The following is a 57,671-nucleotide window of genomic DNA, read 5'->3' as shown; positions in this document are numbered from 1 at the left end:
ATGACCGACCTGCGGACGTTGAAGGGCTGGGACATCCGGCCCGACCACGCCAAGATCGTGCTGTACTTCTTTGAAGTCGGGCTTCTGTTCGCCTGCATCATGATCGCGCAGTTCGTCCGGCACTCCAAGCTCGGGCGTATCCTGGTCGCGATGCGCGAGAAGGAGGATCGGGTCCGCTTCTCCGGCTACAGCGTCGCGAATTTCAAGATCTTCGCCTTCTGTATTGCCGCCGTGTTCGCCGCGATCGGGGGCGCCATGTTCGCGCTCAATGTCGGCTTCATGTCGCCGTCCTTCGTCGGCATCGTGCCGTCGATCGAAATGGTGATCTACACGGCGGTCGGCGGCCGGCTTTCGATCCTCGGCGCGGTCTACGGCACGCTGCTGGTCAACTTCGCCAAGACCAGCCTGTCGGAAACCTTCCCCGAATTGTGGCTGTTTGGCCTCGGCGGATTGTTCATCGCCGTGGTGCTGGCCTTCCCGAACGGTCTCGCCGGGATCTGGGGCGACTACGTGCAGCCGCGCATCGATCGCCTGATCTCGTCGCGCAAACCGAAACCTGACGGCTGGACCGACAGCTCGGTCGCCGACGGCGCCCCGGCGGAGTGAGGAGGTCATCATGCTCGTAGGTCACCACGATGCCGATGCCACGCTGGCAGTGAGGAGATAGATCATGCTCGTCGGTCATCAGCCCAAGGAATTCCTGCTCGCCGTCGAAGCACTGACCGTGTCGTTCGACGGGTTCAAGGCGGTCAACGATCTCTCGTTCTACGTCGACGAGAACGAGATCCGTGTCATCATCGGTCCCAACGGCGCCGGCAAGACCACCGTGCTCGACCTGATCTGCGGCAAGACCAAAGCAACGTCGGGTTCGATCCAGTTCCGTGGCAAGGAGCTGACGCGGATGAAGGAAAACGAGATCGTCAAGACGGGCGTCGGCCGCAAATTCCAGAACCCGTCGATCTACGACGATCTCACGGTGTTCGAGAATCTGGAGATCTCCTATCCGCGCGGCCGCTCGGTGTTCGGCGCGCTGACCTTCACCCGCGACGCCGCCGTGCGCGACCGGGTGCACGAAGTCGCCGAAATGATCTTCCTGAAGGATCGGCTCAACGTGAACGCCGATCTGCTCAGCCACGGCCAGAAGCAGTGGCTCGAAATCGGCATGCTGCTGATCCAGGATCCGGATCTGCTGATGCTCGACGAGCCCGTCGCGGGCATGAGCGTGTCCGAACGCGCCAAGACCGCCGAGCTGCTCAACCGCATCATCAAGAACCGCTCGGTGCTGGTGATCGAGCACGACATGAAGTTCGTCGAGGACATCGCGCACAAGGTCACCGTGCTTCACCAGGGGCAAATCCTCTCCGAGGGCACCATGGAGAAGGTGAAGAACGACCCCAAGGTCGTCGAAGTCTATCTGGGCCATTAAAGGAGACGCGACGATGCTGGCTATTTCCGATCTTCACGTCGCCTACGGCCAGAGCGAGGTGCTGCACGGGCTCAACGTCAAGGTCGCCGCGAACGAGATCGTTGCGATCATGGGCCGCAACGGCATGGGCAAGACCACGCTGATGAAATCGCTGATGGGCATTCTCCCCGCCAAAAGCGGCTCGGTGACCATGGACGGTGCCGAGCTCGGCGGTCTGCCGAGCTACGAGCGCGTCGCAAAGGGCCTCGCCTATGTGCCGCAGGGCCGCATGATCTTCTCGACCATGACGGTGAAGGAGAACATCGAGACCGGCCTCGTCGTCTCCGGCGGGACCGAAGTGCCGGCCGACATCTACGAATTGTTTCCGGTGCTGCTGGAAATGAAGGGCCGCCGCGGCGGCAATCTCTCCGGCGGACAGCAGCAACAGCTCGCCATCGCCCGCGCGCTCGCGACCAAGCCGAAGGTGTTGCTGCTGGACGAACCGACCGAAGGCATCCAGCCGTCGATCATCAAGGACATGGCGCGCACCTTGAAGCGCATCCGCGACGAAAAGGGGCTCTCGATCGTGGTGTCGGAGCAGGTCCTGAGCTTCGCGCTCGATATCGCCGACCGCGTGCTGGTGATCGAGAACGGCGAGATCGTGCGCGACGATCCGCGCGACGCCGTCGATGCCGCGCAGGTCTCGAAATATCTGTCTGTCTAACCAACCGTGTAGAAAGGGGAGCATCTCGATGCCAGAGACACTGATCAAGGTCGATCTCACCAAATCGGCTTACGATAATGACATGGTGCACAACCGCTGGCACCCCGACATCCCGATCGTGGCCTGGGTCAATCCCGGCGACGATTTCATTATCGAGACCTATGACTGGACCGGCGGCTTCATCAAGAACAACGATTCCGCCGACGACGTGCGCGACATCGATCTTTCGATCGTGCATTTCCTCTCCGGCCCGATCGGCGTCAAGGGCGCCGAGCCCGGTGATCTCCTCGTCGTCGACCTGCTCGACGTCGGCCCGATGAAGGAGAGCCTTTGGGGCTTCAACGGCTTCTTCTCCAAGCAGAACGGCGGCGGCTTCCTGACCGACCATTTCCCGCTGGCGCAGAAGTCGATCTGGGACATCAAGGGTCTCTACACCTCGTCGCGTCACGTGCCCGGCGTCAACTTCGCAGGCCTGATCCATCCCGGCCTGATCGGCTGTCTGCCTGATCCGAAGATGCTGGAGACCTGGAACAAGCGTGAGGCCGAGCTGATCTCGACCAACCCCACCCGCGTGCCCGGCCTCGCCAACCCGCCGTTCGCGGCGACCGCCCATGGCGGCCGCGCCAAGGGCGATGTGAAAGCCAAGATCGGTGCGGAAGGTGCGCGCACCGTGCCGCCGCGCGAGCACGGCGGCAATTGCGACATCAAGGATCTCTCCCGCGGCTCGAAGATCTACTTCCCGGTCTACGTGCCGGGCGCCGGTCTCTCGATGGGTGACCTGCATTTCAGCCAGGGCGACGGCGAGATCACCTTCTGCGGTGCCATCGAAATGGCCGGCTGGTTGCATCTGAAGGTCGAGGTGATCAAGGACGGCATGGCGAAGTACGGCATCAAGAACCCGATCTTCAAGCCGTCGCCGATCACGCCGAACTACAAGGACTATCTCATCTTCGAGGGCATCTCGGTCGACGAGGCCGGCAAGCAGCACTATCTCGACGTCCACATCGCCTATCGCCAGGCCTGCCTCAACGCGATCGAGTATCTGAAGAAGTTCGGCTACTCCGGCGCCCAGGCTTATTCGATCCTCGGCACCGCGCCGTGCCAGGGCCACATCTCCGGCGTGGTCGACGTTCCCAATGCCTGCGCCACGCTGTGGCTGCCGACCGAGATCTTCGACTTCGACGTGATGCCGTCGGCGGCAGGACCCATCAAGCACATCACGGGCGATATCCAGATGCCGATCTCGCCGGACAAATAGTCTCCCTGCGCGACGGGATGCGGGACGGCGCGTATCTGCCGCCCCGCATCCGCCGCGGGAATTCTCTCACAGGCAACAGCGTAGGGATGATGCGATGCCGGTCTATGAATATCTCTGTGACGACTGCGGTCCGTTCAAGGATTTGCGCCCGATGGCGGAATGCGACGATCCGCAAAACTGCCCACACTGCGAGACGATGGCGCCCCGCGTCATTCTGACCGCACCGAATTTCTTCTGCATGCCGGCGGACAAGCGCAAGGCGCACGCCGTCAACGAGCGCAGCTCGCACGCGCCGCAGACGCTCGCCCAATACAAGGCCTCGCACGGCCCGGGTTGCGGCTGCTGCTCCACGGGCAAGACCGTGAAGGACAAGAGCTCGACCGACAAGAAAAAGCCCGCGCGGCTGATGACCAAGACCAGGAGCGGCGCCAAGGGCTTTCCGACCGCGCGCCCCTGGATGATCAGCCACTAACTCGGTCGCTCGATCGACGGCAACCTCAAACGAATAAAAGACAGGAGCGCTCAAAATGCTTCACGGTGACATTTCCAGCAGCAACGACACCGTCGGTGTTGCAGTGGTGAACTACAAGATGCCCCGCCTGCACACCAAGGCCGAGGTGCTCGACAACGCCCGCAAGATCGCCGACATGCTGGTGGGCATGAAGGCGGGCCTACCCGGCATGGATCTCGTGATCTTCCCGGAATACTCGACCCAGGGCATCATGTACGACTCCAAGGAGATGTACGAGACGGCCTCGGCGGTGCCAGGTGAAGAGACCGCGATCTTCGCGGAGGCCTGCCGCAAGGCCAAGGTCTGGGGCGTGTTCTCGCTGACCGGCGAACGCCACGAGGAGCATCCGCACAAGGCGCCCTACAACACCCTGATCCTGATGAACGACAAGGGTGAGATCGTCCAGAAGTACCGCAAGATCATGCCATGGGTGCCGATCGAGGGCTGGTATCCCGGCAATTGCACCTATGTCTCCGACGGCCCGAAAGGGATGAAGGTCAGCCTGATCATCTGCGACGACGGCAACTTTCCGGAGATCTGGCGCGACTGTGCCATGAAGGGCGCCGAATTGATCGTGCGCTGCCAAGGCTACATGTATCCGGCCAAGGAGCAACAGGTCATGATCTCCAAGGCGATGGCGTGGGCCAACAACGTCTATGTCGCCGTCGCCAACGCCGCCGGCTTCGACGGCGTCTATTCCTACTTCGGTCACTCCGCGATCATCGGCTTCGACGGCCGGACGCTCGGCGAGTGCGGCGAGGAGGACTACGGCATCCAATATGCCCAGCTGTCGAAACATCTGATCCGCGATGCGCGCCGCAACGGCCAGTCGCAGAACCATCTCTACAAGCTGGTCCACCGCGGCTACACCGGCATGATCAATTCCGGCGAAAGCCCGCGCGGCGTCGCGGCCTGCCCCTATGATTTCTACAAGAACTGGATCGCCGACCCGGAAGGGACGCGGGACATGGTCGAGGCGATGACCCGTTCGACGCCGGGGACGGAGGAATGTCCGATCGACGGCATCCCGAATGGGTCGGCGGCGAGCAATTACTGAGCTATTGCGGACGGCGCGCTTGCCATTCATGCGAATGCGCCGGGGAAGGGGCACGGGGCGCGGCCCTGGATGATCAGCCAAGATGTGAACAGCTGTACATGGAACGGACATTCTGACGCATGGGCGCATGCGCGGGGTAGGAATTGAGCCCGGCAAAACCGTGGCTCGGTTGCAACATGAGTTGTTGAATCTGCCCAAGTTGCGGTCCCGTTGGCTGATTCTCGAGGAACCGTAGTTCTACCGGCCAGCCTCATGGCCTAAGTTCCTCGCGGCGCCGCTGGGGAGCGCCGCGGGTGAGGGGAAGAGCGTGGGGGCTTGGTTGCCATCGAGCGGGCGGGGTTGCTCGCGTCGTGCCACCGCTGTTCGCGCGGCATTCTGGATCGGCCTCGCCTTGAGCGCGGCGGCGGCGGCGAGCCCCGCAGCAGCGCAGCAAATCTTCAACGGGTCGCAGACCACGCCGAACGGCGCCGTCAACGGCGGAGGCGGCGTCTGGGACGCCACCACCACGAATTGGACGGACGTCTTCGGTTCGACCAGCACTGCTTACGATCCCTCGTCAGTCGGCACGGTGTTCGGCTACTCGGGAGTCTCGACGCCGGCAAGCGGTGGCACGGTGACGGTTACGCCAGGCGGCGTGCAGCTCACCAGCCTCGTGGGCTTCGACCTCACCGGCGACGGTTCTGTCTACACCATTCAGGGCGGCGATCTCAGGCTAGCCTCCGGGGGGACGACGTTCTTCACCAACGATGTCACCGGCACGACAGACCCATCGGCCGTCATCGCCTCGCGCATCACCGGCAGTGGTGGCATCTCCGTGCAGGGACCCGGCATCCTGGCGCTGCTGGGCGCCAACACCTATACCGGCGACACTTTCATCTGTTCGTGCGCAGCGCTGCAGCTCGGTGACGCCACCCACACCGCGAGCATCATTGGCGCCGTTAACAACGAGGGCCTCTTCAATATCGTCAATGCCGATACATCGGGAATTACATCGCTCCTGAACGCTATCTCCGGCACGACGATGTTCCTCAACGCGACCTCCGCCAGCTCTATGGTGATCACCAATAACGGCCAGCTGTACTTCGGTGATCCGCTCGGGGGCGGCACCGACACCGCCACGGCCGGCCGGGCGACCATCATCAATGACGGCGGCTTGACCGGCTTCTTTGGCCGGACCAATGCGGGCACGGCCAACATCACCAACCAGAATGGCGGCGGCACCGCATTCCTCGATCAATCCTCGGCGGGCTCCGCGACCATCGTGAACAAGGATTTCAGCGGGACCGTGTTTGGTACGCTGTCCGGGTCCGATACTGCGACCGCCGGCAATGCAACCATTATCAACGAGGCCGATGGCCTGACCAATTTCGGTGCGTTCACGACGGCCGGCAACGCCACGATCATCACCAAGGACGGTGGCAAGACCGAGTTCTTCGATAATTCCACCGGCGGCAATGCGCGCTTCATCACCACCGGCACAGGCGTCGTCGATTTCGGGATCAGCCTCGGCCCGAACGGCGACGGCCGCATCACGGCCGGTTCGATCGAAGGCAATGGCACCTACTATATCGGTGGCGGCAACACGCTCGTCGTCGGCAGCAATAACCGCTCCGCGCTGGTTGATGGCGTCATCGGCGACTACGATCCCTGCGGGTGTGGTTTCATCGGCTCCGGCTCGCTGGAAAAGGTCGGCAGCGGAACGCTGATCCTCTCCGGCACAAACACTTACACCGGTACGACGACGGTGAATGGCGGCATCCTGCGGGTTGATGGCGACATCTCGCAATCGAGCCTGACCACCGTGAATGCCGGCGGTGCGTTGTTCGGCGCCGGGATTGTCGGCAACACCGTTATCGCCACCGGTGGCATCTATGCGCCCGGCGACGGCGGCCCGGGCTCAAGCATGCAGGTCCAGGGCGATCTCACCTTGCAGCCCGGCTCGGTCTATGTTGTGCAGGCCGGTAGTGGATTCAGCACGAGCCATGCGCTCGTCAGCGGCAACGTCACGCTGGACGGGACCGTGGGTGTCGCGCTGTATCCCGGCAGCAAGATAATGCAACACTACTCGATCATGCAGTTTTTCGGCAGCGCCACCGGTAATTTCGCCGACGTTGCCGCGCCGGGTGGCCTAGTCGGCACGACGACGGTCGGGTCAAACGAAGTGTTCCTCGATTTCACGCTGAACTATGGCGCGAAATACGCGCTCAACATCAACCAGCAGAACGTCGCCACGACGCTTCAGAATTTCTTCAACACCAATGGCTTCCTTCAAGCCGAATTCGCGGGCCTCGGCCCCAACGGCCTGACCCAGGCCTCCGGCGAACCGGCAACGGGGTCGCAACAGACGACCTTCAATGCGATGAACCTGTTCCTCGGCCTCTTGACCGATGTGTTCGGCTCGGGACGCAGCGGCACATCAGGTGCGACGCCCTATGCCGACGAGCCGAGCGCGAATGCCTATGCCGCGACCGGCAAGGGCGGGCGTGACAAGAACGCGCGCGACGCCTTCGCCTCGATCTACCGCAAGGCACCGGCCGCAACCTTCGAGCAGCGCTGGGATGTGTGGGCGGCCGGCTATGGTGGCTCGCAGACCACCGACGGCAATGTCGCGCTCGGTTCGAACAACACCACCAGCAGTATCTATGGTACTGCCGTCGGCCTCGACTATCGCTTCTCGCCGTCGACGATCGCCGGCTTTGCGCTTGCCGGCGGTGGAACCGGCTTCAACGTCAACGGGCTCGGCTGGGGCCGCTCCGACCTGTTCCAGGCCGGCGCCTTCGTTCGTCACACGGCAGGACCTGCCTATATCACGGCGGCACTGGCCTATGGCTGGCAGGACGTCACGACCAACCGCATCGTCACGGCCGCCGGCGTCGATCAGCTGCGGGCGCAGTTCAACGCAAATGCGCTCTCGGGCCGTGTCGAGGGCGGTTACCGCTACGCTACGCAGTGGATCGGCCTCACGCCCTATGCTGCGGCCCAGGCCACCCTGTTCAGCCTGCCGAACTATTCGGAGTTCGCGGTGGTCGGCAACAGCACCTTCGCGCTCAACTATGCCGCCAAGGACGTGACCAGCACCCGCACCGAGCTCGGCCTGCGCGCCGACAAATCATTCGCCGCGGCCGGTGGCCTGATGACCCTGCGCGGCCGCGTCGCCTGGGCGCATGATTACAATCCGGACCGCACCGTCGGCGCGGTGTTCCAGACCCTGCCGGGATCGGCCTTCGTCGTGAACGGTGCGGCGCAGGCGCGCGATTCCGCGCTGACCACGGCGGCGGTGCAGATGAACTGGATGAACGGCTGGTCTGCGTCGGCGACCTTCGAGGGCGAGTTCTCGAACGTCACCCGCTCCTACGCCGGCAAGGGCGTCGTGCGCTACGCGTGGTAGAGCGTTGCCACCCTCCCCTGGAGGGGGAGGATAAGAAGGCGTCACTGCTTCTTCTGCGGAGGCTTGCGCGGCGGGCGCGGGGCGGCGGCAGGCGTGGGCGTGCCAGCCATCTTGTTGGCGGCGTCGCTGACGTCGAGCAGCGAGCGGCGGATGTCCTCGACGTAAGCAGCCGACTTCTTCTTCATGGCGTCGGCGAGCTCGTGCAGTCCCCTGATCTTCTCGAACAGCTCGTCCGCCTTGCCGTCGGCGAAGCCGGGGACCACGCCTTCGATCTTGGTGACCGCCTTGTCGAAGCCCGCGAAGGCGCTGTCGACCTTGGCCATGACCGAGTCGATTTCGCCGCCCTTGCTTCTGAGATCGGCGGTGTAGTTCTCGAACGTGCGCAGGCCGTCCTTGATCGCAGGGGCATTGCTGACGATCGTGCGATCGACGCTGTGCAGGGTGTCGACGATGGATTCGGCGTCGCTGAGATCGGCGATCAGCATGGGGACGCCGTCCGTATCCAGCGGCACCGGCGGCGCGGAGGGCGCGCCGCCGATCAACGAAATCGCGGCGACGCCGGTGAGACCCTGGAACTCGATGCCCGCAACCGTGTCCTTGCGAATCGGCGCGGTGTTGTCGAGCATCACCAGCGCCACGATCTTGCGCGGATTATCCAGCTTGATCGACAGGATCTGGCCCGCGGGAACACCGTCGAAATTGACCGGCCCGCCGCGGCGCAGGCCGCTGGCGGAGCCGCCCTCGAACACCACGCGCAACTGGCTCCGGCTCTGGGCGGTGCGCCATTTCTGCACGCCGAGCACGCCGCCGAACGCCACGGCGATGACCGCCAGCGTCGCCGTTCCGATTACGAGGTTGCTCGCGCGTGCCATGCAGGGCGATTTTACGGCCAAAGCGGGATGGTTGGAAGGACGATGCTGCGGCCGCAATACTAGAGCGGGCGGGTTAACGACTTGTCCGCCGTAGCTCGAAGAGCGAAGGCGGAAGCGTAACCCGCCAATCCGCCTTACGCGACATCAATGCCCGGCCGCGCGTTTTGCAGCAGCATTATTCAATACGATCAGCGCGTCGACGGCGACGCCCGTTTTGGTGTTGATCAGGAACGGGTTGACGTCGATCGAGGCGATCCGGTCGCCGGCATCTGCGATCAAATTGGACAGGCCGACCAGCGCTTTCACCGCGGAGGCTTCGTGCAGGGCCGGCTTGCCGCGATAGCCGCGCATCTTGATACCGGCCTTGGTGCGGCCGATCAGGAGCCGGGCCTCGGCCTCGTCCAGCGGTGCGCCGGCGAGCGCGACGTCCTTCATCAGCTCGATGTCGATGCCGCCGGTGCCGAACAGCACGACCGGCCCCATCTCGGCATCGAGCGAGGCGCCGACCACGAGCTCGAGATCGGCCTTGACCTGCTGCGCGATCAGGATGCCGTCGAGCTTCGGCTTGCCCTTCAGCTTCGCCACCCGCGCGGTGATGTCGGCGAATGCCTTCTTCACCTCGGCGGCGCTGTTAAGATTCAGTACCACGCCGCCGATGTCGGATTTGTGCAGGATCTCGGCGCTGACGACTTTTGCCACGACCGGGAAACCGATCTGCTTCGCGATCTTCGCGGCGTCCGCCGCCGTCTGCGCAATCGCTTCCTTCGAGACTGGAATGCCATAGGCCTTCAGCAGCTTCTTCGAGGCGACCTCGTCGAGCGCGGCACCGCTCGCCGATTTCAGCGCCTTCTCCAGCACGGCGCGGGCGGCAGGCTTCGAGCTCGAGACGATGTCGGGCACTTCCTTGCGCAGCCTCGCATAGGCGAGCAGCGACTTGATCGCGGTCACCGCACGGTCCATGCCCTGCATGACCGCGAGATGCGGCAGCGATTTGCGCAAGCCCTTGGTGAACTCGGTGAAGCCGATCGACATCGCGCTGATGTAGATCACCGGCTTGCCGGCCCGGCTCGCCATCCCATCGACGATGCGCAGATTGCGCTCGCGCAGCTCGTGCGGCGCCTTGGGCAGTTCGGCATCGATGATGACGATGTCGATATCGGGGTCGTCGATCATCAGCTCGATCGACTTCATGTAGACGGAGGGATCGACCACCGCGGCAAAGCCGGCATCGAGCGGATTGCCCACGATCGAGCCCGGCCCGAGCATCTTCGCCAGTTCGGAGCCGATGTGCGGGCTCAGCGGCGCAAAGTTCAGGCCTTCGGCATAGAAGGCGTCAAGCAGCATGCCACGCTTGCCGCCTGATAGCGTGACCGCGGCGAGCCGGTCGCCCTTGGGCACGGCCGAGTGAACGAAGCATTCGGTGGTCTCGATCAGCTCGTCGAGCCCGCCGACCCGGATCACGCCTTCACGGGTCGCGATGGCGTCGAAGGTTTCGATTGAGCCCGCGAGCGCACCGGTATGCGCCATCGCCGCGGCGCGGCCGCCCTCGGACGAACCGAGCTTGAGTGCGATGACCGGCTTGCTTGCCGCGCGCGCGGCCTTGCAGGCGTCGCGAAACGCCTTGGTGTTGCGCACGCCTTCGAGATAGACCACGATCACCTTGATGCTCGGATCCTCGGCGAAATAGCGCATCAGGTCCGGCGTCTCGAGCCCGGCCTCGTTGCCGGTCGTCACCATGTAACCGACCCCGACGCCGCGATCCTCCAGCGCCTGCCGGATCGCCATCACGATGGCGCCGGATTGCCCGGCGATCGCCACCGCACCCTGTTCCATGGTGACGACACGGTCGTCGATATTGGTGAAGAGCTTTTCGCCCGCGCTCAGATTGCCGAGGCAGTTCGGGCCGGTGACGGCGAGCCCCGTTTCGCGTATCGCGGCTTGCAATTCGGCAGCGAGCTTCTGGCTCTCCTCATCCTGCAACTCGCTGAAGCCCGAGGTGACGATGGTGGCCGAGCGCGCGCCGCCGGCGGCGGCGTCGCGGATCACCTGCACGGCAAAGCGCGCGGGCACCAGCACCAGCACGTGATCGGGCTTTTCCGGGAGGCTCGCGAAATCCTTGTAGCAGGGCACGCCCCAGACGGTGTCGCGCTTGGCGTTGACCGGATAGAGCCCGCCCTCGTAGCCGTACTTGACGAGGTTGTTCCAGATGCGCTCGGCATAATTGCCGGGCTTGTCGGTCGCGCCCACCAGCACAATGTTGTGCGGGTGCAGCATGGCGTGGATGCCCTTGACGATGTCGCTGGCATCGGGCGCTGGAGACCATGGACGCGGAGAAACGGACGCAGCAGGTACCTTGGCTTCCATGGCGCTTCCTCACCTCTTGTTCTTGTTGCAGCGCGCTGTCTTGCGCCGGCGTCTGGCGGGATTGATCGTGATGGCTCCATGCCGCGTGGCGGAATGGCGGGTGCTTCGCGACAAGGCTAGCATCACCAGACTTTTGGCGAAAGTGCGAACGATCGGACGACGTGCCACGACTGCGTGACGCGCATTCTTTCAAATGGTGATCACGCCTCTGCTATCGTTCAGTAACGCAGCAGGCGCAGCTTGTAGGCGTAGTGATAGGCCAACTGCTTCGCGAGATAGGAAGCGATGGCGCGCCGGATCTGCATCTGCGTCGGATCGAAGCCGAGAACGCGGCGCCGCAGGATGCCCATCTCCCTGACGCCGAGCGCGTAGGTTGAAGCCGTCTTCTGTGCATCGTGGATGCGGAAGCAGGCGAGAAATCGCGGCAGGCGCACGAACTTGAATTCCGCGGCTTGCGCCCGCAGGATAAAATCCCAGTCCATCGCGTAGTGAAAGCTCTCGTCGATGGGCCCGATCATGTCCCACACGCGCTTGCGCCAGAACATCGTCTCCTGCGGGATGTAGTCGGCATATTGCAAAGCCTTGCCGTCATGGGGCGGCAGCACGGCGCGTCCGACCTCGAGCCCCTCGCGGTCGACGAAGATGCGATGGCCGTAGACGACGTCGACATCGGGATGCGACATGAAGTAGTTGGCGACATAGGCGAGCGCTCCGGGCAGCAGCATGTCATCGCTGTTGAGATAGGCCATGATCTCGCAATCGGCACCGGCGAAGCCGAGATTGATGGCGTTCGACTGCCCCTTGTCCGGCTCGCTCGTCCAGCTGATGCCTTCGCCTCCGCTCTTCAGGAGATCGATCGTGCCGTCGATCGAGGCGCCGTCCTGCACGTGATAAGTGAGCTTCGGATAGTTCTGACTGACGATGCTCTCGATCGTGGCGCCGAGATATTGCGCCTGATTGTAGCTCGGTGTGACCATCGTGATCCGCGGCGCATTCGCCGGGATCGCGGGCGCAGGCGGGAAGGCAGTCAGGTTGAGCAGGCGCGGCGGATATTGCTCGAAGGTCCACATCGGCGGGCGTCGCCAGAGGCTCCGCAGCGAGGACCGTCTCTGTCCGGCAGCAATGAGGTCCTGATTCCGTTCAAGGAGCGCGACACGATTTTCGAGTTGCTCCAGCCGCTGTTCGAGGCGCTGCCTGAACTCGTCGTCCATTACAGGTTGTCCTGAAAATTACAGCGCCAAAAGATCAATCGGCTGTTCTTACAGGTCTATGGGAGACGACGCCAGTTCAGCGGCCCGATCAAGCGCGGTTCCCCGGCTGTTCGGCGCGGTCTCTATCGATCCCGGATGGCCGATTGCGAACCGCTATTCACCTGTTTCGATCAAGGTGGCATGCAGGACGTAGCGCTCGGGCCCGGGCGTGACGGCGTCGAAGGGCCAGCAGGTCGTGAGCACCAGTTGGACATCTTGCGCCGCGGGATCGATGCCGGAATCATCGAAGCGAACCACAGCGGAGGAATCCGCCCGATAGCGAAAGTGCTTTCCGTCACGGCGTGTGACATCGATTACGTCACCAATGGCGACATTCCGCAGGAAGCGGAAATGTGTATCGCGGTGCGCAGCATATACGGCAATGCCGCGCTCGCCGGCATCAGCCGTTTGGTGGATATGGCCGGGTCCGAACGCGAGGGCCTGGCCGCTGGCGCCTTCGAGCACGATCGCGCTGGCCCCGATCCGCTTCACCTCGATCCGCGCGACCGGCCAGGTGTCGGCCCATGACCACGGCTTGACCGGCTCGCCGGTCGCAACGCTCCTGTCGAACGCGCGCTCCAGCAGCACCTGCGCGAGCCGTGCCTTGGCATGGATGTAGGCGCCGTCACCGAACAGGATGAGGCCGACAAGTGCAAGAGCGAGAGGAGAGATCAGGCGGAGCATTGTTTCCACACGCGTCATTGCGAGCGCAGCCAAGCAATCCAGAATCCTTCCGCGGAGGCAGCCTGGATTGCTTCGCTGCGCTCGCAATGACGGCAAGAAGAAAAAGGCGCGCGCGGCCGTTGGTATGGGACGGGCAGCCGCGCGCGCTAACAGAGGAGTTCGGGGGGCTCCTCTCTCAAACGACGTCAGTGAGCAAGGGCTGACGCCGGTTGAACACGTACAGAATCAGTGCGAGCACGATCAGGATGAAACCTGCGATCATCTTGAGCTCGGCCGAGGTTGCGGTCTTCGGTAGGCGGATCGTATCGGGCGCGGCGGGCGTCGGCCGCCTCGTCGCCGGCTGGTTGCGCGCATCCGCATGGCGTTCGCGCAACTGTGTGGGCGTCAGGTGCGGTCGCTCGCCAAAAACCTTCTCGAAATCCCAACCGGCCGGCAGGTTGAGCGGTAGCTCGCTGAGCTTGAGCGGCGCGCCCTCGGGGCGGCTCGGCGTCTTGTCGACCGCGACGAGGCTGGTGAGCCGCGTGACGATCTGATGGTCGAGCGCCAGCGCGAGGATCGCCTTGTCGGAGTCTTCGGGCGTCATCTCGCGCATGGTACGCGCCACCTCGGCATCGCCGATCTTGCGCTTGGCCCAGAGTTTTGACAGGCCCTTGCCTTCGGCGGCGTTTTGCAGCGGCAGCGTCACCGACCACGGGCGGTCGCCGACACGTCCCTTGATCTCGAGCGAGCCGGCGAGCTTGTCGAGCTTTGCCGCCAGCACCAGCGGTTCGTCGCGATAGACGTCGGGAATGATCGCAGGCGTCACGTCTGCCTTGGCATCGGAGAACTTTACGCTGAGCCCGGTCACCGCGGGGTTCTCCAGCTTGGCGAACAGGCCGCGCATGCGCTCCTCGACCTGCTCGACGGAGCCGATATGGGTGAAGGCCCCACGGCCGAGCTCGGCGGCGCGCGTCATCAGATAGGTGTTGGGCGCGGATCCGATGCCGACCATGAACACGCGCGAGCGGCCCCGCATCGCAGTGATCGTTTCGAACAAGTGCTGTTCGTTGCCGATCGCGCCGTCGGTCAGGAACACCACCTGGCGGACCATGCTGGTGTCGCCAGCCTTGTCGGTCAGCGCGGCGCGCATCGCCGGCACCATCTCGGTGCCGCCGCGGGCCTGTAATCCATTCACGAAACCGAGTGCTTCGCCGAGATGCGCGGGGTCGGCCGGCACGGAGGTCGAGAACAGCACGTCCATGGTGTCGTCGAAACGGATCACATTGAAACGGTCATTCGGCTGGAGGCGGCCGAGGGCATAGAGTAGGCTCGCCTTGGCCTGAACGATCGACGTACCGCCCATCGAGCCCGAATTGTCGATCACGAACACGACCTCGCGCGGCAGCGGCTTTTGCGTCGTCTGCTCGGCACTGGGCGGGGTGACGAAGGCGAGCAAATAGTCGGCATCGCCGACACGCTCGCGGAACAGGCCAACCGATGGTGCCTTCTCCGCGGCCGGCTTCCAGGTCAGCTCGAAATCGCGGTCGGCGGCCACGGCGCCGTCAGCGAGCGTGACGATTCGCGTCGCATTGTCCGGGCTCTCGACCTTGACGTTATGGTGGTGACTCCTGACCTCGCCGAGCGCGAAGCCTGCCTTCAGGCGCACCGTGATGCTGGTCGGATTGACCGGCGCGTTTCTGGCGGGATCCAGCACCGGCGGCGAGATACGGTCGCGGTCCGGCACCGGCTCCGAATTGGTCGCGCCCCAGCCCGAGCCGTCCGTGCGGAAGTCGACGCTCTGCACGATCGGCGCCGGATTGTAGCGCGGCCCGACCACCAGCGGCAGCCGCAGCGAATATTCATTGCCGGATTGATGCACCGGCTCCTGATATTCGATCTGCACCAGCACGGTTTCGCCGGGACCGATATTGGCGACCGAATTGGTGAAGATGTTCGGCCGCTCCTGCTCGGTGAGCGCGGCCTTCTGGCCGGCACGGCGCGCCTGCTCGTAGATCACCCGTGCCTGCTGCCGCTCCTTGATGTCGCCGATGATGACGCGGTCACCGACCACCATCTTCAGCGTGTCGACGGCGCCGCCGGTGGGAAGCGGATAAACGTAGGTCGCCTCGACCCAGTCCTTGGTCGGATTGCGGAAGGCCTGGGTGACGCGGGCGCGCAGTGTCGGGCCTGATACCGTGATGTCGACGTCGATGCCGAGGCGGATCGCCTCCGTGTAGGCACCGTCCTCCTTCAGGAGAAGGGTGCCGGATTTGGCATCGCCGGGCTGGAGCAGGCTGGCCTGCTCCGTCGTCGCCGACCATCCGGGCTCAAGACTCACGAGCAGGGCCACGAAGGCGACCAGCATCACCGCGATGCCCTGCACCAGAAGAAACAATCCGAGCTTGATCAGCCGCCCCAGCATGGGGTGCTCGTCGCTGTCGGCTGTGTCGTAGCTATCCATTTCGCCTGCTCCCGAAGGGTGTTCGCTGGCTCCGAGCATCCGTCGGGAGCGCCTGAATGCGCGAGCAGAATGATCGGCAATGTTCCGCCGCGGCCGGCCCGGGCAGGCCAAGGCCGGGATGGCCATGTACGGTTTTGTGCTGGTTTGTCCGCCCTGCTAGACTGGCGTCCGTGGAGCAGGGCTGACGATGCAGATGCAGGATAAAGTCACCGACGGACAGCTTTCGGACGAGCAGAGCCGCGAGATCGCGGAGACCATTCGCGAGGAGCTCGCCAGGCGCCGGATTTCCCGGCAGGCGTTGGCCGAGCAGGCCAAGCTCAGCCTGTCGACGCTGGAGAAGGCGCTCGGTGGCCGGCGGCCGTTCACGCTGGCAACGACCGTGCGGCTGGAGCAGGCGCTGGGCGTCTCCTTGCGTAAAAGCACCGCCGTGGTGACGCCTCCGGCCGCAAACGATGTCGCGCCCGACAGCCTCGGCTCCTATGCGCATCGCGCGGTGACCTGGCTCGAGGACGTCTACATCACGCTGCGGCCGTCCTTCGGCGACAAGGATGCGATCTTCGCCTATCGCACCGAGATCGTCTGGGAGCCGAAGGTGTCTTCGCTGGTGTTCCGCGAGGGCGAGCGGACCGATGCCGCCTATGAGCATACCGGCGAAGTTGCGGTGCCGCATCAGTCCGGCTTCATCTATCTCGTCATCATCAAGCACGGCCAGCATCGCGTGATCACGGTGTCGCGGCCGACGGTTGCCGGCGAGATGTACGGCATCATCTCGACGCTCCGCGCCGGACCCGGCTCGCAACTGACGCCGATCGCAGCGCCGATCGCCTATGTGCCGCTCCGCAACGTTGCGAAGCCGTCCCTGGGACGGGTCGGCCCCGACGATGCCAACCATGCATTGTATGGAAAGCATCTGCGCCGCACGGTGGAGGAATCGTTCGCGTTGTTTCTGTCGGTATAGTCCGCGAGAAAGAGTCCGGAATGGCGTCGCGTGCGTCTATAAGGGAATATGCAGGACGTGCCCGCACCATACGGCGGTGAATCTCCGCTGTTCTCCATCATCATCCCGCTGGAACATCACCGCGGGCAGTGGGAGCTGTCCTGGCTCGGCTGGACGTCGCAGACCGCCGACAAATCGCTTTACGAAATCATCCTGGTGGTGCCGCCTGATTTCGAGGCACTCAACGAGCTGAAGGCGCTGGCCGGCGGCAAAGCGCGCCTCGAATTCACCAATTCGGACCATGACATCGGGCTCTGCGCCTTCGGCGCCACCAAGGCCCGCGGCAAATATCTGTTCTTCACGGAGTCGCATTGCCGGCCCGAGCCTGACGTGATGGAGGCCTGCATCCGCGCGATCGACGCGCGTCCCGACTGGGCGGGGTTCTCCTGTCAGTCGGTGCCGATCTGCCATAACCGGCTGTCCGTGGCGGAGGCCGCCATGTACCAGGCCGACATCGAGTTCGGCATGAAACAGCATCCCTGGCGCAAGGTGCTGGACCAGTGCTTCGTGACGCGGCGCGACGTCTATCGGGAATGCGGCGGCCTGCGCGAGGAATTCGGCCATTTCGCCGAATGGGTGCTCGCCGCCGCGTATCACGCGAGGGGCCATACGATCGGCTATCTCGAGGAGGCGCGCTTCCATCACTACTATATCGGCGAAATCGGCGAGCTGAAGACATTCACGCTCGATTTCGTGCGGGGCGAGATCCGCTATCTCAGCGAAGCGCACAACGATCCCGGCAGCGAGCTGCTCGAAACTCCGGTCGAGTGGAGCAGCCGCGGCGATTTCAACGTCGCGCTGGCGCGTAGCGCCCTTGCTGCACGGATGCGCGCCGGCGGCGTAACCGGCGAAGGCCTGCAGGCGATCGGGCGTTGGGGCGCGATCGCACTGGCCGGCGACCGCCTTGCGCTTGGTCTTGCACGTTTGTCGGCAGGCTATGCGCGTTGCAGTCTGACCCTGCTCACCATGGGCGGCTCTCGCGGCAGCATCGCGCGCTGGCTGAAGCGCTATATCGCCGCGCTGATCCACTATCAGCGCCTCCATTGTATCCGTGGCATTCGGGGGAGCCTTGGCGGAGCTGCGCAGAGTCCCGGCGATCAGATGGTCGCACAGGCCGGCTTCCATGCCTGGGAGGTCTGGCAGGGCCGCAGCTTCCGCTGGAGCGAGCCGGAAGCCGCCTTGCGGATCGAGGCGCCGCCTGGACGCACCATCATTCGCATCGCGTCGCCGGAAATTCGCGAGCCGCTGGATCGGATCGGCGTGCAGTTCTATCTCGACGGCGTGCGCGTTGCGGATACCGCGACCGCGATCGACGCGGGTGCCTTCGTTCTTCAGCTCGATCTGCCGCCATCGGGCGGGGCGATCCTGGCATGGGCCTGTCCGCGTTTTGCGGCCATCGATGACCCGCGCCGGCTCGGCCTGCCGGTCGCGGGGATCGACGTCAGTGCAGGCGAAGACGTCAGCTGCACGTCTCCGCCCGTTGCTGCGATGCGTGGCTAGCCGCCCGTTTCGGCGCTGATGATGTCGCCGAACAGCTCCCACTGGCCCTTCTTGAACCGCCACATCTTGAGCTGCTCGATTGGCGCGAAGTCGGTAGATGAGGTGTTGATCTTGATCCCCGGGATCAGCGTGTCGGGGACGAAGTCCTTCAGGCTGGCGGCCTGCTTCATCACGTTCTCACGGGTCAGATTGTCGCCCGACTGCTTCAGCACCTGCACCATCGTCTGGGCTGCGGCATAGGCGTACACCAGATTGGCGTCCGAGATGTTCGCACCGGGCATGTACTTGTCGATGAAGGTCATGAATTTCTTCATGCCCTCGTCGTCCTTCCACTGCGGATCCGACGCATCCTTCAGATAGCCGGCCGACAGCACGCCTTCGGATGCCTCGAGGCCGGCCGGCTTCATCACCGCGCCGATGGAGACCGAGACGTCGGTCATCAGGTGCATCGGCTTCCACTCGAGCTCCGCGATCTTCTTGATGGCCTGGGCCGCGAATTTCGGGGTCGCGATGTTCACGAAGACATCGGCACCGGTGCCCTTGAGCTTGACGATGTGGGCGTCGATCGACGGCTCCGAGGTCTCGTAGCTCTCCTCGGCCACGATCAGCTTCGATGCCTTGTCTCCGAACACGTCCTTGATGCCGGCGAGGTAGTCTTTGCCGAAATCGTCGTTGGCATAGAAGATCGCGACCTTCGCGTCCGGCCTCTCCTTCAGAATGTATTTTGCGAAGATCTGTGCCTCGACCCGGTAGCTGGGCTGGAAGCCCATGGTCCAGGGAAAGTTCTTCGGGTCGTTCCACTTGCTGGCGCCGGTGGCGAGGAAGAGCTGCGGCACCTTCTTGGAATTGTGATACTTCTGCACGGCGGTCTGGGTCGGCGTGCCCAGCGCGTTGAAGACCAGGAAGACCTCGTCGCTCTCGATCAGCTTGCGGATCTGCTCCACGGTCTTCGGCGGCGAGTAGCCGTCATCATAGGAAATCCAGTTGATCTTGCGGCCGTTGATGCCGCCCTGGTCGTTGATCATCTTGAAATAGGCTTCCTCGGTCTTGCCGATGATGCCGTAGGCGGACGCGGGACCGGAATAGGCCTCGACATTGCCGATCCTGATCTCGGTGTCGGTGACGCCGGTGTCGTACGCCTTCTGCGCATACGCGGACGGGGTCGCAAGCAGCGTCAACGCCGTTGCCGCGGCAAGCAGGGAGAGTTTCTTGTTCATGAAAATTCCTTGGGGTTTTCTTTGCGGTTTCTTCTGGGTTGGAGCAGGCACGTCAGAAACGAAGAAGCGCCCGCAAGGGGCGCTTTGATCAGGCGTTGGCGACTTTCTTGTCGACTTCGGACGCCACCGAGAATTCTTTCCGCAACGTCGGCTTGTGGATCTTGCCGGTGGCGTTGCGCGGCAGCGCATCGACGAAGCGCACCTGTCGTGGGCATTTGAAGCGCGCGAGATTGGCCGCGCAGTGCGCAAAGACATCCGCCTCGGTCAGCCGCTGACCGGGCTTGGCTGCGACGATGGCGAGCCCTACCTCGCCCCATTGCGGATCGGGAATGCCGATCACGGCGGCTTCCGCGATCGCGGGGAGCTGATGCAAGACGTTCTCGACCTCGGCCGGATAGACGTTCTCGCCGCCCGAGATGTACATGTCCTTCCAGCGGTCGACGATGTAGTAGAAGCCTTCCTCGTCGACGCGCGTCGCATCGCCCGTGTGCAGCCAGCCGTCGGTGAAGGATGTCTTGTTCGCCTCCGGCCTGTTCCAGTAGCCCGGCGTGATGTTCGGGCCCTTGACCCAGAGCTCGCCGAGTTCGCCGACCTCGGCATCGCTGCCGTCGGGTCGCACGATCCGCACCTCGGTGTGCAGCACCGGCTTGCCGGCCGAACCCGCCTTGCGTGCCGCATCCTCGCGATCCAGCACCAGCACGGCCGGCGAGGTCTCGGTCATGCCGTAGCCCTGCTGCAGCGCGACGCCGCGCGCCTCCCACACCTTGAGCAGCGGCACCGGCATCGGCGCGCCGCCGACACCGCAGACGATCAACCGGGTCAGGTCAGTCGTCGCGAAGGCCGGATGCTGTGCCATGAACTGATAGATCGCGGGCACGCCGAAGAACACGTTGATGCCCTGCGCCGGATCGTTGATCAGGCCGAGCGCCGTGCCGGGATCGAAGGCGCGCATGATCATCACGGTGCCGCCGGCATGCAGCACCGGGTTGGTGTAGCAATTGAGCCCGCCGGTGTGGAACAGCGGCAGCACCGTGAGCAGCACCGAGGCCGGACCGATGCAGGCGGGGCCGCCGAGATTGACGCAATTCCAGAACGTCATGCCATGGGTGATGGTCGCACCCTTGGGATGGCCCGTGGTGCCCGACGTGTACATGATGGTCGAGACGTCATCGAGCGTGACCTCCTCGGCGCGGGCAAGCGGCTTGGCGGACGCGATGCCGGTCTCGTAAGCGCCGCCGGGGCCGAGCAGCAGGCTGGTCGCGACGTTGCAGAGCTTTGCGACGGCGAGCGCGGTCTCGGCGAGATCGGTGTCGTGGATCATCACCTTCGGCGCGCAATCGCCGGTGATGAACTGGAGCTCGGGAACGGTGAGGCGGGTGTTCAGCGGCACGAAGACGGCGCCGAGCCGTCCGCAGGCGAACTGCACCTCCAGCGTATCGGTCGTGTTCAGCGCCAGCACCGCGACGCGGTCACCGCGCGAGACCTTGAGAGTGTCACGGAGAAATCCGGCCAGGCGCGAGACGCGGGCATCGAGCTGCGAATAGGTGAAGCGGCGCTCGCTCGCGAGGTCGATGACCGCGACCTTGTCAGGCGTACGGCGGCCGTGATGGACGATCCAGTCGTAATAACGAACGGCCAAAAATCCCTCCCTCGGCGGTCTTGTGCCGCCTGCGTCCCTATTTGCCGGGCACCATGCCCGGCGTGGCCCTGGGGCCAGCCGGAGTTTGTGCGCACGTCTTTTTTTGCCCCGGAGTTGGCCTGCGAGCGGCGAAAATCGTCTTGCGTTGAGTTGCTAGGCGATGGGCTGCCGTGCAGCGGTTCCCCCGGTCAGCCACTCTGCGCAAGTGAGCGGCAAATGTTCCGGCCATGGTGGCCAACACGAATCCGCCAGCAGGGCGAGACGACGATGAAGAGCCCGTTCTATACCACCGAGCATGACGCCTTCCGCGAGGTGATGCGCCGCTTTGTCGAGAAGGAGATCACGCCCTTTGCCCATGAATGGGACGAGGCCGGCGAATTTCCCCGCGTGCTTTATCGCAAGGCGGCCGAGATTGGCCTGTTGGGGCTCGGATTCCCCGAGGAATATGGCGGGATCGCCGCCGACCAGTTCATGAAGATCGTCGCGAGCCAGGAATTGGCGCGCGCCGGGGCCGGCGGGGTCAGCGCCAGCCTGATGAGCCACACCATCGGCTCGCCGCCGATCGCGCGGGCGGCGCGCCCGGAGGTCAAGGCACGCGTGCTGCCGCAGGTGCTGTCGGGTGAGAAGATCTCCGCGTTGGCAATCACCGAGCCGGGCGGCGGCTCTGATGTCGCGAACCTCCGCACCAGGGCGCGGCGCGATGGCGATCACTACGTCGTGACCGGCGAGAAGACCTTCATCACCTCAGGGATGCGCGCCGACTATCTGACCGTTGCGGTGCGTACAGGCGGCGAGGGCGCCGGCGGCGTCAGCCTGCTTCTGATCGAGGGTGACACGCCCGGCCTGTCACGGACGAAACTGAAGAAGATGGGCTGGTGGGCCTCCGACACCGCGACGCTGCATTTCGATGACTGCCGCGTGCCGGCCGAAAACCTGATCGGCGAGGAAGGCCAGGGCTTCAAGATCATCATGCGGAATTTCAACAGCGAGCGCATGGGCATGGCGGCCGGCTGCACCGCCTTCGCGCGGGTCTGCCTCGACGAGGCGATCGCCTATGCCAAGGAGCGCAAGACTTTTGGCAAGCCGCTCGCCCAGCACCAGGTCATCCGTCACAAGATCGTCGACATGGCGCAGAAGGTCGCGGCATCCCAGTCGATGCTCGAAATGCTGGCCTGGCGGCTGGAGCAGGGCGAGAGCCCGGTCGCCGAAATCTGCATGATGAAGAACCAGGCGACGCAGACCATGGCGTTCTGCGCCTCCGAGGCCGTCCAGATCTTTGGCGGCGCCGGCTTCATGCGCGGCATCAAGGCCGAGCGCATCTACCGCGAGGTCAAGGTCAATGCCATCGGCGGCGGCACGGAGGAGATCATGAAGGATCTGGCGTCAAGGCAGATGGGGCTGTGAACGCCCCACCGTCATGCCCGGGCATAGCCGTCCGCAGGACGGCGTCGCTTCCGCTCGCCTATGTCCTGGGCATCCACGTTCTTGCTGCCGGCTGACGAAGACGTGGATGGCCGGGACAAGCCCGGCCATGACGAGCACATTGGAGATACCGAGAGCTGAGCTGACAAAAATGCTATTCACCGCCGACCACGACCACATCCGTCGTTCCCTGCAAAAGTTCATCGCGGGCGAGATCAACCCTCACGTCGATGAGTGGGAGAAGGCCGACATCTTCCCGGCGCATGAGCTGTTCAAGAAGATGGGCAGCCTCGGCTTCCTCGGGCTCAACAAGCCGGTCGAGTTCGGCGGCTCCGGCCTCGACTATTCCTACGCCCTGATGATGGCGGAGGAGCTGGGCGCAATCACCTGCGGCGGCGTGCCGATGGCGATCGGGGTGCAGACCGACATGGCAACGCCGGCGCTGGCGCGGTTCGGCTCGGACGAGGTACGGGGCGAATTCCTCAGCCCCTCGATATCAGGCGATTACGTCGCATGCATCGGCGTCTCCGAGCCCGGCGCCGGCTCGGACGTCGCCTCGATCAAGACCAATGCGCGCTCTGACGGCGACGACTACGTCATCAATGGCGGCAAGATGTGGATCACCAACGGCACCCAGGCCGACTGGATCTGCCTGCTGGCCAACTCCGGCGATGGGCCGGTTCACCGCAACAAGTCGCTGATCTGCGTGCCCATGAAGAGCAAGGGCGTCACGGTGGCGCGAAAGCTCGACAAGATGGGCATGCGCTCGTCAGACACCGCGCAGATCTTCTTCGACAATGTCCGCGTGCCCAAGCGCAACCGCATCGGCGAGGAGGGCAAGGGCTTTACCTACCAGATGATCCAGTTCCAGGAGGAGCGGCTCTGGGGCGCGGCGGCCTGCCTGAAGGCGCATGAATACATCATCAACGAAACCATCGAGTACACCCGCAACCGCAAGGCCTTCGGGAAGTCGATCCTCGACAACCAGGTCGTGCACTTCAAGCTCGCGGAGATGCAGACCGAAGTCGAGTTGTTGCGCGCGCTGATCTATCGCGCCGCCGAGCAACTCGTGGCCGGCGAGGACGTAACCAAGCTTGCGACCATGGCCAAGCTCAAAGCCGGCCGACTCGGCCGCGAGCTCACCGACGCCTGCTTGCAATATTGGGGCGGAATGGGCTTTACCAACGAGACGCCGGTCAGCCGTGCCTATCGCGATAGCCGGTTGACGTCGATCGGCGGCGGTGCCGACGAGGTCATGCTGATGGTCCTGTGCAAGATGATGGGCACGCTGCCCGGCAGTAAAGGGAATGCCTGATGATCACGCTCTATCACTGCGACGCCGCGCGCTCGTTCCGTCCGCTCTGGATGCTGGAGGAGATGGGGCTTCCGTACGAATTGAAGATGCTGCCGTTCCCGCCGCGGGTCTTCGCCAAGGAGTACCTTGCGCTCAATCCGCTCGGCACCATTCCCTTCATGGTCGACGGCGAGACGAAGATGACCGAGTCCTCCGGCATCTGCCATTACCTCGGCATCAAGCACGGACCGACGCCGTTGATGGTCGGACCCGAAGATCCCGCCTATGGCGCGTTCCTGAACTGGATGTATTTCAGCGATGCCACGTTAACCTTCCCGCAGACGCTGGTGCTCCGATACACCCAGCTCGAGCCGGAGGAGCGCCGCAATCCGCAGGTCGCAGGCGACTATGCGAAATGGTTCCTAGGGCGCCTGCGCGCGGTCGAGGCGGCGACGGCCGATGCCGAAACATTGTGCGCAGGCCGCTTCACCGCCGCTGACATTGTCATCGGCTACGCGCTCCGGCTTGCCAACAACGTCGGACTCGCCAAGGATTTCGGGCCAAATGTCGCAGCCTATTGGGCGCGGCTGCAGCAGCGCGACGGATTCAAGCGTGCGGTCGCTGCGGAGCAGAAGGCCGGCGTCGAGCAGAATGTTGCGCCGCGCGTGAGGGCGTAAGCATTCCGTAGGATGGGACTGCGGTCTCATCGCGGTTCCGGGACGACTGATCATCGTCCCGGAATGGTAATCTTTTGCGCGCCATGACAGCGCTATCGCGCCGTGACAGCGCCCAAATTTCCGCTAAGGTGACCTCCGTCCGCAGCGGCCAAAGAGCCGCGCGAGGAGGATCCCAATGGAAGATAACGGTCGCGAATCCGACCATCTGATGCTGATCACGCCGGAGCGGGTATTCTATGCCGGCCTGCTCGGCCGCCCCCGCAAGCGCACCCCCGGCTGCTGCCACGTCTATGTCGCTGTGAAGGGCAGCCTGCATCTGACGATCGACGACGTTCTCGCCACCGGCGAGCTGTTCGTGACCCTGCCGAACCAGCGGCATTCCATCGCCAGCGACTACCGCACTGCAATCAGCGTCACGCTCGAGCCGGAAAGCATGCCGGACGGCGTGATCGAGGCCCTGGCCGCGCGGCTGACCGGACCCGACCGGGCCGTCTATGCCCGCAAGATCCTCGCCGCCTATACGCTGCTGCGCCAGCGCCGCTATGGCGACATCACCACCGCCGAATTCGACGAGATGTGCTTTGGCGAGGCGCTGCCGCGTCGCGTGCTCGATCCGCGCGTGATGCGCGCCGTCGCCCGCATCGGCCGCTTCTCCGGCGAGCCGGTGACGGCGGATACGTGCGCGGCGGAAGCGGGGCTCTCGGCCTCGCGCTTCCTGCATCTGTTCAAGGAGGAGACCGGCATCTCGTTCCGCTCCTTCCGCGCCTGGAAGCGTGCGCGGCATTTGCTGCACTTCGCCAACCAGGACCTCAACCTCGCCCATCTCGCGCAGGACATCGGCTATCCCGACTCGACCCATTTCAGCCATTCGATCCGCCGCTTCTATGGATTGAAACCGCGCGCGATCTTCGTCGGCTCGCGCGACCTTGCGATCTACCGCAGCACCGAGACGGTGAGGCTCGCGGAGGCGAGCTAGCGTCGCTCTCGTAGGGTGGGCAAAGCGAAAGCGTGCCCACCATCTTCGTTCAGCGCCAAGACATGGTGGGCACGGCGCGAGAGCGCCTTTGCCCACCCTACGATAGCCGTGCCTTCCAGCTTCTCCGCGCAAGAAGCCGCATGCCGCTCATCACATGATCGCAAGCGTTGAATTCTCAACGTGCGAGATATTTTTGGCATGAGCGACAAGGCCGTCATCACCTGCGCGCTGAACGGCGTGCTCACCGACCCGAAGCAGCACAACGTGCCGGTTACGCCCGAGCAGATGGCACGCGAAGCCAAGGCTGCGTTCGATGCCGGCGCCAGCATCATGCACATCCATCTGCGCCAGCAGGCGCCGGACAAGGGACATCTGCCGTCCTGGGACGTGAGTGTCAGCAAGGAGATTCAGCAGGCAATCCGCGAGGCCTGCCCCGGCGTCATCATCAATCACACCTCGGGCGTCTCAGGGCCGAACTACAGCGGCGCGCTCGACTGCATCCGCGAGACCAGGCCGGAGATCGCCGCCTGCAACGCCGGCTCGCTGAATTATCTGAAGGTGAAAGCCGACAACACCTGGGCCTGGCCGCCGATGATGTTCGACAACGCGGTCGAGAAGGTGAAGGACTATCTCGACGTCATGAACGCCGTCGGGACGATCCCCGAGTTCGAATGTTTCGACGTCGGCATCGTCCGCTGTGTCGGCATGTACCACCAGGTCGGCATGTACAAAGGCCCGCTCGAATATAATTTCGTGATGGGCGTTGCCTCCGGCATGCCGTCCGATCCCGATCTGCTGCCGATCCTGATCAAGCTGAAGCGGCCCGAGGCGCATTTCCAGGTCACCGCGATCGGCCGCGAAGAGATCTGGCCGCTGCACCAGCGCTGTGCCGAACTCGGCGGCCATCTCCGCACCGGTCTGGAGGACGCCTTCTATCTCGCCGACGGCAAGAAGGTGACGTCGAATGGCCAGTTGATCGAGGCCATCGCCGCCTGCGCCCGCCGTGCGGGCCGCGAGATCGCAAGCCCCGCCGAGGCGCGGAAGATCTTTGGGACGAATAGGTAAGGTATCGCCTCAACCGTCATTGCGAGCGAAGCGAAGCAATCCAGGGTCTTTCCGCGGTGACGGTCTGGATTGCTTCGTCGCTTCGCTCCTCGCAATGACGAGCAGGATAGAGTTATGTCCATTCTCGACAACACCACTTCCCCCGGCAGCACTGCCTATCATGCCAATCGCGACGGCATGCTCGCGCTGATCGACCGCATGCGCGCGCTGGAAGAGCGCACGCGTGCGGCGTCGGCGGCGGCAAAGGATCGCTTCCACAAGCGCGGCCAGCTGCTGCCGCGCGAACGCGTCGCGCTGGTGCTCGATCCCGGCGCGCCCTTCATCGAGCTCTCGACGCTCGCCGGTTACATGTTCGACGTATCAGATGCGAACAAGAGCGTGCCCGGCGGCGGCGTCATCGCCGGCATCGGCTTCGTCTCCGGCGTCCGCTGCATGGTCAGTGCCAATGACGCCGGCATCGATGCGGGCGCGCTCCAGCCCTATGGCCTCGACAAGACGCTGCGGGTGCAGGAGCTCGCGCTGGAGAACAAGCTGCCTTACGTCCAGCTCGTCGAAAGCGCCGGGGCCAATCTGCTGCGCTACCGCGTCGAGGACTTTGTCCGTGGCGGCAACATCTTTCGCAATCTCGCGCGGCTCTCGGCGGCGGGGCTGCCGGTCGTCACCGTCACGCACGGCTCGTCGACCGCGGGCGGCGCCTACCAGACCGGCCTGTCCGATTACATCGTCATGGTCCGTGGCCGCACCCGCGCGTTCCTCGCCGGGCCACCTCTGTTGAAAGCCGCAACCGGCGAGATCGCGACCGAGGAAGAGCTTGGCGGTGCCGAGATGCACACGCAGGTCTCAGGTCTTGGCGATTACCTCGCGGAGGACGACCGCGATGCGCTGCGCATCGCGCGCGAGATCATGGCAGCGCTGGAATGGGAGCGGCCGGGCCGCGCGGCTCCGCAGTTCAAACCGCCGCGCTACGACCAGGACGAGCTGCTCGGCATCATGCCGATGGACCACAAGCGCACCGTCGACATGAAGCAGGTGATCGCGCGCATCGTCGACGATTCCGACTTCACCGAGATGGCGCCCAATTACGGCCCCGCCACCGTCTGCGGTCACGCCCGCATCGAAGGCCAGGCGATCGGCATCATCACCAACAACGGCCCGCTCGATCCCGCCGGCGCCAACAAGGCGACGCATTTCATCCAGGCCTGCTGTCAGACCCGCACGCCGATCCTCTATCTCAACAACACCACCGGCTACATGGTCGGCAAGGCCTATGAAGAAGCCGGCATGATCAAGCACGGCTCCAAGATGATCCAGGCTGTCACGTCGGCGACGGTGCCGCAGATCACCATCTATTGCGGCGCCTCGTTCGGCGCCGGCAATTACGGCATGTGCGGACGCGGCTTCCATCCGCGCTTCTGCTTCTCCTGGCCCAACGCCAAGACCGCCGTGATGGGCGGCGAGCAGGCCGCCGAGACCATGGCGATCGTGACGGAGGCCGCCGCCGCGCGCCGGGGCAAGCCGGTTGAGAAAGAAAAGCTCGACGCGATGAAGGCGCAGATCATCGGTGTGTTCGACGGCCAGATGGACGTGTTCTCGACCAGCGCCCGCGTGCTCGATGACGGCGTGATCGACCCGCGCGACACCCGTGCGGTGCTCTCCGAGGTGCTCGCGATCTGCCGCGAGGGCGACGCGCGCACGCCCCAGCGCATGCAATTCTCGGTGGCCCGCCCATGAGGAACGGATCAGTGCAGCACCGGCCGTTCTTCAGGGTTTTGGTTGCCACTCGCGGCGAGATCGCGCTGCGGGTGATGCGGAGTGCGCGGCAACTCGGCCTCGGCGTCGTTGCGGTCTATTCGGATGCCGATCGCGATGCGCTCCACGTGCGGCAGGCCGACCAGGCCGTGCGCATCGGCGAAGCCCTGCCGGCGCAATCCTATCTCAACATTCCCGCGATCATCGCCGCGGCCAAGGTGAGCGGCGCAGATGCCGTGCATCCCGGCTATGGCTTCCTCGCCGAGAACGAGGACTTTGCACAGGCCTGCAAGGAGGCCGGCCTCGTCTTCATCGGCCCCTCGCCGCTGGCGATCGAGGCGATGGGCAACAAGGCTGGCGCCAAGGAGATCATGAAGAAGGCCGGCGTGCCCTGCGTTCCCGGCTATCAGGGCGCCGACCAAAGCGACGAGGTCATGCTCACGGAAGCCAGGAAGATCGGCTTCCCCGTGATGATCAAGGCGGTTGCGGGCGGCGGCGGCCGCGGCATGCGGCTGGTCACCGATGCCGCATCCTTCCCCGATGCGCTGCGCAGCGCGCGGTCGGAGGCAAACGCCGCGTTCGGCGATCCCACGGTCATCCTCGAGCGAGCGATCCAGAACCCGCGGCACATCGAAATCCAGGTGTTCGGCGATAGCCACGGCAACGCCATCCATCTCGGCGAGCGCGACTGCTCGGTGCAGCGGCGACATCAGAAGCTGATCGAGGAGGCGCCATCGCCGGCGGTCACGCCGGAGCTGCGCGCGAAAATGGGTGAGGTCGCTGTCGCCGCAGTCAAGGCGCTGCGCTATGAGGGCGCCGGCACGCTGGAATTCCTGCTCGACGCCAGCGGCGAATTCTACTTCATGGAGATGAACACGCGCCTCCAGGTCGAGCATCCCGTCACCGAGGCGATCACCGGGCTCGATCTCGTCGAGCTGCAGCTGCGTGTCGCGCGCGGCGAGCCTCTGCCGGTGAAGCAGCAGGACGTCCGATTCTCGGGCCACGCCATCGAGGTGCGGCTGTGCTCGGAAGATGCCGCGCAGGATTTCATGCCGCAGTCCGGCCGCATGGCGCGCTGGCAGGTACCTGACAGCATCCGCGTCGAGCACGCGCTGCGATCGGGTGCGGGGATTCCGCCGTTCTACGATTCCATGATCGCCAAGGTGATCAGCCATGGCGCGACACGGGAGGAGGCGAGGGGGCGGCTGATTGTCGGCCTGGAGCAACTCACTGCGTTTGGCGTGACCACCAATCAGGCGTTCCTGATGTCCTGCCTGCGCCATCCCGGATTTGCCAGAGGCGAGGCGACGACAGCTTTCATCGGTGCACATCGCGACGAACTGTTGGCGCCGTCGGCGAATGCTGCATTCAATACGGCGCTGGCGGGCCTGCTGCTCTATGTCACCAATCCGCGCGCGCCGTCATGGCAAGGTGGCCGGAGCCTGGCGGCAACATTCCCGCTGCCGGCGAAAGTCGAGATCGCCGGCCACACCCACGAGCTCGAAGTCACGCGTGAGCGCGATGGCGGCTACATCGTCGCCGCCGACGGCCGTCAGGACAAGTTCGAGATCGACCAGCTCGATCCCGACGCCATCCGCTTTCGCCACGACGGCGTGATGGACTGCGCAAAATTCCTGCGCGATGGCGACCGGCTCTACCTCCAGCATCGCGGCATCCCGCTTGCGGTCACCGATCTCACCCTCGCCGCGCCGAAGGCGGCCGCAACCAACGGCGGCGATGGCAAAGTCCGCGCCGCCATGAACGGCCGCGTCGTCGCCGTGCTGGTCAAGCCCGGTGACCGCGTCACCGCCGGTCAACCGGTGATGACCCTGGAAGCGATGAAGATGGAGCACGTCCACAAGGCCGGCATCGACGGCGTTATCGCCGCGATCGACGTCGCCGAAGGCGAGCAGGTCACCACGGGTAGGGTCGTGGCGGAGATCGGGGCGGGGTAGCGCTCTCGCCATTATCGCGAGGAACGACTTGTCCGCCCTAGCTCGAAGAGCGAAGGTGGAGGCGACGAAGCAATCCCGTCTCACTACTCGGAGGGGCCCGGATTGCTTGGCTGCGCTCGCAATGACGATGGGGTGAGATGCTCCGTCGAGCCCTGCCGTGGCAGCTCTTCGTTTTCGCGCCGAAATTTGAATGATTTCAATCCGATAGTTACCAGTTCGTGCTCAAGCGCAGTTTTATTGAACAATATTCACTTTCGGCTTGCTAATATTGAACGATGTTCAATTCACGAGGAGGCCTGTATGTTGCGCGCAACTGATCCCGGCCGAAACACAGCTGCCACGCTCCCTTCGCGGTCCAACCGACTGCCGTTCGCCGCACCTCAGATCCGCGAAAAATATTTGATTGGCGCGCTCTTCGTCCTGACGCTGGTGGCGCTCCTCGCGCCGGCGTTGCCCGCCTCCGCCTGGCACATCCCGCATTTCGTCGACACTCGCACCTGGCTGGGCGTGCCCAACGCCGGCGACGTGCTGAGCAATCTTGCCTTCCTGGCGATGGGCGCTTGGGGCTTGCTGCGCCTGCGTGCCCACCCTGATGCGCCCGCGGGTGCAGGTTGCCTCTTCGTGGGTCTGATCCTCACTTGCATAGGATCGTGCATCTATCATCTGGATCCCGACGCGCCGCAGCGGCTGGTGGCCGATCGTCTCGGTATGGCGGTGGCGTTCGCGGGCTTTCTGGGCATCGCGGCCAGCGAGCGCATCAGCGTGCGTGCCGGTCAGGCGGTGGTGGTGCTGGTGACGGTTGCGGGCCTGCTCGCGGCCTGGGTGGCACGCGAGAATCTCACGCCATGGGTGGTCGTGCAGTTCGGCGGCATGGCGTTGGCCGTGGGACTGGCGTTGACACGGCCCCGGCCCGGTGCGCTTGGCGTGTCTCTGGGCGGCGTGATCTTCTTTTACGCGCTGGCCAAGCTTTTCGAGCTGGGTGACGTGACCATATTTGAAGCGACAGGCCACATTGTCTCGGGCCACACGCTCAAGCATCTGGCCGCCGCGCTGGCGGCCTGGCCGGTGATCCGGGCGTTGCGGCCTGTTGCTACTGGCTCCGCCCCGTCCCCTCGTTGAGCAGGCACGCCACCTGATGTCCGCCGCCTGCGTCCACCAGCGCCGGCCGCTCCGTCTTGCACCGCTCGATCGCAAACCGGCAGCGGGTGTGAAATGCGCAGCCGGAGGGCGGATTGACCGGACTCGGCACGTCGCCGTCGACCAGCGGCGCGAGCTTCTTGGCAAACGGGTTCGCAACCGGCACGGAGGCGAGCAGGGCCTGCGTGTAGGGATGGCGCGGATTGCGGAACAGCTCGTCCTTGCCGGCGATCTCGACGATGCGGCCGAGATACATCACGGCGACGCGGTGGCTGATATGGGCGACCACGGCGAGGTCATGCGCGATGAAGAGATAGGAGAAGCCGTGCGCCTTCTGCAGGTCGATCAGGAGATTGATCACCTGCGCCTGGATCGAGACGTCGAGCGCGGAGACCGGCTCGTCGCAGACGATCAGGCGTGGACCCAGCGCAAGCGCCCGTGCGATGCAGATGCGCTGGCGCTGGCCGCCGGAGAATTGATGCGGGAAGTTGCGCATCTGATCGGGCCGCAGGCCCACCTGCTCGAACAGTTTTGCGGTACGCGCTTCCAGCTCCTTGCCGCTTGCGAGCCCATGCACGGTGAGCGGCTCGCCGACGATGTCGCCGGCGGCCATGCGCGGATTGAGCGAAGCGAACGGGTCCTGGAACACGATCTGCATCGAGCGGCGATGCGGCCGCAGCGCGGTCTTGGAGAGACGGGTGATGTCCTCTCCGTCAAGGCGGATCTGACCCGAAGTCGGCTCGACCAGCCGCAGCACGCTGCGCGCCACCGTCGACTTGCCGCAGCCGGATTCACCGACCAGGCCGAGCGTCTCGCCGGTATGAACCGAGAACGAGACGCCGTCGACCGCATGCACGGTGCCGACCTGCCGCCGCAACACGCCGGCGCGCACCGGATAGTGCTTCTTGAGATCGGTGACTTCGAGCAGCGCTTCGGTCATGCCACCTCCGCCACTTCGGCCGCGCGCCAGCACGCCGCGAGATGGCCGCCGCCCCAGTCCTCCAGCGGCGGATATTCGGCCTCGCAACGCTTGATCGCGAGCTTGCAGCGTGGCGCGAAGGCGCAGCCTTTCGGCAACCGCACCAGCGAGGGCACCGTGCCGGGAATTTCGTTCAGCCGCGCCTGCACCGGAACACCTGACGCCGGCACGGCCGGGATCGAGGCCATCAGCCCGCGCGTGTAGGGGTGCTTGGGATCGGCGAACAGCGCTTCCACCGTTGCCTCCTCCACCTTCTTCCCCGCATACATCACGATCACCCGCTGCGCGGTCTGCGCGACGACGCCGAGATCATGCGTGATCAGCACGAGGCCGGTGCCGAGCTCCTTCTGAAGGTCGAGGATCAGCGCCAGGATCTGCGCCTGGATGGTGACGTCGAGCGCGGTGGTCGGCTCGTCCGCGATCAGCAGCGCCGGCCGGCAGGCGAGCGCCATCGCGATCATCGCGCGCTGGCGCATGCCGCCGGAAAGCTGATGCGGATATTCCCGCGCGCGCCGTGCCGGTTCGGGAATGCGGACCAGCCGCAGCATCTCGACCGCGATGTCACGGGCTTCTCTGGCCGGCATCGCCCGGTGCAACCGCACCGCCTCGACGATCTGGTCACCGATCCGCATCACCGGATTGAGCGAGGTCATCGGCTCCTGGAAGATCATGGAGATGCGATTGCCCCTGACAGCACGCATCTCGGATTCATCCAGCGCCAGCAGCTCGGTGCCTTCGAGCGTGACCGACCCGCCGACGATGCGGCCGGGCGGATCGGGCACCAGCCGCATCAGGGACAGCGCGGTGACGCTCTTGCCGCAGCCGGATTCGCCGACGATCGCGAGCGTCTCGCCACGTTTCACGGTGAACGAGACGTCGTCGACGGCTTTGAACAGGCCGGAATTGGTGAAGAACACCGTCTTCAGGTTCTTCACATCGAGCACGAGATCGGATTTGTCTGCCATCAGCCGCGCTGCCGGGGATCGAGGATGTCGCGTAGGGCGTCGCCGAACAGGTTGGCGCCGAACACGGCGAGGCTGATTGCGATGCCGGGGAAGATCACCAGCCACGGCGCGGTGCGGACATATTCGGCGGCGGATTCCGAGAGCATGCGGCCCCAGGACGGATAGGGTTCGGGAATGCCGAGGCCGAGGAAGGACAGCGAGGCTTCGGTCAGGATGGTCGAGCCGAGCTGCGCGGTCGCGAGCACGATCAGCGGCGCCAGCGTGTTCGGCAGCACGTGGCGTAGCGCGATCCGCACCTCGCTCATGCCGATCGACTTGGCGGCTTCGATAAAGGGCAGCTCGCGCAGCGCCAGCGTGTTGGCGCGAATGACGCGCGACACGGTCGGGATCAGCGGAATGGCGATGGCGATGATGACGTTCGGCAGGGACGGACCGAGCGCGGCGGTCATGATCAGCGCCAGGACCAGCAATGGAAGCGCTTGAAGAATGTCGGAGACGCGCTGGAATACGAGGTCGACCCAGCCGGAGAGATAGCCGGAGGTGAGGCCAACGATGACGCCGATCGTACCGCCAAGTGCCGTCGAGCCGATGCCGACCGCGAGCGAGATCCGCGCGCCGTGGATGATGCGGCTGAACACGTCGCGGCCGAAGGAGTCCGTGCCCATCCAGTGCGCCAGGCTCGGGCGCGCCAGCGCACGGGCGGCGTCGATGGTCAGGGGATCGTAGCGCGCGATGAAGTCGGCAAAGATCGCCGTGAGCACGAACAGCGTCATGATGATCAGCCCGGCCGCGCCCAGCACGTGCCGCTGTGCCAAATACAGTACGCGCCGCCAGCCGCCGGTCGCATGCGCGCCGGCCCGCCTCAGTTCGAGATCATAGTCAATCGCGGCCAAGCTGATCTCCTAATCCGTATACCGGATGCGCGGATCGAACACCGCGTAGAGCATGTCGACGATGAAGTTCGCGCTGACCACCACGACCGCAATCAGCATCACGAGGTTCTGCACGATCGGGTAGTCGCGCCAGCGGATCGCTTCGACCAGGAAGCGCGCGACGCCGGGGATGTTGAACACGGTCTCGGTCACGATCAGGCCGCCGATCAGGAACGCGGCCTCGATGCCGATCACGGTGATGACGGGCAGGATCGCGTTCTTCAGCGCATGCTTATAGTTGACGGCGGCGTCGGAGGCGCCCTTGGCGCGCGCGGTGCGGATATAGTCCTGCCGCAGCACCTCCAGCATCGAGGATCGCGTGATGCGCATGGTCAGCGCCGCGCTGCGGAAGCCGACGGCGGCCGCCGGCACGGCGTAGGTCGCGAACGCCTCGAGCCAGGTCTGCGGATTGGGATTGAAGATCGGCATCTGGTTGAACATCGCCACCGAAGCGGTGAGGATCAGCAGGCCGAGCCAGAACGAGGGCAGCGACAAGCCGCTGAGGCTGACGACGCGCAACGCGTAATCGAGCCGTGTCCCCTGCTTCACCGCGCTGATGACGCCGAGCGGAATGCCGATCGACGCCGAGAACAGCAGCGCCAGCCCGGCGAGCCGCGCGGTGATCGGGATCCGCGGCAGGATCTCCTGAAGCGCGGGCTTCTCCGAAACATAGGAGTAGCCGAAATCGCCGCGCAGAAAGCCGCTGATCCAGTGCCAGTACTGCACGACCAGCGGCTGGTCGATGCCGAGCTCCTTCTCCAGATTGGCCTTGTCGGCGGGATCGACGTAGCCCGCCGCGGCAAACAGGATGTCGACGATGTTGCCGGGCACGACGCGCAGCAGGAAGAAGATGACGACCGAGATCCCGAACAGGGTCACGAGCATCAGGAACAGGCGCCGCACCAGATAGGCAAGCATGCATCGCCTCCTGTCGAAATCGTCAGCCGCCTGCGCTACTTGTCCATCCAGACGTCCTCGTAGCGATACCCATTATAGGAGCTGTTCGACATCACCGTTACGCCCTTGACATAGGGCTGCCAGCAGGAGCCGGTGCGCGCGTGGAAGATGATCGGGCGGGCGACGTCCTCCTGCAGCTTCTTGTCGATGTCCCACACCATTTTCTTGCGCTTGTTGACGTCGGTCTCCTGCGACTGCACGTCGAACAGCTTTTCGATCTCCTTGTTGCAGTAATTGGTGTAGTTGCGCTCGGAACCGCAGGAATAGTTCTCGTAGAACGACTGGTCGGGATCGTCCACGGCGTTGCCGGTCAAATTGAGCCCGAGCATGTAGTCCTTGCGTGCGATCTTCGGGAACCAGTTCGCGGTCTCGACCACGTCGAGCTCGCCGTCGATATAGATGCTCTTGAGCTGGTCGATCAGGATCACCGCGGGATCGCGATAGACCGGAATGTTGCGGGTTGAGACCTTGACGGCGAGATGCTTGTCCGGCCCATAGCCGGCCTTCTGCATCAGCTTCCTGGCTTCCTCGCGGTTGGCGTTCACATCGGGGCCATAGCCGGGAATGCTCTCGAGCATCTCCTTCGGCATGCCCCACAGCCCGTTCGGCGGCGGCAGCATGGTGCCGCCGACATCGCCCTGGCCCTCGAACATGATCGAGATGAAGGCCTTGCGGTCGAGCGACAGCGCCATGGCGCGGCGGATATCGATATTGTCGAACGGCGGCGCGGACGAGTTGACGATGATGTTGGTGGCGACATTGTTGGGCTCGACCACGCAGACCGCTTTCGGCGCCTGCGATTTGACGTCCTTCAGCAGCGGAATGCTCACTTCGGTCGGGAACGCCATGTCGAACTTGCCGGCGACGAAGGCGAGGATCGCGGTCGAACGGTTCGGGATGATGGTGAACTCGATGCCGTCGAGATAGGGCCGCCCCTCGCGCCAATAGTCGGGATTGCGGGTCAGCTTGATCGATTCATTGGCCTTGAACTCGACGAATTTGAACGGGCCGGTGCCGATCGGGTGCGTGCGCATGTCGCCGGGCGAGACATGACAGGGATAGACCGGCGTGTAGCCCGAGGCGAGCAGGGCCAGCAGCGACGGCTGCGGCCGCTTCAAGTTGAAGGAAACTTCGAGGTCGCCGTTGGTGGAGACGTCATTGACCTGCTCGTACCAGGTCTTGCGCGGATTCTGCCGGAACTTCTGCTGCGACTTGCCCATCAGCATGTCGAAGGTGCATTTGACGTCCGCGGAGGTGAACGGCTTGCCGTCATGCCATTTCACGCCCGGGCGCAGCTTGAAGGTCAGCGTCTTGTTGTCGTTGACCCAGGCCCAGCTCTCGGCGAGTTCCGGAATGATGTTGTCCATCCTGTTCTGCGCCTCGTCCTGCTTGTAGATGACGAGGTTGTTGAACACAGGCATGAAGGGAACATTGAGCGAATAGGTCGCGCCTTCATGGATCGAGGCATTGCCGGGGCTGTCGCGGTGGTACATCCGCAGGATTCCGCCCTGTTTGGGCCCGCCGGCGAGCGTGGTCGTCGAGGCCGTCAGCACAGATAGCGCCGCCACTGCGGCGAGCGCCCACACGCTCCGCATGCTCATCCTCCCTGGACACTAGTCTTTTGGGCCTTTGCGGCCTGTTTGTCAGACGATAGCGACGCACGTGCAGCGAGGCAACCGGCAAGGCCGCTCGCCGCCTCGACAATTCGGATGACGGAAGGCCGCAGGCGTTCACACTCTCTTCATGTGAGAGTGCAGGTGCGAAGGGATGGTTCCTGTGCAGATGTTGCGGGCAGCTGCCTCAACAAACTCCGCCGTCGTCCCGGACAAGCGAAGCGCAGATCCGGGATCCATAACCACGGGAGTCGTTTGATGAAGACTCGGAGTTACCTGCTCGCGTGACGACTCCCGCCGGTGGTTATGGGTCCCGGGTTCGCGACTTCGTCGCGCCCCGGGACGACAGTGGGGCTCACACGATCCGTGACGTCTTGTTCCCCCAATATCGGTCCCGCAGCAGCCGCTTGTACAGTTTGCCCGTCGGCAGCCGCGGCAGTTCCTTTTCGAAATCGACCGAGCGCGGCACCTTCTGCCGCGACAGCGATTGACCGCAGAAGGCGATCAGTTCTTCGGCGAGCGCCTCGCCCGGCACGATGCCGGGCATCGGCTGTACCACCGCCTTCACCTCTTCGCCGAGATCGGGATTGGGCACGCCGAACACCGCGGCATCGGCGACCTTCGGATGGGTGATGAGCAGGTTCTCGCATTCCTGCGGATAGATGTTCACCCCGCCGGAGATGATCATGAAGGTCGCGCGGTCGGTCAAATAGAGGAAACGATCCTCGTCGACATAGCCGACGTCGCCGACCGTGCTCATGCTGCCGTCGGCCGAGCGCGCCTCCCTGGTCTTCTCGGGGTCGTTGAAATATTCGAACGACGATGCCGTCTTGAACCAGACCTGGCCCGGCGTGCCGGTCGGGCACGCCCTCATGTTCTCGTCGAGGATGTGGAGGTCGCCGAGCAGCACCTTGCCGACGGTGCCGCGGTGGCTAAGCCATTCCTCGCTGTTGCAGGCGGTGAAGCCGAGGCCTTCGGTCGCGCCGTAATATTCGTGGATGATCGGCCCCCACCATTTGATGATGTCGTCCTTGACCAGTGCCGGGCAGGGCGCTGCGGCGTGGATCGCGATCTCCAGCGACGACAGGTCGTAGCGGCCGCGCACCTCCTCCGGCAGCTTCAGCAAGCGCGAGAACATCGTCGGCACCAGCTGGGTGTGGGTGATACCCCATTGCTGGACGAGCTGGAGATAACGTTCGGGATCGAACGTCTCCTTGATGATCACGGTGCCGCCCATGCGGATCGTGAGGTTCACCGCGGCTTGCGGCGCGGAGTGATAGAGCGGGGCAGGCGAGAGATAGACCATGCCCTCGCGGTAGCGCCAAAGCTTTGTCAGGAAATCGAACAGCGGCAGATTGTGCTTCGGCGGTTCCTCCGGCAGCGGGCGCAGGATGCCTTTCGGCCGTCCGGTCGTGCCGGATGAATAGAGCATGGCGGTGCCGAGCCATTCATCGGCGATCGGAGCCTCGGGCAGGTCGGCGGTCACCTCGGCGAGGCCGACGATACGGTCGCTCTCGCCAGGGCCGTCGGCGACGATGCAGAGCTTGATGTCCGGACAGGCCTTGATCGCCTCGCGGGCGATGTCGAGTTTCGCAACGGACGTGATCAGGATTTTCGACTGGCTGTTGACGAGGAGATAGGCGAGCTCGCCCGGCGTCAGGAACGAGTTGATGCAGGTGTAGTACAGCCCGGAGCGCTCGCCCGCGCCGCAGGCTTCGAGGTAGCGCGAATTGTTCTCCATGAAGATCGAATAATGGTCGAGCCGCTTCAAGTCGTGCTTGCGGAACAGATGCGCCAGGCGGTTGCTGCGCGCATCGAGTTCGCGATAGGTGACGGCCTCGCCGGTTGCAGCCATGATGAAGGCGGGCTGGAGCGGGCGTAGACGAGCATGCTGACCTGGATACATCAGTCCTCCGGCTTGAAATTATGCGGCGAGAAGCAGGATTTCGCGAATGTCGGCGGGGCCGCCGATCTTGCGCGGGTTGCGCGGGATCCAGTTGGTGCGCATCGCCTGTTCGGCGATGGCGTCGAAATGCTCAGGCGAGACGCGGACGTCGGCGAGGCTGCGCGGCATGCCGAGCGAGCGGATGAAGGCGTCGAGCACGTCGCCGGCGTTGTGGCCGGGAAAACCCATCGCGGCGGCGACGATCATCTGGCGCTCGGAATTGTCGCGCGCATTCCAGCGCATCACCGCGGGCAGCATGATGCAGGAGGTGTAGCCGTGCGGCACGTCGAAGGCCGCACCCAGGACATAGCCGATGCCGTGGCTCGCGCCCATCGGCACGCCGGCGGCGAGCGCGCCCATCGACAGCCAGGTGCCGATCTGCGCATCCATGCGGGCGTCGAGATCGGCAGGGTCGGCCTTCACCCGCGGCAGCGCGTCGGCGAGCATGGCCAGCCCCTTCACCGACTGCGCGTCGGCATAAGGGTGCGTCTCGCGCGAGCAGATCGCCTCGACGCAATGGTCGACGGCGCGGATGCCGGTGGAGAGAAACAGCCATTCCGGCGTGTGCACGGTGATGGCGGGATCGAGGATGGTCGCACGCGGCACCGTGAGCGGATGCCGCAGCATCTGCTTCACATGCGTGCCACGGTCGGTGACGCCGGCGATCGCGCTGAACTCGCCGCCGGCGATCGTGGTCGGCACGCTGATCTGCCGCACGTTAGGGGCGGTCATCTCGGGCGCGACGCCCTTGTGGACGCGGATGCGCTCGATGCCCTCGACGTCGTCGATGCCGTTGGCAAGGCAGAGCTGCACCGCCTTGGCACCGTCGGTGATCGAGCCGCCGCCCACGGTGACGATCAGGTCGGCGTTCACTGCGCGCGCCGCATTGGTCGCCGCGATCACCGCCTCGCGCGGCGTATGCGCCGGCATGGCGTCGAACAGGCCGGCGCAGCGCGCGCCGAGCGCCTGTTTGATCTTCGCGATTTCGTCGGTCTGACGGTTCAGCGTGCCGGAGACCATCAGGAAGGCGCGGCGCGTCCCCAGCCGATCCATCTGCGCAACGACGGCCTCGGCCGCGGGATGGCCGAACACAACCTCCTCGATCGCGCCGTAAACGACACGTCCCTGGTGCACGCCTGTCCTCCCAGGACAATTCGGCTTTGTTTTTCTGGGAGCAATCTAGCCGAGCGGACGGTGTCCGTCATGTGCGAAGACGCTGGCGACTTTCTTACCCTCCGCCTCCCGGGGAGGGTGGCGAGCGCCGCGTCTTGATTGCTGACCTTCCGCCGACGCGCATCAGCTGCCGCTTGTCATCATCTCTCTCGCTGTCAACCCGTCATCCGGCTAGGGCATCCTCCCAAGCGTTGCGCGCGCTTTCGTCTTGAAGATTTCATCATTGAAACCCATCTTGTGTCGCCCGCGGGTAGGCGAGTACGCTGCTTTTGCTGCGGCAAATGTGCGAGGGACTTGGGATGAGCGGACCGGACCGAAACGAGCATTTTGTCAAAACGCACGATTTCGTCCTACCTCGACTTTGCGCAATTGCCGGGCTCCTCGCCGCGACGTTCGCTCTCACTGGTTGCGGACAACCGGCCTCGCAGGCCGCCGCCCCACCGCCCCCGCCGGTGACCGTTGCCCAGCCAGTCAAGCGCACCGTCACCGATTGGGACGAGTTCACCGGCCGCTTCGAGGCGGTCGAGGAGGTGCAGGTGCGCCCCCGTGTCGGCGGCTTCGTCAACTCCGTCGAGTTCCAGGACGGCGCGATCGTGCATCAGGGCGACCTGCTCTACGTCATCGACCCGCGCCCGTTCGAGGCGGTGGCCGAGCAGGCGGACGGCCAGTTGTCCGACGCGCGTGCCAAGGTGGAGCTTGCCAAGCGCGAGCTCGACCGTGGCCTGAACCTGGTCCAGACCAGCGCGGTCTCCGAGCAGGCCGTCGACCAGCGCCGCCAGGCCCTGCAGGCGGCGCATGCCGCGGAGACGCAGGCCGCAGGCGCGCTGAAGGCCGCCCGGCTCAATATCGAGTTCACCCATGTGACCGCGCCGCTCACCGGCCGCGTCAGTCGCCATCTCGTCAGCCCCGGCAATCTCGTGCAGGGCAGCGATACCGGCACCTCGACGCTGCTCACCTCGATCGTCGCGCTCGATCCGATCTACGTCTATTTCGACATGGATGAAGCTACCTTCATCAAATACAGCAAGCTGTGGTTCGAAGGCCGCCGCCCGAGCTCGCGCGACACCGCGAACCCGGTGCAGGTGACGCTCGCCGGCGAGACCAAGCCGTCGCATGAGGGCACCATCAACTTCCTCGACAACCGCCTCGATGTCTCAACCGGCACGCTGCGCAGCCGGGCCGTGATCAAGAACACCGATCTCTCGATCCTGCCGGGCCAGTTCGGCCGCGTCCGGCTGATCGGCAGCGCGCCCTATGAGGCGCTGCTGATTCCCGACGTCGCGGTCGCGACCGACCAGTCCCGCAAGATCGTGTTCGTCGTGAAGCCGGACGACACCGTCGAGGCCCGCCCGGTGGTGCTCGGTCCGCTCGATGAGGGCCTGCGCGTGATCCGCGAGGGGCTGAAGGCGGAGGACCGCGTCATCGTCAACGGCATCCAGCGCGCTCGCGTCGGCGCCAAGGTCGCTCCGTCTCCCGCGCCAGCGCCGGCCAAGTCCGGTGACAAGTCATGAACCTTGGCCGTCTCTCCATCAACCAGCCCATCCTGGCGATGGTGCTGTCGATCGTGCTGCTGATCGTCGGCGCGCTCGCCTATACGACGCTGCCGGTCTCCGAATATCCGCAAGTTGTGCCGCCGACCGTCGTTGTCACCACGCAATATCCGGGCGCCTCGGCGCAGACCGTGTCCGACACCGTCGCAGCTCCGATCGAGCAGCAGATCAACGGCGTCGAGGACATGCTGTATCTCTACAGCCAGGCGACCTCGAACGGGCAATTGACGATCACCGTCACCTTCAAGCTCGGGACCGACCTCGACAAGGCGCAGGTGCTGGTGCAGAACCGCGTCGCGATCGCACAGCCGCAGCTGCCGGACGAAGTGCAGCGCAACGGCGTCGTCACGCGCAAGAACTCGCCCGACATCCTGATGGTCGTGTTCATGCTGTCGCCGGACGATACGTTCGACCAGCTCTACATCTCCAATTACGCGCTGCTCCAGGTCCGTGACCAGTTGCTGCGGATCGACGGCGTCGGCGATATCCAGATCTTCGGCGCACGCGACTATTCGATGCGGCTCTGGCTCGACCCTGATCGTATCGCCAATCTCGGCCTGACCTCGACCGAGGTGCTGGCGGCGATCCGTGCCCAGAACGTCCAGATCGCGGGCGGCCAGATCGCCGAACCGCCGATCGCCGACCGGGCCTTCCAGCCAAACCTCGTTTTCACCGGGCGCCTGAAGGACCAGAAGCAGTTCGAGGACATCCTGATCAAGGCCGGCTCCGACGGCCGCACGGTGCGGCTGCGCGACGTCGCCCGCATCGAGCTCGGTGCTCTCGCCTACTCCACCAACAGCTTCCTGTTGCGCAAGTCGGCGGTTGCCATGCTGGTGACGCAGCGGCCGGGATCGAACGCGCTTGCGACGGCAAAGAATATCTCCGACACCATGGTGAAGCTCAAGGAGAGCTTTCCGAAAGGCCTCGACTACAATATCGGCTACAATCCGACCGAGTTTATCGCGCAGTCCGTCCACGAGCTGATCAAGACCATCTACGAGGCCATGCTGCTCGTGGTTATCGTGGTGCTGGTGTTCCTGCAAGGCTGGCGGCCCGCGATCATTCCGATCATCGCGATCCCTGTCTCGCTGGTCGGCACCTTCGCGGTGATGGCGGCGCTCGGCTTCTCCATCAACAACCTCACCTTGTTCGGCCTCGTGCTTGCGGTTGGCATCGTGGTCGACGACGCCATCGTGGTGGTGGAGAATGTGGAGCGCCATCTCGAGCACGGCTTAAGTCGGCGCGATGCGGCGCTGAAGACCATGGAGGAGGTCGGCGGCGCGCTGGTCTCGATCGCGCTGGTGCTCTGCGCCGTGTTCGTGCCGACCGCATTCATTGGCGGCATCTCCGGGCAGTTCTTCCAGCAATTCGCCGTCACCATTGCGGTGGCGACCGCGATCTCCTGCTTCTGCTCGCTGACGCTGTCGCCGGCGCTGGCTTCGATGATCCTCACGCCGCACGCAGAGAAGCGACCGCCTGCCGCCTGGAATCTCCTCGCGCGTGGCTGGAATGCGTTCACCGGCGTCTTCAACCGCGTGTTCGACCGGCTCTCGCATGGTTATGCCGGCCTCGCCAATTTCGTGATCCGCCATTCGGTGGTGATGATCCTGATCTATGTCGTGCTGATCGGCAGCGCCGGCTGGCTGATCGCGACCACGCCGCAGGGCTTCATTCCCGCGCAGGATCGCGGCTACGTCATCATCTCCGTGCAATTGCCGGGCGCGGCGTCGCTGGCGCGCACCACCGAAGTCGTGCGCGAGATCGAGCGGATCTCGCTGGACACGCCCGGCATCGTTCGCGTCGCCGCCTTCGCCGGCTTCTCGGGCGCCACCCGCACGCAGGCGGGCAATGCTGCGGCGCTGTTCCCGGTGTTCGACGAGCCCGAGGCGCGGATGAAGAAGGGATTGTCTGCGAACGCCATCACGGTCGAACTGCGCAAGCGCCTGGCCGCAATCCAGGGCGCCTTCATCATCGTGATTCCGCCGCCGGCCGTGCCCGGCATCGGCACCGGCGGCGGCTTCACCATCCGCGTCCAGGACCGCCAGGGCCGAGGACCTGAGCTGCTCGCCGCGGCCACCGACGAGCTTGTCGCCGCGGCGCGCAAATCGCCGTTGCTGCTCGGCCCCACGGTTTTCTCGCCGTTCTCGGCCAACACGCCGCAGCTCTTCGTCGACATCGACCGCACCAAGGCGCAGAAGCTCGGCGTGCCCATCGCCAGCATCAACGACACGATCCAGACCTACTTCGGATCGACCTACGTCAACGACTTCAACCTGTTCGGCCGCACCTATCACGTCACCGCGCAGGCTGACTTCCCGTTCCGAAAAGAGCCCAGCGACCTCTCGCGCCTGCGCACGCGTAACGCCTCCGGCGACATGGTGATGCTGGGCAGCGTGGTCGAGTTCAAGGACGTCTCCGGCCCCGACCGCGTCGCGCGCTACAATCTCTATGCTGCGTCCGAGCTCCAAGGCGAGCCGGCGCCGGGCACCAGCTCGACCACCGCGCTCAACACCATCAAGAAGCTCGCGGACGACATCTTGCCGAGCGGCTTCACCTTCGAATGGACCGATCTCTCCTACCAGCAGGTCACCGGCGGCAATGCGGGCCTGCTCGTGTTCCCGATCTGCGTGCTGTTCGTCTATCTCGTGCTCGCCGCGCAATATGGCAGCTGGACGCTGCCGTTCGCGGTGATCCTGATCGTACCGATGTGCCTGTTGGCCGCCACGATCGGCGTGCGCATCATGGGGCAGGACGTCAACATCCTCACCCAGATCGGATTCGTCGTTCTGGTGGGGTTAGCTGCAAAGAACGCGATCCTGATCGTCGAGTTCGCGCGCGACATCGAGAAAGAAGGCAAGCCGCGGCTGGAGGCGGTGATCGACGCCTGCCGCCTGCGCCTGCGGCCGATCCTGATGACCTCCTTCGCCTTCATCCTCGGCGTGCTGCCGCTGGTGATATCGTCCGGCTCCGGCTCGGAGATGCGGCAGGCGGTCGGCGTTGCCGTGTTCTTCGGCATGATCGGCGTCACCCTGTTCGGCCTGCTGTTCACCCCGATCTTCTATGTGGTGGTGCGGAACCTGGCGGAAGGGCGGAACGAGGGGAAGAAGCCGGAGGTGGTGGCTTCTTAGTTGTTGCGGGTGGCCACTGGCGTATCCACACCCTCGCTGTCGTCCCCGCGTAAGCGGGGACCCATACCCCCAGGGGGAAATTGCGGCGCGAGACAGGTAACTCCGAGCCTTCGCAAAGCTTCTCCCTGTGGTTATGGGTCCCGGGCTCGCGCTACGCGCGCCCCGGGACGACAGCGGTGGTTGGCGCGCAGAATCCCATACTAACGGCCTACGCCGAAATGGATGGGCAGGCGCGGGGTTCTTCACTAGTATCCGCGCGATTTCAAAACAGAAAACTGCTGGGAGCCAACATATGAAATCAGCACTTTTGGCCGCTGTCGCGACGTCTGCTCTGTTGCTGGCTGCGCCGGCCTTCGCGCAAGGCGTAAAGATCGGCATTCTCAACGATCAGTCCGGCGTCTATGCCGACTACGGCGGCAAATACTCGGTCGAAGCCGCCAAGATGGCGATCGAGGATTTCGGCGGTGAAGTGCTTGGCCAGAAGATCGAGATGGTCACCGCCGATCACCAGAACAAGCCGGATCTCGCCACGTCGATCGCGCGGCGCTGGTACGACGTCGAGAACGTGGACATGATCACGGAGCTGACGACCTCCTCGGTCGCGCTCGCGATCCACGAGCTCTCCAAGGAAAAGAAGAAGATCGACATCGTCGTCGGCGCCGCGACCTCGCGCCTCACCGGCGATGCCTGCCAGCCCTACGGCTTCCACTGGGCCTATGACACCCGTGCGCTCGGCGTCGGCACCGGCGGCGCGCTGACGAAAGCGGGCGGCGACACCTGGTTCTTCCTCACTGCCGACTATGCCTTCGGCTATGCGCTGGAAAAGGACACCAGCGAGATCGTCACCGCCAATGGCGGCAAGGTGGCCGGCTCGGTCCGCGTGCCGCTCAACTCGTCGGACTTCTCCTCCTTCCTGCTCCAGGCGCAGAGCTCGAAGGCGAAGATCGTCGGCCTCGCCAATGCCGGCCTCGACACCACCAACTCGATCAAGCAGGCCGCCGAGTTCGGCATCGTCTCCGGCGGTCAGAAGCTCGCCGGCCTCCTGATGACGCTCGCCGAGGTGAACGGTCTCGGCCTGCAGGCCGCGCAAGGCCTGGTGCTGACCGAGGGCTATTACTGGGACCTCAACGACCGCACCCGCCATTTCGGCGAACGCTTCTTCAAGCGCACCAGCCGGATGCCGAACATGATTCAGGCCGGCACCTATTCGGCGACGCTGAGCTATCTCAAGGCGGTCAAGGCCGCCGGCACCAAGGACCCCGACGCGGTCGCCAAGAAGCTGAAGGAGCTGCCGGTCGACGACGACTTTGCGCAGGGCGGCAAGGTGCTCGAGAACGGCCGCATGGTCCACGACATGTATCTGTTCGAGGTCAAGAAGCCGTCGGAATCGAAGAAGCCGTGGGACTATTACAAGCTGCTCGCAACCGTCCCCGGCGACAAGGCGTTCTTCGCCGCCAAGGACAGCGGCTGCCCGCTGACGAAGTGAGGCTCTCGTGTCCCGGACGCGCTGCAGCGTGAAACGCTGCTGCGCAGAGCCGGAACCCACATTTCTCCATGGGGCGAGACCAGATTGGGTCCCGGTTCAGCGGCGCGGCGTTACACGCTGCACCGCGCCCTGGAGACGGGCGCGCGTGATGCCGCGCCTCACACCATCCGCAACACCACCGCCCCCAATGCCCCCGCCCACAGCGCAATCGCCGCAATGCCCTGGATCGCAAAGCCCGGGCCGCGCTTTGCCGCCGCCTGCGAATAACCGATGAAGTAGACGATGCGGCCGATGATCCAGACCGCGCCGATTCCCGCTGCAATAGCGTCGCCGATATAGATCGCGAACAGCCAGAGCGCCGGCAGGAAGACCGGCATCCATTCCAGCGTGTTCGCCTGGATGCGGAAGGCGCGCTCGAAATCCGGATGGCCCGACATCGCCGGCACCTTGACCCCGGTCTTGGTGCGCGCGCGCGAGACGTTGATGCAGGTGAACATGTAAAATGCGATCGCCAGCAGCGTGACGAGGGCGGTGAGATGATACATCGCAGATCCTTTTGAGGAGGTCGCGCTTCAATAGCCGGTCAGCTCGAGATAGCCAACGCCGTCATGCGTGCCGGCAAAGCTGATCGGCCCTTCCCAATAGGAGAAGCCGGTCCCCATCCAGGCTTTTGGGTTAAGCGGCCTGCAGCCAATCGAGAATGATCGTGAGGGGATCGCGATCTGCCATTCCACCGGCAACTTGCGCCCCGCGATCTCGGCGGTCGCTTTCGGACTCATCTGGATATCGTCACCCGAAATCATCTGTGTGTCACCCGCGGCGCTGATCCAGTTGCCGAACGGATAGTCCTTGCCGTCCTTCTGGCGCAGCCGGTACAGCATCAGCTTGTCGCCGGATGCGAGATGTAGCGACAGCCAGTCCCAGCCGGTCTGGTCGGCATCGAGCGGCTGGCTGCTCCACTCGCGGTCCATCCAGGCCTGGCCCGAGACATCGACGGATTTGTCGTCGATCGTGAGGCTGCCGCGGGCGCGGTAGAACGGCTGGCTGTAATAGTAGGACGCCTGCCCGCGTTCGGACTTGCGGCTGTAGCCGTGATCGCCCTGCAGCACCACGGGACGATCGGCCTCCAGTGTGACCGAATAACTGAAGTCGGTGCCCGAAGCCTTCAGCGTCAGCGGCGCCAACGTGCGATCGTCGGTGCGCTCGGATTCTTTCATCTCCCAATCGTCGATCCACGCCGCAAATGGCTTTGCAGTGACGCCGGCCTGTCCAATGCCGCCGCGCGAAAACACCTCGTTGAAGCGGTGGGTGTCGGCGCGCGTCACCGCCGCATGCGCCATCCAGATCTGCTGATTGGCCCAGCCCTCTCCTTGCGGCCCTGGCCGCGCCGCCTGGCGGAACAGCGTAAATTGCAGGCCGCAAGCCGCTCCGCTGCTATCGACGAGGTTCGCGGTGAGATACCACCATTCGATGCGAAACTCCGGATGCGGGCCGTGATCGGCCGGGAAGCTGAACGTCTTTCCCGGCGTCACCTTCGCAAAGCCGTCGGCGGTCTCGCCGAGCCCGGCATAGCCTTGCGCGCCAGCACGGCGGGCCGCCGCGAGGGCGGCGATGCCGCCGGCGAAGGCGCGCCGCGAAATCTTGTCAGCGCTCATTGGCAAACACCTTGACGAGGCTCGCCGGCTGCATCCGCGCCAGTCGTATCATCGGCAGCAGCGCGGCAAGCAGCGAAGCGATCAGCGCGACCGCGACCAGCTCCACCAGCTGCAGCGGAAACACGTGGAACGGCAGCCGCCAGCCGAACGCCTTCACATTGACGATCGCGATCAGACACCAAGCCACCAGCAATCCGAGCGGCACGGCCAGCAGGGAGGTGAACAGCGCAACCGACAATGTCTTGGTCAGTTCGATCGCGGCAAGGCGCGGCCGGGTGATGCCGATCGCCCACAGCGGCGCGAGCTGCGGCAGGCGGGAATTCGCCAGTGTCAGCAGGCTGGTCAAGAGCGCAATGCCGGCCACGCCGAGCGTGAAGGCATTCAGCGCCGACGTCACCGCAAAGGTGCGGTTGAAGATCCGGATCGATTCCGCCTTCACTGTTGCCTGATCCGCGACGCTGCGGTCGTCGAGCGCGAATTGCTTCTGCAACGCCGCGATCAGGCCGGGGATATTTTCCTTCGCGACGATCAGGCCGATCCGCGTCTGCGGCGTCTGCGGGAAGTGCCGGATCAGCGCCGCGACGTTGACGGCGAGCTGCCCCTTGGGGTTGCCGTAATCGGCATAGATGCCGGCGATGTCGAGCTCCCAGGTGCCGCCGGGCGCCGGCACCTCGATGACATCGCCGACGCGGACGTTGAGGCGGCGGCTCAGCTGCTCGCTGATGAAGGCGGCATTGCCGGGCACGAGCTGGGTCCAGGCGCGCGGCGCGGTCTCCAGCAGTGGCCAACGTTCGCGATAGAGCGCATGATCGGGCAGGCCGAGCAGCTCGACCGGCTGCCCCTGAACCTGCGTATCGGCGCGTCCGCCCGACAGGATCGCCTGCACGTCGCTGCGCTCCTTCAGCCAGCTCCGGATCGCGACGCCTTGCGCATTGTCGGAGGCGCTGATGTAGACGTCGGCGGCAAGCCGCCCGTTGAGCCAGCCGACGAAGGTGCGGCTGAAGGTCTCCACCATGGTGGACACCCCGACATTGACGGCCAGCGCGAGCAGCAGCGCCATCAGGGCCAGCGACAAGCCGGAGAGCTGTTGCCGGCTGTCCGCCCAGAACCACAGGGCCAGCGGCCCCTTCGCCCAGCGCTGGCCCACGAGCAGGATGATCTCGAGGAATGCCGGCAGGATCAGCGCCGCGCCGAACATCAATGCGGCCAGCACGCCGAATCCCGCAATCAGCGATTGCCCGTAGTGCAGCAGCAACAGCGCGACCGCAAACACGGCGCAGGCCGCGCCGCTCTGCAGGATCAGCCAGCGGCGCTGCCGCTGCTGCCAGGCGTACGGCTGCGCAGTCGCCAGCACCGGCATCCTGACCGCCTTGATCAGGCTGGTCGCGGCGGCCACGAGTGCACCCGCGATGCTGATGCCGATACCGGCGAGCCACCATTCGGAGCGCAGTGTGAGCTGTCCCGGGATCTGCGCGCCATACAGCCCGCGCAGCGACGCCGCGACGTCGGGCAACAGCGCAGCCGCGATGAAATAGCCGCAGACGAGCCCGATCAATCCTGCGACCAGCGCCAGCGCCACCAGCTCGACCACCAGCACCGTGTTGACCAGCCGCGCCGAGGCACCGCAGGCCCGCAACGTGCGCAGCATCGGCAGCCGCTGCTCGAAGGCGAGGCCGACGGCGGAGTTGACGATGAAGAGGCCGACGAAGAACGACAGCAGGCCGAAGGCGGTCAGGTTGAGATGAAAGCTGTCGGTGAGGCGCTCCAGCTCCGTCTCCGCATTCGGCTCGACCCGCTGCAACTTCTCGCCGACGATACTGGCCAGCGGCGCCGGCTTGCCCCTCGGCTTGCCGATCAAAAGCCACGACACCTGGCCCGGCTTGTTCAGGAGCCGCTGCGCGACGCCGATGTCGACGACGAGTACGCCGGACACGAGCTGCGGCAGCACGCGCAGCGGCGGCAATTTTGCGCCGTTGCTGATCGGCGGTGCCGCGCCTTCCTGTTCCTGCAGATCGCTCAGCGTCTCCCGCGCCACCAATGTCTGGCCGGGCGGCGCAACAAAACTGCTCAAATCCGAGGCGCCGAGGCGTGGCGCATTGCCGACGTCGGCCGGCATCGTGACCGGCTCGATGCCGAGCAGCCGCACCGAGCGCCCGTTGACCTGGACGCGGCCTTCCAGCACCGGCGAGACCGGCCAGCCCGCGCGGCGAAGTTTTATGAACAGCTCTTGCGAGAAGGTCGCGGCATCAGGCGCCACCAGCATCGCCGTGCGCACGCCGCCGAACGTCGCCGCCGCGCGGTCATAGGCATTGCGGGCCTGCTGGTTGATCGCCTGCACGCCGCTCCACAGTGCGGTCGCCGCGATCAGCCCGATCAGGAGCGTCGCGAACTGCATCTTGTGCCGTCGCCAGTGGCTCAGCAGCACCGCGAGGACCCACAGCGCGCGCCTCATGCGATCCGCCCCGCATGCAAGGTGACGTGGCGGTCAAGCGTGCCGGCGAGATGCAGGCTGTGTGTCACCATCAGGAAGCCGCAGCCGGTGCGGGTGACGAGATCGCGCGTCAGCGCCAGCACGTCGTCGGCGGTATCCTCGTCGAGATTGCCGGTCGGCTCGTCCGCGAGCAGCAGTGAGGGCTTTGTCGCCAGCGCCCGGCCGATCGCGACCCGCTGCTGCTGGCCGCCTGATAATTGCTCTGGATAACGCTTGAGCAGATTGCCGAGCCCGAGCCGCTCGATCAGCTCCTTTGACCATGCCGCATCGTGACGGCCGGCGATCCGCGCCTGGAAGGCGAGATTGTCGGCGACCGACAGGCTCGGGATCAGATTGTACTGCTGAAAAACCAGGCCGATCCGGTCGCGCCGCAGCTCGGCCCGGCCCGCGTCCGAGAGCTTGGTGACCTCGGTGTCCTCCATGCGAATTGTGCCGTCGTCGGCGGCATCCAGACCCGCGATCAAGTGCAACAGCGTGCTCTTGCCGCTGCCGGACTCGCCGGTCAGCGCGACGCGCTCGCCGGCCTTGAGGTCGAGGTCGACGCCACGCAGCACATGGACCGGCTCGCCGGCCGAGGAGAAGGTCTTTGAGAGGTTTCGGATGCTCAGCAAGGTCAATGCGCCGGACGGAATTAACTCAATGCTGCGTAGCACACTTGCCGTGGAAATGCCGGGGTTGCGTTGGCCTTGAAGCCGTTGTTAGCTCCCAAAACGGCCAAATCAAAAACGTGCCGACAAAAAGACATACGGGGAGATTGATGAGCGCTCAGGGAACGCCCGACGTTGCGGGCAGGACGGCAGGGGAAACCAAGGCAACGCCGAAGGGCGCCTGGACCGTCACTTTTCTCCTCTTTCTCTTCATGGTGGTGAACTTCGCGGACAAGATCGTCGTCGGTCTCGCCGGCGTGCCGATCATGACCGACCTGAAGCTCGATGCCGAGCAATTCGGCCTGCTCGGCTCCTCGTTCTTCTTCCTGTTCTCGATCTCGGCCATCGTGGTCGGCTTCATCGTCAACAAGGTGCCGACGCGCTGGGTGCTGCTGACGCTGGCGGTGATCTGGGCGCTGGCGCAGTTCCCGATGGTGGGCACCGTCTCGTTCACCACGCTCCTGATCTGCCGCATCGTGCTGGGCGCTGGCGAAGGACCTGCCTTCTCGGTCGCAGCCCACGCCATCTACAAATGGTTCCCCGACGAGAAGCGCACGTTGCCGACCGCGATCCTGTCGCAAGGCTCGGCCTTCGGCGTCATCCTGGCCGTGCCGGCGTTGAACTGGGTCATCGTCAATCACTCCTGGCACTACGCCTTCGGCGCGCTTGGCGTCGTCGGCCTGCTCTGGGTCTGCGCCTGGCTGACGTTCGGCAAGGAAGGCCCGCTCGAGGATACGCAGGTTCTCGCCGTCACCGAGCCGAAAATCCCTTATGTGCAGCTGCTGACCTCGCGCACCTTCCTCGGCTGCGTGATCGCGACCTTCGGGGCCTATTGGGCGCTGTCGCTCGGCCTCACCTGGTTCACGCCCTTCATCGTCAAGGGCCTGGGCTTCTCGCAGAGCCAGGCCGGCTACGTCTCGATCCTGCCCTGGGTGTTCGGCGCGACCGTCGTCATCCTCACGGGGTGGGTCTCGCAGGTGATGATGGCGCGCGGCTACACGACGCGCATCTCGCGCGGCGTGCTCGGCTCGGTGCCGCTGATCATCGGCGGCCTGATCCTGGCGATGATGGCGCATGTGCAGGGTGCTGGCCTGCAGATCGCGCTGCTCGTCGTCGGCTCCGGCTTGTGCGGGGCGATCTACGTCGTCTGCCCGCCGATGCTCGGCGAGTTCACCCCGGCCTCGCAGCGCGGCGCGGTCATCGCGATCTACGGCGCGCTGTACACGCTGTCGGGCATCATCGCGCCGAACGTGATGGGCACCGTGATCCAGCGCGCCGGCAACATGGTTGACGGCTACCTGACCGGCTTCACCATCAACGCGGTGGTCATGGTCGGCTCCGGCGTCATCGGTCTGATGCTGCTCTGGCCGAACACGGAAAAGGCCAGGCTGACCCGCGGTGCGGCCCCGCAGGCCGCGGCGCTGAAGGGCGCGGTGTCGCCGACGTAAGGGGCGCGCTTTCTTACCCTCCCCTGGAGGGGGAGGGTCGATCGCGCGCAGCGCGAGCGGGGTGGGGTGATCCCTCCGCTCGGGCACTATTGGATGTGGAGAGACTGTCACCCCACCCCGCTACACATTCCGCTTCGCTACATGCGTAGCGACCCTCCCCCTCCAGGGGAGGGTAAGCGGCAAGCTCGCTTAATTCACCCCCTGCGCACCCCGGATCAACTTCCCCGGTCGCCTGCCGGTGGCCTCACCGTGCCGCCGCGTCACCACGCCCGACACGATCGTCGCGTCATAGCCGTCGACATCCTGCAACAGTCGCCGCCCGCCGACCGGCAGATCGTAATGCACCTTCGGCGGATGCAGATGCAGCCGGTCGTAGTCGATCACATTGACATCGGCCTTATAGCCGGGAGCAATGAGCCCGCGATCGGTGAGGCCGACCGAGAGCGCGGTCTTGCGTGACTGCGCGGCGACCACGAAGGGGATCGTAAGCTTCTCGCCGCGCGTGCGGTCGCGGGTCCAGTGCGTCAGCAGATAGGTCGGGAAGCTCGCGTCGCAGATGATGCCGCAATGCGCGCCGCCGTCGGAGAGGCCCGGCACCGATTGCGGATCGATCAGCATCTCGCGTGTCGCGTCGAGATTGCCGTCGGCATAGTTGAGGAAGGGCACGTAGAGCATGCCCTTGCCCTCATCCGACAGCATCGCATCGTAGGCGAGCTCTTCCGGCTGGCGGCCCTGCTTGCGCGCCTGCGGGCCCAGCGCGTTCTCCGGCGGCTGCTCGTAATCGGGGGGATCGCCGAGCAGGAACATCTTGTCGTAGTTGGGCCGGAAGAACAGCGGATCGTCGGTCGCGGTCGCCGTCTCGCTCAGGATCGCGTTGCGTACGTCCGGCTGATGCAGCCGCGCCAGGCGCTCCCTGAGCGGCAGATGCGCGATCGCCTTGTAGCTCGGATGGGTCTGAAATGGATTGCGCGACAGCTCCAGCCCAAGCAGCAGGCCGACCGGGCGCGCCGCGATCTGCGCGGTGATGGAAAGGCCGCGTTGTGCGGCCGCATTGATCTCGTCCAGCGTCTGGCGCCAGCGGTTTGGCGCCTTGTCGTTCTGCGTGATCGAGAACGAGATCGGGCATTTGGTGGCATCCGCCACCCGCAGCATCATCGGCAGATCCTCGTGGAGGGTGGAGAGGTCGAGCACGAATTGCAGCACGCTGCGGCCCTGGCTGTGCATCGCGCCGGCAATCGCGGTGAGCTCGTCCTCGCCGGCCTTGAGCGTCGGCGTGAAATCGCCGGTCGAGGTGCGGTGGTTGAGCGTGCGCGAGGTCGAGAAGCCCAGCGCGCCCGAGCGCACCGCCTCGCCCGCGAGCTTCGCCATCGCCGCATTGTCCTCGGCCGTTGAGGGATCGCGGCGCGCGCCGCGTTCGCCCATGACGTAGACGCGCAGCGCGGCATGCGGCAGCTGCGCGCCGACATCGATGTCGAAATCGCGCTTCGACAGCCAGTTCATGTAGTCCGGAAAGCTCTCCCACGCCCAGGGAATGCCGGCGCTCAGCACCGGCTCGGGAATATCCTCGACCCCCTCCATGAGCTGGATCAGACGGGTGTGGTCGGCGGGCTTGCACGGCGCGAAGCCGACACCGCAATTGCCCATGATCGCGGTGGTGACGCCGTTCTGCGACGACGGCGTGATGTCCTGGCTCCAGGTGACCTGGCCGTCATAATGAGTGTGCACGTCGACGAAGCCCGGCGTGACGAGCTTGCCGCGCGCGTCGATCTCTTCCTGTCCCTTCGCGGAGATCTTCCCGACCTCGGTGATCTTGCCGGCAGTGATGGCGACATCCGCCTCGAACAATTCGCCGCCGCTTCCATCCGCGACGGTGCCGCCGCGGATCACGAGATCAGGGGTGCTCATGATGTTTCTTCCCGTTTTGTTGTTTTACGTTTTTCTATTCGTCGTCCCGGACAAGCGAAGCGCAGATCCGGGATCCATAACCACAGGGAGCAGTGTTGCGAAGACTCGGAGTGACCAGTCTCTTGCCGCAATGTCTCCCTGGGGTTATGGGTCTCTGCGTTCACAGGGACGACAGTTGAATTTGTGGCTTAAGCCTTGGCTTGCGGCTTCCGCTCCGTGAACGGCGACAGCACCACGGTTGCGACCATGAAGATCACGGACGCCCCGAACACCCAGTGCGGCGCGCTCTGGTCCATGATCCAGCCGAACAGCAGCGGGCTGACGATGCCGCCGAGATTAAAGCCGGTGGAGACGATGCCGAAGGCGCGACCCGCGGCGCCAGGAGGCGCGGCGTTGCGCACTAGCATGTCCCGCGACGGCGCGATCACGCCGGAGAGGAAGCCCGCAGTCGCCATCGTGACGGTCAAAGCCCAGCCCGGCAGTGTCACCAGCGCGATCAGCAGCACGATCAGCGCATTTGCGGCAAAGCAGGCGGCTGCGACATAGCCATGGCGCTCGGTGTAATCAGCGAGGAAGCCGCCCGCGAGCACGCCCACAGCGCTGGAGCCGAGAAACGCCGTCAGCGCGACGTTGGCGGCGGAGTAGGACGCGCCGTAGCCGCTCATCAGCGCCACCACGCCGAAATTGTTGATGCCGGCGACCGACAGGCTGAGCAGCATGAACAGCGCGGTGAGCGTGATCAGCGCCGGCGTGATGACGGCCTGCTTGGGCAGGTTCGCGTTGCCCGGCTTGGTCTTGTGCGCGCCGGCATCGGGAATGTTCATGACGATCAGCAGCAGGGCCACCAGCACGGCGATCGCGCCCGACGCGATCAGCGCACCCGTGCCGCCGGAGACGGTGACGAGCGCCGCGACGATCGCCGGCGCCACGGCGCCGCCGAGATAGCCGGCAAAGGTGTGGACCGAGAAGGCACGGCCCATCCGCGCCTCATCCATATGCTCGGCCAGGATGGCGTAGTCAGCGGGGTGGTAGACGCTGTTGGCAAGACCCAGCAGTACCGCGCAGGCAATCAGCGAGGCATAGCTGAGGTGCAGGCCGAGCAGGATCAGCGTGAAGCCGCCGAGCGCGAGCCCGCCCAGCAGGATCTTGCGCGCGCCAAAATGGTCGACGAGATAGCCGGTCGGCGCCTGCGTCAGGCCGGATACGACCGCCGAGACGGTGAGCGCGAAGCCGAGCTCGATATAGCCGACGCCGAGCTGGCTCTTCAGGAACGGAAACAGCATCGGCAGGACCAGCAGATGGAAATGGCTGACCCAATGCGCGATCGAAATCCCGGTCAGCGTGCGCAGCGCGCTGTCCGCCTTGCCTTGTTGCGGTGCGGCGAGAACGTCGACCATTGCAGTTCCGTTTCACGTCCTTAAGCGGACGCGCAAACTATCGGGCAGAGCCGTTATTTGTCCATGAACGCGGGCGCATGGCAGGTAGCGCGGGTGGGGGAAGTGAGGGGCGTTAGGGCGCCTCCACGCACCCATAACCCAGGGAGCAGTTTGGCGGAGGATCGCTGCTCTGTACTGTGACCTGTCACAGTCGAGATATCACGCGGTATGGGTCCCTGCGTTCGCAGGGACGACAGCGGGGTGTGGGCAGCGCTAGCACGCGATCAAAATCCGCGGCCGCCCTCACAACGGCTCGTCATCCGAACCGTAGCGGTCGCGTTTCGGCGTCGCGATGTCGCCGTCGTCGTAATCGTCGTCGTCGAGCGGAGGCGAGGGCTTCTTCGCCCTGTCGTCCGCTTGCTTGTTATCAACGACTTTGGGCGGCTTGCGCGGCTTGGCGGTCTTGGCCATGGGTGATCCCGGATGGTGATGCGTCATCCGCTTCTACCCCAAAAATATGTGCGGTTCCTGACTTACCGCAAGAAGGGGGCGTCAGTGCACCACAGGCCCGCCCGCCTTCTTCCAGGCATCGATGCCGCCGGCGATGTGGGCAGTGTTGGAAAGGCCGGCTTCCTTGGCGGCGGCGACAGCCATCGCCGAGCGTTCGCCGAAGGCGCAGAAGAACACGACGCGGCGGCCGGTGGCGGCCGCGACCTCGCGCAGCATGCCGCCGGGCTTCAGGCTGTCTTCAACGGACGGGTAGGGCGTATGCAGCGCGCCTTCGAGCATGCCGTGCTTCATCCGCTCATTGGTCTCGCGCAGATCGACCAGCAGGATATCGGGACGGCCAAGCGAGCGGATCGCCTCGACGGCGCTGACCGCGCGGCCCTCTTTCTCCAGCTCCTCCTGATGCAGGCCGACATGCATGTTGGCGGGCACCGCGACGTCCATCATCTTCGGATTGGGCAGCTTCAGGTTCGCCATCAACTCGATATATTCGTCGACCGAACGCACCTGGAGCCGCGGATTGTAGCGCTTCTCCTCGCCGATGGTGGAGACGGTGTCGCCCTTGTAGTCATGCGCCGGGAACACCATCGTCTCGTCCGGCAGCTTGAGCAGGCGATTGAAGATCGAATCGTATTGCGCGCGCGACGAGCCGTTCTGAAAATCGGTGCGGCCGGTGCCGCGGATCAGAAGCGTGTCGCCGGTGAAGACGCGGTCGCCCATCAGATAGGAGTAGGAATCGTCGGTGTGGCCGGGCGTATACATCACGTCGAGCGACAGGCCCTCGATCGTCACCTTGTCGCCGTCGGCGACCCGCATCGCCACAACGTCGGCCTTGGTCTGGTCGCCCATCACGGTCATGCAATGGGTGCGGTCGCGCAGTTCGCCGAGGCCGGTGACGTGATCGGCATGCAGATGGGTGTCGACGGCTTTCACCAGCTTGAGGTCGAGCTCGCGCAGCAGCCGGCAGTAGCGATCGACCTTCTCAAGCACGGGATCGAGGATCAACGCCTCGCCGCCGGGGCGGCTGGCGAGGACATAGCTGTAGGTGCCCGAAACGCTGTCGAAGAGCTGGCGAAAGATCATGGCAAGACCCGGCGTGGAACTGGTTTCGAGGATTCTACTACGCCAGAGGCTGGAAAGAGAAGCAATTCACTGTATAGAGAGTGAAATTTAGAAAATTATTATTCTGCGTGATGGGGTGGGGGGCGGTTTTGCCGTAGGTCCTTGCCCCACCACCGCTGTCATGGCCCCCCCCCCCCCCCGCGCGCGCCGTAAAGCAAACCCCGCGGGGGAAGGGCAGCGCCCCGGCCCCAAGGCTAACCCCCCGCCCCCG

Annotated in this window: 43 protein-coding genes (1 of these 43 cut by a window edge); 21 read left to right on the top strand and 22 right to left on the bottom strand. The window is 64.7% G+C overall.

Annotated features, from left to right (window positions below):
* From urtC to AC0L3X_RS23895, 7 genes are all read left to right on the top strand, one after another.
* Window positions 1-606, top strand: the 3' portion of a protein-coding gene (gene urtC / locus AC0L3X_RS23925; RefSeq protein ID WP_028155261.1) for an urea ABC transporter permease subunit UrtC. 537 nt of this gene lie to the left of the window's left edge; only the last 606 of its 1,143 coding nucleotides appear in the window; the start codon falls outside the window, past its left edge; the stop codon is at window positions 604-606.
* A gap of 64 nt (window positions 607-670) precedes the next feature.
* Window positions 671-1,426 (top strand): urea ABC transporter ATP-binding protein UrtD, encoded by a 756-nt coding sequence (gene urtD, locus AC0L3X_RS23920; RefSeq protein ID WP_011083791.1) that lies wholly within the window; start codon window positions 671-673, stop codon window positions 1,424-1,426.
* A 13-nt stretch (window positions 1,427-1,439) separates the two neighbouring features.
* Complete coding sequence (gene urtE / locus AC0L3X_RS23915) at window positions 1,440-2,129, top strand: urea ABC transporter ATP-binding subunit UrtE (RefSeq protein WP_063980001.1); 690 nt, start codon at window positions 1,440-1,442, stop codon at window positions 2,127-2,129.
* Window positions 2,130-2,157: 28 nt separating this feature from the next.
* On the top strand, window positions 2,158-3,387 hold the full coding sequence (gene fmdA, locus AC0L3X_RS23910) for a formamidase (protein ID WP_063980000.1): 1,230 nt from the start codon (window positions 2,158-2,160) through the stop codon (window positions 3,385-3,387).
* 94 nt (window positions 3,388-3,481) lie between these two features.
* Window positions 3,482-3,859, top strand: a complete 378-nt coding sequence (locus AC0L3X_RS23905) for an FmdB family zinc ribbon protein (RefSeq protein ID WP_063979999.1) — start codon at window positions 3,482-3,484, stop codon at window positions 3,857-3,859.
* 55 nt (window positions 3,860-3,914) lie between these two features.
* Window positions 3,915-4,955: an aliphatic amidase gene (locus AC0L3X_RS23900; RefSeq protein ID WP_063979998.1), complete on the top strand. Its 1,041-nt coding sequence runs from the start codon at window positions 3,915-3,917 to the stop codon at window positions 4,953-4,955.
* 391 nt (window positions 4,956-5,346) lie between these two features.
* Window positions 5,347-8,343, top strand: a complete 2,997-nt coding sequence (locus tag AC0L3X_RS23895) for an autotransporter outer membrane beta-barrel domain-containing protein (RefSeq protein ID WP_063979997.1) — start codon at window positions 5,347-5,349, stop codon at window positions 8,341-8,343.
* Window positions 8,344-8,384: 41 nt separating this feature from the next.
* On the opposite strand, the gene AC0L3X_RS23890 is transcribed toward AC0L3X_RS23895, so the two are convergent.
* The 5 genes from AC0L3X_RS23890 to AC0L3X_RS23870 form a co-directional block, all read right to left on the bottom strand.
* The gene (locus AC0L3X_RS23890) at window positions 8,385-9,215 is read right to left on the bottom strand and encodes an MlaD family protein (protein ID WP_063979996.1); all 831 of its coding nucleotides are present in this window, start codon (window positions 9,213-9,215) and stop codon (window positions 8,385-8,387) included.
* 144 nt (window positions 9,216-9,359) lie between these two features.
* Window positions 9,360-11,579 carry an acetate--CoA ligase family protein gene (locus AC0L3X_RS23885; RefSeq protein ID WP_473316854.1) on the bottom strand — a complete coding sequence of 740 codons (2,220 nt, stop codon included), beginning with the start codon at window positions 11,577-11,579 and terminating at the stop codon, window positions 9,360-9,362.
* 218 nt (window positions 11,580-11,797) lie between these two features.
* Entirely contained in the window at window positions 11,798-12,790 is a 993-nt protein-coding gene (locus tag AC0L3X_RS23880) for a glycosyltransferase family 2 protein (protein WP_231143710.1), read from the bottom strand.
* Window positions 12,791-12,943: 153 nt separating this feature from the next.
* Window positions 12,944-13,513, bottom strand: coding sequence for a class GN sortase (locus AC0L3X_RS23875; RefSeq protein ID WP_063979994.1), 570 nt, complete (start codon window positions 13,511-13,513; stop codon window positions 12,944-12,946).
* Between the two features lie 175 nt (window positions 13,514-13,688).
* Entirely contained in the window at window positions 13,689-15,953 is a 2,265-nt protein-coding gene (locus tag AC0L3X_RS23870) for a marine proteobacterial sortase target protein (RefSeq protein ID WP_063979993.1), read from the bottom strand.
* A 187-nt stretch (window positions 15,954-16,140) separates the two neighbouring features.
* Here AC0L3X_RS23870 and AC0L3X_RS23865 point away from each other — a divergent pair, with 187 nt between their 5' ends.
* Window positions 16,141-16,911, top strand: coding sequence for a helix-turn-helix transcriptional regulator (locus AC0L3X_RS23865; RefSeq protein ID WP_063979992.1), 771 nt, complete (start codon window positions 16,141-16,143; stop codon window positions 16,909-16,911).
* A gap of 48 nt (window positions 16,912-16,959) precedes the next feature.
* Window positions 16,960-18,450: a glycosyltransferase family 2 protein gene (locus AC0L3X_RS23860; RefSeq protein WP_063979991.1), complete on the top strand. Its 1,491-nt coding sequence runs from the start codon at window positions 16,960-16,962 to the stop codon at window positions 18,448-18,450.
* Here the strand turns inward: AC0L3X_RS23860 and AC0L3X_RS23855 are convergent.
* Together AC0L3X_RS23855 and AC0L3X_RS23850 are read right to left on the bottom strand one after the other, a co-directional pair.
* Window positions 18,447-19,667: an ABC transporter substrate-binding protein gene (locus AC0L3X_RS23855; protein WP_063979990.1), complete on the bottom strand. Its 1,221-nt coding sequence runs from the start codon at window positions 19,665-19,667 to the stop codon at window positions 18,447-18,449. The two genes, AC0L3X_RS23860 and AC0L3X_RS23855, sit on opposite strands and share 4 nt — an antisense overlap.
* An 88-nt stretch (window positions 19,668-19,755) precedes the next feature.
* A complete protein-coding gene (locus AC0L3X_RS23850; protein WP_063979989.1) occupies window positions 19,756-21,306 on the bottom strand; it encodes an acyl-CoA synthetase in 1,551 nt (516 codons plus the stop codon).
* A 267-nt stretch (window positions 21,307-21,573) separates the two neighbouring features.
* Here AC0L3X_RS23850 and AC0L3X_RS23845 point away from each other — a divergent pair, with 267 nt between their 5' ends.
* The 8 genes from AC0L3X_RS23845 (at window position 21,574) to AC0L3X_RS23810 (ending at window position 31,563) form a co-directional block, all read left to right on the top strand.
* Window positions 21,574-22,710, top strand: coding sequence for an acyl-CoA dehydrogenase family protein (locus AC0L3X_RS23845; RefSeq protein WP_354095531.1), 1,137 nt, complete (start codon window positions 21,574-21,576; stop codon window positions 22,708-22,710).
* 169 nt (window positions 22,711-22,879) lie between these two features.
* Entirely contained in the window at window positions 22,880-24,043 is a 1,164-nt protein-coding gene (locus AC0L3X_RS23840; protein ID WP_063979987.1) for an acyl-CoA dehydrogenase family protein, read from the top strand.
* The gene (locus tag AC0L3X_RS23835; protein ID WP_063979986.1) at window positions 24,043-24,699 is read left to right on the top strand and encodes a glutathione S-transferase family protein; all 657 of its coding nucleotides are present in this window, start codon (window positions 24,043-24,045) and stop codon (window positions 24,697-24,699) included. The genes AC0L3X_RS23840 and AC0L3X_RS23835 overlap by 1 nt, the downstream gene beginning before the upstream one ends.
* Before the next feature lie 175 nt (window positions 24,700-24,874).
* Window positions 24,875-25,675: a helix-turn-helix domain-containing protein gene (locus AC0L3X_RS23830; RefSeq protein ID WP_063979985.1), complete on the top strand. Its 801-nt coding sequence runs from the start codon at window positions 24,875-24,877 to the stop codon at window positions 25,673-25,675.
* Window positions 25,676-25,873: 198 nt separating this feature from the next.
* Entirely contained in the window at window positions 25,874-26,740 is an 867-nt protein-coding gene (locus AC0L3X_RS23825) for a beta-keto acid cleavage family enzyme (RefSeq protein ID WP_028155241.1), read from the top strand.
* A gap of 114 nt (window positions 26,741-26,854) precedes the next feature.
* The gene (locus AC0L3X_RS23820; RefSeq protein WP_063979984.1) at window positions 26,855-28,471 is read left to right on the top strand and encodes an acyl-CoA carboxylase subunit beta; all 1,617 of its coding nucleotides are present in this window, start codon (window positions 26,855-26,857) and stop codon (window positions 28,469-28,471) included.
* Window positions 28,468-30,444: an acetyl/propionyl/methylcrotonyl-CoA carboxylase subunit alpha gene (locus tag AC0L3X_RS23815; RefSeq protein ID WP_473316850.1), complete on the top strand. Its 1,977-nt coding sequence runs from the start codon at window positions 28,468-28,470 to the stop codon at window positions 30,442-30,444. Before AC0L3X_RS23820 ends, AC0L3X_RS23815 begins: the two co-directional genes overlap by 4 nt.
* A gap of 300 nt (window positions 30,445-30,744) precedes the next feature.
* Window positions 30,745-31,563: a hypothetical protein gene (locus AC0L3X_RS23810; protein ID WP_063979982.1), complete on the top strand. Its 819-nt coding sequence runs from the start codon at window positions 30,745-30,747 to the stop codon at window positions 31,561-31,563.
* Here AC0L3X_RS23810 and AC0L3X_RS23805 read toward each other — a convergent pair.
* The 7 genes from AC0L3X_RS23805 to AC0L3X_RS23775 form a co-directional block, all read right to left on the bottom strand.
* Window positions 31,535-32,521 carry an ABC transporter ATP-binding protein gene (locus tag AC0L3X_RS23805; RefSeq protein ID WP_063985943.1) on the bottom strand — a complete coding sequence of 329 codons (987 nt, stop codon included), beginning with the start codon at window positions 32,519-32,521 and terminating at the stop codon, window positions 31,535-31,537. The genes AC0L3X_RS23810 and AC0L3X_RS23805 overlap by 29 nt on opposite strands.
* The gene (locus tag AC0L3X_RS23800) at window positions 32,518-33,525 is read right to left on the bottom strand and encodes an ABC transporter ATP-binding protein (RefSeq protein WP_063979981.1); all 1,008 of its coding nucleotides are present in this window, start codon (window positions 33,523-33,525) and stop codon (window positions 32,518-32,520) included. Before AC0L3X_RS23800 ends, AC0L3X_RS23805 begins: the two co-directional genes overlap by 4 nt.
* Window positions 33,525-34,418 (bottom strand): ABC transporter permease, encoded by an 894-nt coding sequence (locus tag AC0L3X_RS23795; protein ID WP_063979980.1) that lies wholly within the window; start codon window positions 34,416-34,418, stop codon window positions 33,525-33,527. The genes AC0L3X_RS23800 and AC0L3X_RS23795 overlap by 1 nt, the downstream gene beginning before the upstream one ends.
* A gap of 9 nt (window positions 34,419-34,427) precedes the next feature.
* On the bottom strand, window positions 34,428-35,375 hold the full coding sequence (locus AC0L3X_RS23790) for an ABC transporter permease (RefSeq protein WP_063979979.1): 948 nt from the start codon (window positions 35,373-35,375) through the stop codon (window positions 34,428-34,430).
* Window positions 35,376-35,410: 35 nt separating this feature from the next.
* Complete coding sequence (locus AC0L3X_RS23785) at window positions 35,411-37,009, bottom strand: ABC transporter substrate-binding protein (RefSeq protein WP_063979978.1); 1,599 nt, start codon at window positions 37,007-37,009, stop codon at window positions 35,411-35,413.
* A gap of 373 nt (window positions 37,010-37,382) precedes the next feature.
* Window positions 37,383-38,933 carry an AMP-binding protein gene (locus AC0L3X_RS23780; protein ID WP_063979977.1) on the bottom strand — a complete coding sequence of 517 codons (1,551 nt, stop codon included), beginning with the start codon at window positions 38,931-38,933 and terminating at the stop codon, window positions 37,383-37,385.
* Window positions 38,934-38,951: 18 nt separating this feature from the next.
* Window positions 38,952-40,106: an iron-containing alcohol dehydrogenase gene (locus tag AC0L3X_RS23775; RefSeq protein ID WP_063979976.1), complete on the bottom strand. Its 1,155-nt coding sequence runs from the start codon at window positions 40,104-40,106 to the stop codon at window positions 38,952-38,954.
* Between the two features lie 338 nt (window positions 40,107-40,444).
* Here AC0L3X_RS23775 and AC0L3X_RS23770 point away from each other — a divergent pair, with 338 nt between their 5' ends.
* The 3 genes from AC0L3X_RS23770 to AC0L3X_RS23760 all read left to right on the top strand — a co-directional run bounded on the left by AC0L3X_RS23770 (window position 40,445) and on the right by AC0L3X_RS23760 (window position 46,309).
* A complete protein-coding gene (locus AC0L3X_RS23770; RefSeq protein WP_063979975.1) occupies window positions 40,445-41,656 on the top strand; it encodes an efflux RND transporter periplasmic adaptor subunit in 1,212 nt (403 codons plus the stop codon).
* The gene (locus tag AC0L3X_RS23765; RefSeq protein ID WP_063979974.1) at window positions 41,653-44,823 is read left to right on the top strand and encodes an efflux RND transporter permease subunit; all 3,171 of its coding nucleotides are present in this window, start codon (window positions 41,653-41,655) and stop codon (window positions 44,821-44,823) included. The genes AC0L3X_RS23770 and AC0L3X_RS23765 overlap by 4 nt, the downstream gene beginning before the upstream one ends.
* A 292-nt stretch (window positions 44,824-45,115) precedes the next feature.
* On the top strand, window positions 45,116-46,309 hold the full coding sequence (locus AC0L3X_RS23760; RefSeq protein ID WP_063979973.1) for an ABC transporter substrate-binding protein: 1,194 nt from the start codon (window positions 45,116-45,118) through the stop codon (window positions 46,307-46,309).
* Between the two features lie 158 nt (window positions 46,310-46,467).
* Here the strand turns inward: AC0L3X_RS23760 and AC0L3X_RS23755 are convergent, their stop codons facing one another.
* From AC0L3X_RS23755 to AC0L3X_RS23740, 4 genes are read right to left on the bottom strand one after another with little or no spacing between them, the layout of a single operon-like run.
* Complete coding sequence (locus AC0L3X_RS23755) at window positions 46,468-46,854, bottom strand: MAPEG family protein (RefSeq protein ID WP_063979972.1); 387 nt, start codon at window positions 46,852-46,854, stop codon at window positions 46,468-46,470.
* Between the two features lie 27 nt (window positions 46,855-46,881).
* Window positions 46,882-47,964 (bottom strand): lipocalin-like domain-containing protein, encoded by a 1,083-nt coding sequence (locus tag AC0L3X_RS23750; protein WP_063979971.1) that lies wholly within the window; start codon window positions 47,962-47,964, stop codon window positions 46,882-46,884.
* Entirely contained in the window at window positions 47,954-50,416 is a 2,463-nt protein-coding gene (locus AC0L3X_RS23745; protein WP_063979970.1) for an FtsX-like permease family protein, read from the bottom strand. Before AC0L3X_RS23745 ends, AC0L3X_RS23750 begins: the two co-directional genes overlap by 11 nt.
* The gene (locus AC0L3X_RS23740; RefSeq protein ID WP_473316848.1) at window positions 50,413-51,066 is read right to left on the bottom strand and encodes an ABC transporter ATP-binding protein; all 654 of its coding nucleotides are present in this window, start codon (window positions 51,064-51,066) and stop codon (window positions 50,413-50,415) included. Before AC0L3X_RS23740 ends, AC0L3X_RS23745 begins: the two co-directional genes overlap by 4 nt.
* Before the next feature lie 146 nt (window positions 51,067-51,212).
* Between AC0L3X_RS23740 and AC0L3X_RS23735 the strand changes: the two genes are divergently transcribed.
* Complete coding sequence (locus tag AC0L3X_RS23735; RefSeq protein ID WP_063979969.1) at window positions 51,213-52,550, top strand: MFS transporter; 1,338 nt, start codon at window positions 51,213-51,215, stop codon at window positions 52,548-52,550.
* A 189-nt stretch (window positions 52,551-52,739) separates the two neighbouring features.
* Here AC0L3X_RS23735 and AC0L3X_RS23730 read toward each other — a convergent pair whose 3' ends face one another.
* The 4 genes from AC0L3X_RS23730 to AC0L3X_RS23715 all read right to left on the bottom strand — a co-directional run bounded on the left by AC0L3X_RS23730 (window position 52,740) and on the right by AC0L3X_RS23715 (window position 57,421).
* Window positions 52,740-54,455, bottom strand: coding sequence for an N-acyl-D-amino-acid deacylase family protein (locus tag AC0L3X_RS23730; RefSeq protein WP_231143707.1), 1,716 nt, complete (start codon window positions 54,453-54,455; stop codon window positions 52,740-52,742).
* Window positions 54,456-54,643: 188 nt separating this feature from the next.
* A complete protein-coding gene (locus tag AC0L3X_RS23725) occupies window positions 54,644-55,852 on the bottom strand; it encodes an MFS transporter (RefSeq protein WP_063979968.1) in 1,209 nt (402 codons plus the stop codon).
* A 282-nt stretch (window positions 55,853-56,134) separates the two neighbouring features.
* A complete protein-coding gene (locus AC0L3X_RS23720; RefSeq protein ID WP_187387843.1) occupies window positions 56,135-56,302 on the bottom strand; it encodes a hypothetical protein in 168 nt (55 codons plus the stop codon).
* Window positions 56,303-56,383: 81 nt separating this feature from the next.
* Complete coding sequence (locus AC0L3X_RS23715; RefSeq protein WP_063979967.1) at window positions 56,384-57,421, bottom strand: MBL fold metallo-hydrolase; 1,038 nt, start codon at window positions 57,419-57,421, stop codon at window positions 56,384-56,386.
* Window positions 57,422-57,671: the final 250 nt, after the last annotated feature.

This window comes from Bradyrhizobium sp. MI1.7, from assembly GCF_055811795.1.
The sequence above is the reverse complement of the archived record's forward strand: the minus strand, read 5'-3'. Positions and strand labels throughout refer to the sequence as shown.

Coding starts and splice junctions, on each gene's coding strand:
- urtD (WP_011083791.1), top strand. CDS start 671: ATGCTCGTCGGTCATCAGCCCAAGGAATTCCTGCTCGCCGTCGAAGCA.
- urtE (WP_063980001.1), top strand. CDS start 1,440: ATGCTGGCTATTTCCGATCTTCACGTCGCCTACGGCCAGAGCGAGGTG.
- fmdA (WP_063980000.1), top strand. CDS start 2,158: ATGCCAGAGACACTGATCAAGGTCGATCTCACCAAATCGGCTTACGAT.
- AC0L3X_RS23905 (WP_063979999.1), top strand. CDS start 3,482: ATGCCGGTCTATGAATATCTCTGTGACGACTGCGGTCCGTTCAAGGAT.
- AC0L3X_RS23900 (WP_063979998.1), top strand. CDS start 3,915: ATGCTTCACGGTGACATTTCCAGCAGCAACGACACCGTCGGTGTTGCA.
- AC0L3X_RS23890 (WP_063979996.1), bottom strand. CDS start 9,215: ATGGCACGCGCGAGCAACCTCGTAATCGGAACGGCGACGCTGGCGGTC.
- AC0L3X_RS23885 (WP_473316854.1), bottom strand. CDS start 11,579: ATGGAAGCCAAGGTACCTGCTGCGTCCGTTTCTCCGCGTCCATGGTCT.
- AC0L3X_RS23880 (WP_231143710.1), bottom strand. CDS start 12,790: ATGGACGACGAGTTCAGGCAGCGCCTCGAACAGCGGCTGGAGCAACTC.
- AC0L3X_RS23875 (WP_063979994.1), bottom strand. CDS start 13,513: ATGCTCCGCCTGATCTCTCCTCTCGCTCTTGCACTTGTCGGCCTCATC.
- AC0L3X_RS23870 (WP_063979993.1), bottom strand. CDS start 15,953: ATGGATAGCTACGACACAGCCGACAGCGACGAGCACCCCATGCTGGGG.
- AC0L3X_RS23865 (WP_063979992.1), top strand. CDS start 16,141: ATGCAGATGCAGGATAAAGTCACCGACGGACAGCTTTCGGACGAGCAG.
- AC0L3X_RS23860 (WP_063979991.1), top strand. CDS start 16,960: ATGCAGGACGTGCCCGCACCATACGGCGGTGAATCTCCGCTGTTCTCC.
- AC0L3X_RS23855 (WP_063979990.1), bottom strand. CDS start 19,667: ATGAACAAGAAACTCTCCCTGCTTGCCGCGGCAACGGCGTTGACGCTG.
- AC0L3X_RS23845 (WP_354095531.1), top strand. CDS start 21,574: ATGAAGAGCCCGTTCTATACCACCGAGCATGACGCCTTCCGCGAGGTG.
- AC0L3X_RS23840 (WP_063979987.1), top strand. CDS start 22,880: ATGCTATTCACCGCCGACCACGACCACATCCGTCGTTCCCTGCAAAAG.
- AC0L3X_RS23835 (WP_063979986.1), top strand. CDS start 24,043: ATGATCACGCTCTATCACTGCGACGCCGCGCGCTCGTTCCGTCCGCTC.
- AC0L3X_RS23830 (WP_063979985.1), top strand. CDS start 24,875: ATGGAAGATAACGGTCGCGAATCCGACCATCTGATGCTGATCACGCCG.
- AC0L3X_RS23825 (WP_028155241.1), top strand. CDS start 25,874: ATGAGCGACAAGGCCGTCATCACCTGCGCGCTGAACGGCGTGCTCACC.
- AC0L3X_RS23820 (WP_063979984.1), top strand. CDS start 26,855: ATGTCCATTCTCGACAACACCACTTCCCCCGGCAGCACTGCCTATCAT.
- AC0L3X_RS23815 (WP_473316850.1), top strand. CDS start 28,468: ATGAGGAACGGATCAGTGCAGCACCGGCCGTTCTTCAGGGTTTTGGTT.
- AC0L3X_RS23810 (WP_063979982.1), top strand. CDS start 30,745: ATGTTGCGCGCAACTGATCCCGGCCGAAACACAGCTGCCACGCTCCCT.
- AC0L3X_RS23805 (WP_063985943.1), bottom strand. CDS start 32,521: ATGACCGAAGCGCTGCTCGAAGTCACCGATCTCAAGAAGCACTATCCG.
- AC0L3X_RS23800 (WP_063979981.1), bottom strand. CDS start 33,525: ATGGCAGACAAATCCGATCTCGTGCTCGATGTGAAGAACCTGAAGACG.
- AC0L3X_RS23790 (WP_063979979.1), bottom strand. CDS start 35,375: ATGCTTGCCTATCTGGTGCGGCGCCTGTTCCTGATGCTCGTGACCCTG.
- AC0L3X_RS23785 (WP_063979978.1), bottom strand. CDS start 37,009: ATGCGGAGCGTGTGGGCGCTCGCCGCAGTGGCGGCGCTATCTGTGCTG.
- AC0L3X_RS23780 (WP_063979977.1), bottom strand. CDS start 38,933: ATGTATCCAGGTCAGCATGCTCGTCTACGCCCGCTCCAGCCCGCCTTC.
- AC0L3X_RS23770 (WP_063979975.1), top strand. CDS start 40,445: ATGAGCGGACCGGACCGAAACGAGCATTTTGTCAAAACGCACGATTTC.
- AC0L3X_RS23765 (WP_063979974.1), top strand. CDS start 41,653: ATGAACCTTGGCCGTCTCTCCATCAACCAGCCCATCCTGGCGATGGTG.
- AC0L3X_RS23760 (WP_063979973.1), top strand. CDS start 45,116: ATGAAATCAGCACTTTTGGCCGCTGTCGCGACGTCTGCTCTGTTGCTG.
- AC0L3X_RS23755 (WP_063979972.1), bottom strand. CDS start 46,854: ATGTATCATCTCACCGCCCTCGTCACGCTGCTGGCGATCGCATTTTAC.
- AC0L3X_RS23750 (WP_063979971.1), bottom strand. CDS start 47,964: ATGAGCGCTGACAAGATTTCGCGGCGCGCCTTCGCCGGCGGCATCGCC.
- AC0L3X_RS23745 (WP_063979970.1), bottom strand. CDS start 50,416: ATGAGGCGCGCGCTGTGGGTCCTCGCGGTGCTGCTGAGCCACTGGCGA.
- AC0L3X_RS23735 (WP_063979969.1), top strand. CDS start 51,213: ATGAGCGCTCAGGGAACGCCCGACGTTGCGGGCAGGACGGCAGGGGAA.
- AC0L3X_RS23730 (WP_231143707.1), bottom strand. CDS start 54,455: ATGAGCACCCCTGATCTCGTGATCCGCGGCGGCACCGTCGCGGATGGA.
- AC0L3X_RS23725 (WP_063979968.1), bottom strand. CDS start 55,852: ATGGTCGACGTTCTCGCCGCACCGCAACAAGGCAAGGCGGACAGCGCG.
- AC0L3X_RS23720 (WP_187387843.1), bottom strand. CDS start 56,302: ATGGCCAAGACCGCCAAGCCGCGCAAGCCGCCCAAAGTCGTTGATAAC.
- AC0L3X_RS23715 (WP_063979967.1), bottom strand. CDS start 57,421: ATGATCTTTCGCCAGCTCTTCGACAGCGTTTCGGGCACCTACAGCTAT.